The organism is Bacteroides sp. 3_1_13 (assembly GCF_001185845.1).
Taxonomy (GTDB): domain Bacteria; phylum Bacteroidota; class Bacteroidia; order Bacteroidales; family Bacteroidaceae; genus Bacteroides; species Bacteroides xylanisolvens.
On the sequence record NZ_KQ236956.1, the window covers coordinates 839,975 to 897,645 of the forward strand.

At 42.7% G+C, this 57,671-nt stretch carries 50 protein-coding genes and 2 pseudogenes (1 of these 52 cut by a window edge); 31 read left to right on the plus strand and 21 right to left on the minus strand.

Annotated features, from left to right (window positions below; genetic code table 11):
• Nucleotides 1-85 precede the first annotated feature (85 nt).
• The 6 genes and pseudogenes from HMPREF9009_RS15900 to HMPREF9009_RS15925 all read left to right on the plus strand — a co-directional run bounded on the left by HMPREF9009_RS15900 (nucleotide 86) and on the right by HMPREF9009_RS15925 (nucleotide 4,576).
• On the plus strand, nucleotides 86-382 hold the full coding sequence (locus HMPREF9009_RS15900) for a DUF4248 domain-containing protein (RefSeq protein WP_049702685.1): 297 nt from the start codon (nucleotides 86-88) through the stop codon (nucleotides 380-382).
• A 431-nt stretch (nucleotides 383-813) separates the two neighbouring features.
• Nucleotides 814-1,449, plus strand: a complete 636-nt coding sequence (locus HMPREF9009_RS15905) for a hypothetical protein (protein ID WP_049702686.1) — start codon at nucleotides 814-816, stop codon at nucleotides 1,447-1,449.
• A gap of 8 nt (nucleotides 1,450-1,457) precedes the next feature.
• A pseudogene (gene dnaB, locus HMPREF9009_RS15910) lies at nucleotides 1,458-2,838 on the plus strand (replicative DNA helicase).
• Between the two features lie 189 nt (nucleotides 2,839-3,027).
• A pseudogene (locus HMPREF9009_RS15915) lies at nucleotides 3,028-3,549 on the plus strand (HU family DNA-binding protein).
• Between the two features lie 258 nt (nucleotides 3,550-3,807).
• Nucleotides 3,808-4,101, plus strand: coding sequence for a hypothetical protein (locus HMPREF9009_RS15920; protein ID WP_049702687.1), 294 nt, complete (start codon nucleotides 3,808-3,810; stop codon nucleotides 4,099-4,101).
• Nucleotides 4,102-4,126: 25 nt separating this feature from the next.
• Nucleotides 4,127-4,576 carry an N-acetylmuramoyl-L-alanine amidase gene (locus tag HMPREF9009_RS15925; RefSeq protein WP_049703352.1) on the plus strand — a complete coding sequence of 150 codons (450 nt, stop codon included), beginning with the start codon at nucleotides 4,127-4,129 and terminating at the stop codon, nucleotides 4,574-4,576.
• Nucleotides 4,577-4,658: 82 nt separating this feature from the next.
• Here the strand turns inward: HMPREF9009_RS15925 and purT are convergent, their stop codons facing one another.
• Complete coding sequence (gene purT / locus HMPREF9009_RS15930) at nucleotides 4,659-5,825, minus strand: formate-dependent phosphoribosylglycinamide formyltransferase (RefSeq protein WP_049703353.1); 1,167 nt, start codon at nucleotides 5,823-5,825, stop codon at nucleotides 4,659-4,661.
• A gap of 782 nt (nucleotides 5,826-6,607) precedes the next feature.
• Between purT and atpD the strand changes: the two genes are divergently transcribed.
• From atpD to HMPREF9009_RS15990, 12 genes are all read left to right on the plus strand, one after another.
• Entirely contained in the window at nucleotides 6,608-8,125 is a 1,518-nt protein-coding gene (gene atpD / locus HMPREF9009_RS15935; RefSeq protein WP_004315305.1) for a F0F1 ATP synthase subunit beta, read from the plus strand.
• Between the two features lie 12 nt (nucleotides 8,126-8,137).
• Nucleotides 8,138-8,383, plus strand: coding sequence for an ATP synthase F1 subunit epsilon (gene atpC / locus HMPREF9009_RS15940; protein WP_004315304.1), 246 nt, complete (start codon nucleotides 8,138-8,140; stop codon nucleotides 8,381-8,383).
• Nucleotides 8,384-8,463: 80 nt separating this feature from the next.
• Nucleotides 8,464-8,898 (plus strand): hypothetical protein, encoded by a 435-nt coding sequence (locus HMPREF9009_RS15945; protein WP_004315303.1) that lies wholly within the window; start codon nucleotides 8,464-8,466, stop codon nucleotides 8,896-8,898.
• The gene (atpB, locus tag HMPREF9009_RS15950; RefSeq protein WP_049702688.1) at nucleotides 8,882-10,021 is read left to right on the plus strand and encodes a F0F1 ATP synthase subunit A; all 1,140 of its coding nucleotides are present in this window, start codon (nucleotides 8,882-8,884) and stop codon (nucleotides 10,019-10,021) included. Before HMPREF9009_RS15945 ends, atpB begins: the two co-directional genes overlap by 17 nt.
• Nucleotides 10,022-10,132: 111 nt before the next feature.
• Entirely contained in the window at nucleotides 10,133-10,390 is a 258-nt protein-coding gene (atpE, locus tag HMPREF9009_RS15955; protein ID WP_004295758.1) for an ATP synthase F0 subunit C, read from the plus strand.
• A 121-nt stretch (nucleotides 10,391-10,511) separates the two neighbouring features.
• The gene (gene atpF / locus HMPREF9009_RS15960; protein WP_004315301.1) at nucleotides 10,512-11,015 is read left to right on the plus strand and encodes a F0F1 ATP synthase subunit B; all 504 of its coding nucleotides are present in this window, start codon (nucleotides 10,512-10,514) and stop codon (nucleotides 11,013-11,015) included.
• Between the two features lie 5 nt (nucleotides 11,016-11,020).
• Nucleotides 11,021-11,581, plus strand: a complete 561-nt coding sequence (locus HMPREF9009_RS15965) for a F0F1 ATP synthase subunit delta (RefSeq protein WP_004315300.1) — start codon at nucleotides 11,021-11,023, stop codon at nucleotides 11,579-11,581.
• A complete protein-coding gene (atpA, locus tag HMPREF9009_RS15970) occupies nucleotides 11,581-13,164 on the plus strand; it encodes a F0F1 ATP synthase subunit alpha (RefSeq protein WP_004315299.1) in 1,584 nt (527 codons plus the stop codon). The genes HMPREF9009_RS15965 and atpA overlap by 1 nt, the downstream gene beginning before the upstream one ends.
• A gap of 113 nt (nucleotides 13,165-13,277) precedes the next feature.
• Nucleotides 13,278-14,174 carry a F0F1 ATP synthase subunit gamma gene (locus HMPREF9009_RS15975; RefSeq protein WP_008022604.1) on the plus strand — a complete coding sequence of 299 codons (897 nt, stop codon included), beginning with the start codon at nucleotides 13,278-13,280 and terminating at the stop codon, nucleotides 14,172-14,174.
• Between the two features lie 153 nt (nucleotides 14,175-14,327).
• Nucleotides 14,328-16,271, plus strand: a complete 1,944-nt coding sequence (locus HMPREF9009_RS15980) for an LruC domain-containing protein (RefSeq protein WP_008639992.1) — start codon at nucleotides 14,328-14,330, stop codon at nucleotides 16,269-16,271.
• A gap of 729 nt (nucleotides 16,272-17,000) precedes the next feature.
• On the plus strand, nucleotides 17,001-18,548 hold the full coding sequence (ltrA, locus tag HMPREF9009_RS15985; protein ID WP_083444141.1) for a group II intron reverse transcriptase/maturase: 1,548 nt from the start codon (nucleotides 17,001-17,003) through the stop codon (nucleotides 18,546-18,548).
• 116 nt (nucleotides 18,549-18,664) lie between these two features.
• Nucleotides 18,665-21,292, plus strand: a complete 2,628-nt coding sequence (locus HMPREF9009_RS15990) for a helix-turn-helix domain-containing protein (RefSeq protein ID WP_008022599.1) — start codon at nucleotides 18,665-18,667, stop codon at nucleotides 21,290-21,292.
• Nucleotides 21,293-21,387: 95 nt separating this feature from the next.
• Here HMPREF9009_RS15990 and HMPREF9009_RS15995 read toward each other — a convergent pair whose 3' ends face one another.
• The 3 genes from HMPREF9009_RS15995 to HMPREF9009_RS16005 all read right to left on the minus strand — a co-directional run bounded on the left by HMPREF9009_RS15995 (nucleotide 21,388) and on the right by HMPREF9009_RS16005 (nucleotide 23,852).
• Nucleotides 21,388-22,008, minus strand: a complete 621-nt coding sequence (locus HMPREF9009_RS15995) for a LysO family transporter (RefSeq protein ID WP_004315295.1) — start codon at nucleotides 22,006-22,008, stop codon at nucleotides 21,388-21,390.
• Nucleotides 22,009-22,074: 66 nt separating this feature from the next.
• Nucleotides 22,075-22,350: a LysO family transporter gene (locus HMPREF9009_RS16000; RefSeq protein WP_004315294.1), complete on the minus strand. Its 276-nt coding sequence runs from the start codon at nucleotides 22,348-22,350 to the stop codon at nucleotides 22,075-22,077.
• Nucleotides 22,351-22,919: 569 nt separating this feature from the next.
• On the minus strand, nucleotides 22,920-23,852 hold the full coding sequence (locus HMPREF9009_RS16005; RefSeq protein WP_049702689.1) for an SDR family oxidoreductase: 933 nt from the start codon (nucleotides 23,850-23,852) through the stop codon (nucleotides 22,920-22,922).
• A 205-nt stretch (nucleotides 23,853-24,057) separates the two neighbouring features.
• Here HMPREF9009_RS16005 and HMPREF9009_RS16010 point away from each other — a divergent pair, with 205 nt between their 5' ends.
• The gene (locus HMPREF9009_RS16010; RefSeq protein WP_049702690.1) at nucleotides 24,058-25,227 is read left to right on the plus strand and encodes an RtcB family protein; all 1,170 of its coding nucleotides are present in this window, start codon (nucleotides 24,058-24,060) and stop codon (nucleotides 25,225-25,227) included.
• A 283-nt stretch (nucleotides 25,228-25,510) separates the two neighbouring features.
• Here HMPREF9009_RS16010 and HMPREF9009_RS16015 read toward each other — a convergent pair whose 3' ends face one another.
• The 3 genes from HMPREF9009_RS16015 to HMPREF9009_RS16025 all read right to left on the minus strand — a co-directional run bounded on the left by HMPREF9009_RS16015 (nucleotide 25,511) and on the right by HMPREF9009_RS16025 (nucleotide 29,040).
• The gene (locus HMPREF9009_RS16015; RefSeq protein WP_049702691.1) at nucleotides 25,511-26,785 is read right to left on the minus strand and encodes a clostripain-related cysteine peptidase; all 1,275 of its coding nucleotides are present in this window, start codon (nucleotides 26,783-26,785) and stop codon (nucleotides 25,511-25,513) included.
• A 422-nt stretch (nucleotides 26,786-27,207) separates the two neighbouring features.
• Nucleotides 27,208-28,107: a helix-turn-helix domain-containing protein gene (locus HMPREF9009_RS16020; protein WP_049702692.1), complete on the minus strand. Its 900-nt coding sequence runs from the start codon at nucleotides 28,105-28,107 to the stop codon at nucleotides 27,208-27,210.
• A gap of 30 nt (nucleotides 28,108-28,137) precedes the next feature.
• Nucleotides 28,138-29,040, minus strand: a complete 903-nt coding sequence (locus tag HMPREF9009_RS16025; RefSeq protein WP_008022585.1) for a helix-turn-helix domain-containing protein — start codon at nucleotides 29,038-29,040, stop codon at nucleotides 28,138-28,140.
• 205 nt (nucleotides 29,041-29,245) lie between these two features.
• On the opposite strand from HMPREF9009_RS16025, the gene HMPREF9009_RS16030 reads away from it, so the two are divergent.
• The gene (locus HMPREF9009_RS16030; RefSeq protein WP_008022584.1) at nucleotides 29,246-30,262 is read left to right on the plus strand and encodes an SDR family oxidoreductase; all 1,017 of its coding nucleotides are present in this window, start codon (nucleotides 29,246-29,248) and stop codon (nucleotides 30,260-30,262) included.
• Between the two features lie 240 nt (nucleotides 30,263-30,502).
• A complete protein-coding gene (locus tag HMPREF9009_RS16035; protein ID WP_008022065.1) occupies nucleotides 30,503-31,861 on the plus strand; it encodes a transposase in 1,359 nt (452 codons plus the stop codon).
• Nucleotides 31,862-32,087: 226 nt separating this feature from the next.
• On the opposite strand, the gene HMPREF9009_RS16040 is transcribed toward HMPREF9009_RS16035, so the two are convergent.
• The 4 genes from HMPREF9009_RS16040 to HMPREF9009_RS16055 form a co-directional block, all read right to left on the minus strand.
• Nucleotides 32,088-32,636 carry a hypothetical protein gene (locus HMPREF9009_RS16040; RefSeq protein ID WP_008022582.1) on the minus strand — a complete coding sequence of 183 codons (549 nt, stop codon included), beginning with the start codon at nucleotides 32,634-32,636 and terminating at the stop codon, nucleotides 32,088-32,090.
• An 80-nt stretch (nucleotides 32,637-32,716) separates the two neighbouring features.
• Nucleotides 32,717-33,493 (minus strand): hypothetical protein, encoded by a 777-nt coding sequence (locus HMPREF9009_RS16045; protein ID WP_049702693.1) that lies wholly within the window; start codon nucleotides 33,491-33,493, stop codon nucleotides 32,717-32,719.
• 22 nt (nucleotides 33,494-33,515) lie between these two features.
• Nucleotides 33,516-34,211 carry a response regulator transcription factor gene (locus HMPREF9009_RS16050; protein ID WP_049702694.1) on the minus strand — a complete coding sequence of 232 codons (696 nt, stop codon included), beginning with the start codon at nucleotides 34,209-34,211 and terminating at the stop codon, nucleotides 33,516-33,518.
• A 12-nt stretch (nucleotides 34,212-34,223) separates the two neighbouring features.
• Nucleotides 34,224-35,732 carry an ATP-binding protein gene (locus HMPREF9009_RS16055; protein WP_049702695.1) on the minus strand — a complete coding sequence of 503 codons (1,509 nt, stop codon included), beginning with the start codon at nucleotides 35,730-35,732 and terminating at the stop codon, nucleotides 34,224-34,226.
• Between the two features lie 131 nt (nucleotides 35,733-35,863).
• On the opposite strand from HMPREF9009_RS16055, the gene HMPREF9009_RS16060 reads away from it, so the two are divergent.
• Nucleotides 35,864-37,972, plus strand: coding sequence for an outer membrane beta-barrel family protein (locus HMPREF9009_RS16060; RefSeq protein WP_049702696.1), 2,109 nt, complete (start codon nucleotides 35,864-35,866; stop codon nucleotides 37,970-37,972).
• Nucleotides 37,973-38,147: 175 nt separating this feature from the next.
• Here the strand turns inward: HMPREF9009_RS16060 and aspD are convergent, their stop codons facing one another.
• Together aspD and aspT are read right to left on the minus strand one after the other, a co-directional pair.
• Nucleotides 38,148-39,791: an aspartate 4-decarboxylase gene (gene aspD, locus HMPREF9009_RS16065; RefSeq protein ID WP_049702697.1), complete on the minus strand. Its 1,644-nt coding sequence runs from the start codon at nucleotides 39,789-39,791 to the stop codon at nucleotides 38,148-38,150.
• A gap of 22 nt (nucleotides 39,792-39,813) precedes the next feature.
• Nucleotides 39,814-41,508 carry an aspartate-alanine antiporter gene (gene aspT, locus HMPREF9009_RS16070; protein WP_049702698.1) on the minus strand — a complete coding sequence of 565 codons (1,695 nt, stop codon included), beginning with the start codon at nucleotides 41,506-41,508 and terminating at the stop codon, nucleotides 39,814-39,816.
• Nucleotides 41,509-41,677: 169 nt separating this feature from the next.
• On the opposite strand from aspT, the gene HMPREF9009_RS16075 reads away from it, so the two are divergent.
• On the plus strand, nucleotides 41,678-43,345 hold the full coding sequence (locus HMPREF9009_RS16075) for a formate--tetrahydrofolate ligase (protein ID WP_004315284.1): 1,668 nt from the start codon (nucleotides 41,678-41,680) through the stop codon (nucleotides 43,343-43,345).
• Nucleotides 43,346-43,682: 337 nt separating this feature from the next.
• Here the strand turns inward: HMPREF9009_RS16075 and glyA are convergent, their stop codons facing one another.
• The 8 genes from glyA to HMPREF9009_RS16115 form a co-directional block, all read right to left on the minus strand.
• Nucleotides 43,683-44,963: a serine hydroxymethyltransferase gene (glyA, locus tag HMPREF9009_RS16080; protein ID WP_004303451.1), complete on the minus strand. Its 1,281-nt coding sequence runs from the start codon at nucleotides 44,961-44,963 to the stop codon at nucleotides 43,683-43,685.
• A 134-nt stretch (nucleotides 44,964-45,097) separates the two neighbouring features.
• Entirely contained in the window at nucleotides 45,098-45,838 is a 741-nt protein-coding gene (locus HMPREF9009_RS16085; protein ID WP_049702699.1) for a porin family protein, read from the minus strand.
• A 16-nt stretch (nucleotides 45,839-45,854) separates the two neighbouring features.
• Nucleotides 45,855-46,424: a flavin reductase family protein gene (locus tag HMPREF9009_RS16090; RefSeq protein WP_004303449.1), complete on the minus strand. Its 570-nt coding sequence runs from the start codon at nucleotides 46,422-46,424 to the stop codon at nucleotides 45,855-45,857.
• A gap of 107 nt (nucleotides 46,425-46,531) precedes the next feature.
• Nucleotides 46,532-46,993, minus strand: coding sequence for an aspartate carbamoyltransferase regulatory subunit (gene pyrI, locus HMPREF9009_RS16095; protein WP_004303448.1), 462 nt, complete (start codon nucleotides 46,991-46,993; stop codon nucleotides 46,532-46,534).
• Entirely contained in the window at nucleotides 46,990-47,931 is a 942-nt protein-coding gene (pyrB, locus tag HMPREF9009_RS16100) for an aspartate carbamoyltransferase (RefSeq protein ID WP_009039538.1), read from the minus strand. The genes pyrI and pyrB overlap by 4 nt, the downstream gene beginning before the upstream one ends.
• Nucleotides 47,932-48,043: 112 nt before the next feature.
• Entirely contained in the window at nucleotides 48,044-48,823 is a 780-nt protein-coding gene (locus HMPREF9009_RS16105) for a DUF4373 domain-containing protein (protein WP_008022568.1), read from the minus strand.
• 23 nt (nucleotides 48,824-48,846) lie between these two features.
• Entirely contained in the window at nucleotides 48,847-49,191 is a 345-nt protein-coding gene (locus tag HMPREF9009_RS16110; protein ID WP_009039539.1) for an SH3 beta-barrel fold-containing protein, read from the minus strand.
• A 228-nt stretch (nucleotides 49,192-49,419) separates the two neighbouring features.
• Complete coding sequence (locus tag HMPREF9009_RS16115; RefSeq protein ID WP_049702700.1) at nucleotides 49,420-49,830, minus strand: DUF4119 family protein; 411 nt, start codon at nucleotides 49,828-49,830, stop codon at nucleotides 49,420-49,422.
• A 128-nt stretch (nucleotides 49,831-49,958) separates the two neighbouring features.
• Between HMPREF9009_RS16115 and HMPREF9009_RS16120 the strand changes: the two genes are divergently transcribed.
• The 8 genes from HMPREF9009_RS16120 to HMPREF9009_RS16155 form a co-directional block, all read left to right on the plus strand.
• Entirely contained in the window at nucleotides 49,959-50,909 is a 951-nt protein-coding gene (locus HMPREF9009_RS16120) for a tyrosine-type DNA invertase cluster 3b (RefSeq protein WP_049702701.1), read from the plus strand.
• A gap of 357 nt (nucleotides 50,910-51,266) precedes the next feature.
• The gene (locus HMPREF9009_RS16125) at nucleotides 51,267-51,833 is read left to right on the plus strand and encodes a UpxY family transcription antiterminator (protein WP_049702702.1); all 567 of its coding nucleotides are present in this window, start codon (nucleotides 51,267-51,269) and stop codon (nucleotides 51,831-51,833) included.
• 72 nt (nucleotides 51,834-51,905) lie between these two features.
• A complete protein-coding gene (gene rfbA / locus HMPREF9009_RS16130) occupies nucleotides 51,906-52,793 on the plus strand; it encodes a glucose-1-phosphate thymidylyltransferase RfbA (RefSeq protein WP_049702703.1) in 888 nt (295 codons plus the stop codon).
• A gap of 49 nt (nucleotides 52,794-52,842) precedes the next feature.
• Nucleotides 52,843-53,412, plus strand: a complete 570-nt coding sequence (rfbC, locus tag HMPREF9009_RS16135; RefSeq protein WP_049702704.1) for a dTDP-4-dehydrorhamnose 3,5-epimerase — start codon at nucleotides 52,843-52,845, stop codon at nucleotides 53,410-53,412.
• Between the two features lie 5 nt (nucleotides 53,413-53,417).
• Nucleotides 53,418-54,284 (plus strand): dTDP-4-dehydrorhamnose reductase, encoded by an 867-nt coding sequence (gene rfbD / locus HMPREF9009_RS16140; RefSeq protein ID WP_049702705.1) that lies wholly within the window; start codon nucleotides 53,418-53,420, stop codon nucleotides 54,282-54,284.
• A gap of 7 nt (nucleotides 54,285-54,291) precedes the next feature.
• Entirely contained in the window at nucleotides 54,292-55,410 is a 1,119-nt protein-coding gene (locus HMPREF9009_RS16145; protein WP_157446483.1) for a dTDP-glucose 4,6-dehydratase, read from the plus strand.
• Nucleotides 55,411-55,420: 10 nt separating this feature from the next.
• Nucleotides 55,421-56,638 carry a polysaccharide pyruvyl transferase family protein gene (locus tag HMPREF9009_RS16150; protein WP_198154754.1) on the plus strand — a complete coding sequence of 406 codons (1,218 nt, stop codon included), beginning with the start codon at nucleotides 55,421-55,423 and terminating at the stop codon, nucleotides 56,636-56,638.
• Nucleotides 56,639-56,653: 15 nt separating this feature from the next.
• A protein-coding gene (locus tag HMPREF9009_RS16155) for a Coenzyme F420 hydrogenase/dehydrogenase, beta subunit C-terminal domain (RefSeq protein ID WP_049702708.1) crosses the window boundary here: on the plus strand, nucleotides 56,654-57,671 show its 5' portion. 176 nt of this gene lie beyond the right edge of the window; the window shows 1,018 of its 1,194 coding nt (coding positions 1-1,018); it begins with the start codon at nucleotides 56,654-56,656; its stop codon lies beyond the right edge, outside the window.

A 57,671-nucleotide genomic window follows, 5' to 3' on the forward strand; every position in this document is an offset into this window, starting at 1 on the left:
TATAATTAATGGGAATAATTTTATAATTTTGCGAAAAATATGAACCTGATGAATAGGAGTCATATATTAATTAAACATTTACACAATGAATGAAAGAAAGATAGCCCAGGAGGGCTACGTTATTAATGGTTTCAAACCATTTTCCCAGTTGGCAATGGAATACTTTCCCGGCAATCCGGGAATTGATTTGTCCAGAAAAAGAATGCGTGAAAGAATTGATGAAGATTTAGCTCTCGCCGCAAAACTGAGTGCTTTGGGTTATACTTCTCATACCACATATTTAAGTCCGAAGATGCAGGAGATCATTGTCCTGTACCTGGGACCTCCCTATATTGTAGTGCCCCATATTTATCTGACCCTGTTTGACGAAAAGAAACTTTAATCTTCAAAAATGGAAAATCGAACTATATATTTTTAAATATATAGTTTATTATTTATATATTTATAATAGTTCCGCATAGCGTTCGGGACGTCTTTTGGAAATGGTAGGTAACGGGTTGTGATATAGTGAGTTATCTGCTGTTTGAAAGTGTTCCGCTATGCGTTCCGTTAAAAAGTCGTTTTTCGGCCTTCGGACAGAGGCTCCGAATCTGTCGGATAGAGCTTTCGTTTGATACTAACAGAGACTCCGTTTGCCTGAAACGGAGTCTCTGTTTTTTCCTTCGCTTCCCGGGAGCTTGTATAAATCCGGTAAAGAAGATATTTACAGTTCCGAACATACGATTTACATTCAAATACCTCTGATACCGTCTATCCGATTAGGGGATTGATGCCGGATGGAATACCTTTGCCGAAAATTTTAAAACATTAGATATGCAGAATTTCAATCTTCAACAAATGTCCGGAAACGGTTATATTATTATTCCCAAACTGATGTTCGCAGAGTATATGAAGAATTGCGACAACCATGAAGGCGACATAGAGGCTTTCTTGAAATTGCTTATGAAAGTGAACTATTCCGAAACGGAATATACCGATTACTGGTGCAAGAAGAGTGTGTGTAAAAGAGGCGAAAGCCTGCGCAGCTACCGGAGTTGGAGCGATGTTTTTCATTGGTCTGTCAGCAGGACGTACCGTTTCATGCAGGGTTTGAAGTCGAAAGGAGTGATTGAAATTATTTCGCACGACGACACTTCCGCCCTGCATATCCGGGTGGTGGATTATGAGAGCTGGGTGAGCGTGCCTAAGGCCGAACCCGACAGTGTGAAGCGGCAGAAGAAGGAAGCTAAAGAGAAGTTTCTCCTCTTTTGGAACGAGTATCACAACGTCACCCAGCTTCCCAAAGAGAACATTGCCAAGGCGCAGCGCGAATGGAAGAAGTTGAGCGACAAGGAACGGGAACTGGCCGTCGGGCACATCGAGGAATATTACTTCCATCAGACGAACGCCAACTTTCTCTTGCACGCCTCTTCTTACTTGGCAAACAAGGCATTCTTGAACGAATATTGAGGTGGAAGATGGATACGGAAAATAGAGTTTCGCCACAGGCTCCCGAAATAGAGGAAGCCATCATAGGAGCTTGCATGATAGAGCAGGAGGCTCTGCCGCTGGTAGCGGACAAGCTCCGTCCGGAAATGTTCTACGTGGAGCGCCATCGACTGATTTTCTCGGCTTTGCTGGCAATGTACCAGGCGGGTACGAAGGTGGATATTCTGACTGTAAAAGAAGAGCTTCTCCGCAGGGGGACGCTCGAAGAAGCGGGCGGGGCGTATCAGGTCACTTTGCTTAGCAGCAGGGTGGCAAGCTCCGCGCATATCGAGTATCATGCGCAGATCGTGCACGAGAAATATTTGCGTCGTGAGATGATTGTGGGGTTGAATAAGTTGCTTGCCTGTTCGCTGGACGATACGCTGGATATTGCCGATACGCTGGTAGACGCTCACAATTTGCTCGACCGTCTGGAGGGTGAGTTCGGGCATAACGACTGTATGCGCGATATGGATACGCTGATGGCGGACACGATGAAGGATGCCGAGCGGCGTATCATCAGGAGTGTGAACGGCGTGACAGGTGTTCCGACGGGGCTGACGGATTTGGATCGTATGACCTCCGGATGGCAGGACGGTGATCTGGTGGTTCTCGCCGCCCGTCCCTCGGTGGGGAAAACGGCTTTAGCGTTGCATTTGGCACGTAGCGCGGCGATGGCGGGGCGTGCCGTGGTAGTGTACAGTTTGGAAATGCAGGGGGAGAGGTTGGCAGACCGGTGGTTGATGGCGGCGAGCGAAGTCAACCAGCGACATTGGCGGACAGGAGTACCCAGCGAGCAGGAGATGTCGGAGGCACGTGCGGCGGCTGCAGAACTTTCGCGCTTGCGGATACACGTGGATGACAGTACGGTGGTGAGTATGGATCATGTGCGCTCAAGCGCGCGGTTGCTGAAAAGCCGGGGGGGAGTGTGACGTGATTTTTGTTGATTATTTGCAGCTTTGCGATATGACGACGGGGCAAAGTAACCGTAACCGTGAGCAGAAGGTGGCACAAGCCACTCGGAAAGCGAAGATGCTGGCTAAGGAGTTGAATGTGCCGGTGGTGCTGTTGAGCCAGTTGAATCGTTTGGCAGAGGGGCATATCGACCGGCGGCCGGAGTTGAGCCAGTTGCGCGAGAGTGGCGCCATCGAGCAGGATGCGGACGTGGTGATGTTGCTCTATCGTCCTGCACAGGCTCGTATCACGACGGACAAGGATAGCGGTTACCCGACGGAGGGACTGGGCGTGGTAATTGTGGCCAAGCAGCGCAACGGGGAGACAGGAAATGCCTACTTTCACCATAATCCGGAAATGACGAAAATCGGTGATTATGTGCCGCCTTTGGAATATTTGCTGAAACATGCCAAGTGATTGGTGCTTTTGTTTGACTAATAGGATGCATATTTATACGCTATTATTTTAGAATTATCTTTCTATTTTTAGTTGTGATCAGGAAGAAAATAAACGGGTAAAAACTTGACTTTTGATGTTTGATTTTGTATCTTTGTGATGTTGAAAGAAGAGAAAATATTATTACTTAAACCTTAACTTTTTTAAATTATGAATGTATTGGTGGAGCGCTATCAGCGCAGAAAGTATGTGAGTCAGGAAGATTCGCAGATGTTGTATTATGTACGCTAGAAATCGGGTACAGTGAGAGTGATGGATGTCAATAAGCTGGCGGATGCCATCGAGGCGAATTCTTCGCTGACGGCAGGAGATGTGAAACATTCCATCGAGGCTTTTGTGGAGCAGTTGCGTTTGTCGCTCACACAAGGCGATAAGGTGAAGATTGATGGGTTGGGAACCTTTCATATCACGTTGAGCAGCGAGGGGACGGAAAAGGAGAAGGATTGCACGGTGCGCAGTATTCGCCGGGTGAATGTGCGTTTCGTCGCTGATAAGGCGCTTCGTCTGGTGAATACCAGTCATACCACGACCCGGGGGGAGAATAATGTGGATTTCGTTCTTGCAGGAAAAGGGGTGGACGGCTCCGATGATGAGAACGGGGGCGGAAATCCCGGCGGCAGTGGAAATCCCGGTGGCGGCGGAAGCGGAGAGGCCCCGGACCCGGCGGCATAAGGCTGGATGAAGAATTGAGAATCGGGAACTGGGAACCAGGGATGAAAGGCTTGGGGATGGTTCCCGGTTCTCTTTCTTTATGGGTTTGATTCTTGGGTTTTGTAGGCTTTGTTGTCTTTATTGTTTTTTTGTTATCTTGATGGGCTTAATTGATTTCATAGACTTTATTGTCCTCATTGGGATTTCTTCTTTTTCAATTCTCTTTTTCGTTCGTTTCATTCGTTTTTATGTTTCATTCTTCATTTAATAGAAAAAATCATGTTAGATAAAATTCTCGATATTATAATGACGATTTTGCCTTTCTTGGGTGGTAATCGTAAGAAGCGCAAAGAAATGGCGCAGGAAGTCAAAGAGTTCAGCGAACTGGTGAAAGATCAATATTCTTTTCTAATGGAACAATTGGAAAAGGTGTTGAAGGATTATTTCGACCTTAGTTCGAGAGTGAAAGAGATGCATACGGAGATTTTCTCGTTGAGAGGTCAACTTGCGCAGGCTTCTGCTTTGCAGTGCGTCAAGAAGGAATGTGTACAGCGTAATGCGCTGGAAGCCTGAAGGGGGGTAGATGTCATATAGTATGATGCGATCTATAAACCTGATAGTGATCCATTGTTCCGCCACACGCGAGGACAAGAGTTTTACGGAGTATGATTTGGACATCTGCCATCGCAGGCGGGGATTTAATGGAACGGGGTATCATTTTTATATCCGTAAGAACGGTGATATAAAATCTACCCGGCCGATAGAGAAGATCGGTGCGCACGTCCGTGGCTTCAATAGTGAAAGTATAGGTATCTGTTATGAAGGTGGACTCGATTGTGAAGGGCAGCCCAAAGATACCCGTACAGAGTGGCAGAAACACTCTCTGCGCGTACTGATTCTTACGTTGCTGCGTGATTATCCGGGTTGCCGGGTATGCGGGCATCGGGATTTAAGTCCTGACCTGAACGGGAACGGTGAGATAGAGCCGGAGGAATGGATCAAGGCTTGTCCTTGCTTCGATGCTGAAACCGGATGGAACCAAGTCTGAAAGGAAAAGAGGCTGTCTTAACAGGTTCGGAAAAAAGAAATCACCCCTGTCAGAATTTGTTCTGATAGGGGTGATTTCTTTTTTAGTAAACTTCTACTTTCTCTGCAATTCTCTTAGCCTTGTCGCGCAACGCATCCAAATCAGTATCGAGCGGAGCGTAGCAAAGCACCACACCCATACGACGGTTGACGCGTGTAAACGGTTTGCCGAATATACGTAGATAGGTATCTTCTTCTTTGGTCACTTCTTCCAGTCCACGATATTGAGGGCGTTCCTGACTGGCAATCGGAGAGAGGATGACGGCACTTGCGCCTATCCGTTCTTGCTTGATGCCCGGAATAGGCAGACCGAGCACGGCACGCAGGTGCAATTCAAATTCATTCAGATTTTGTGTTCCTGCCAAAGTCACCATGCCGGTATCGTGCGGACGTGGAGAAAGTTCGGAGAAATAGACTCCGTTTTCATGGCTTAGGAAGAACTCAACTCCCCAAAGTCCTGCGCCTGTCAGCGCGCGGGTTACTTTTTCTGCCATCTCTTCCGCTTCTTTCAAATGAGCAGGATCGATGTGTGCAGGCTGGAAACTTTCGCGATAGTCGCCACCTTTCTGCACGTGTCCGATAGGAGGGCAGAACAGGGTGGGACCGTTCTTTTGAGTAACGGTGAGCAGGGTGATTTCGCTGTCGAATTTGATAAATTCTTCAATGATAAGTTCGCGGATATCGCCACGGCTTCCGCTGCATCCGTATTCCCAGGCGTGTTCAAGTTCGTCGGCACTCTTCACTAGCGACTGTCCTTTACCGGAGGATGACATCAACGGTTTAACGACACAAGGGAAACCGATTTTAGCGGCAGCTTCTTTCAGTTCGTCCAATGTTTTGGCGTAGAAGTATTTGGCTGTTTTCAGTCCGAGCTCTTTGGCGGCAAGGTCGCGGATAGCTTTACGATTCATCGTGAAGTTCACGGCACGGGCGCTGGGCACTACCTGTATGCCTTCTTTTTCGAAGTCATACAAACGTTCTGTGCGGATCGCTTCAATCTCCGGAACGATAATGTCCGGCTGGTGTTTCTTTACGACACGCTCCAGTTCTTCACCGTTCAGCATATCGAATACTTCAAATTCATCAGCCACTTGCATAGCAGGTGCTCCCGCGTACGAGTCGCAGGCAATGATGTGTTGACCTTTACGTTGAGCTGAAATTACAAATTCTTTTCCTAGTTCTCCAGAACCGAGTAACAGTATTTTCTTCATCATTTTGAGTGTTTTATATTAGTGGTGCAAAATTACAGCAAAAAAATGAGATAATAATTGTATAGGCGTTGATTATATTTCTCTTTTATATAAATAAGGAATAGTCTTCTATATAATATAAGGTGCAATGTAAATCCTGCATGAAAAACTTTCGTGCAGGATTTGGTGTTTTCTTTAGTTGAAAAGCGTATCCTTGAAAAAGACAACCAGAACCTCCTGAAAATTGCTGTGAATTTTAGTGCGGAGACGCGAAATATAGAGAAATGGATCGTAGAAAAATAGAAAATACGGCTTTAAACTTTCTTAAGGAAAACATGAAAAAACAGCGTTCGCTGTGTTCGAGCACAAAACTAGTTGTCTGTGCTACTATTTTGTATTACGGCTAAATCCTTGATTTAAAACAAAGAGAAAGGAAACTGGACGCGAAAATCCGGTTTATTGATATATTATTATCTCAAAATCTATTTTGCTATTGATTTGTAGTCTAAATTCGCCTAAATTGGTCAATCTGTAGCTATTATTAGTCTAATAAGTGTTAGCGAACGACAAATAATGAAAAAGGAGTAACAACGATATGGAATTGTTTCTACATTTGTGCAGTTGTTTCTTTAACTATTTCTAGTGGTAGAAGTTTCTAGGATATAGAAAATAGTTGAACAAAAAATTAATTCAACTGTTTATTATAATATTGAAATTAGGTAAAACGCGAAAATGTTTATTCCTTATCATATTATAAGGTCAAAAAGGAGAGAAAAGAATAATATAAATAAAAGAGATTGCTTATGTCACAGATTATCGGACATATCTCGCAGGTGATCGGCCCTGTGGTCGATGTGTACTTTGAAGGTACGGATGCGGAACTGGTGCTGCCAAGCATCCACGACGCACTGGAGATAAAGAGGCCAAACGGCAAAATACTGGTTGTAGAAGTTCAGCAACATATCGGCGAAAATACGGTGCGTACCGTAGCGATGGATAGTACCGACGGACTTCAGAGAGGCATGAAAGTGTATCCCACCGGAGGCCCGATCACTATGCCGATAGGCGAACAGATTAAAGGACGACTGATGAACGTAGTCGGTGATTCGATCGACGGTATGAAAGGACTCAACCGCGACGGTGCGTATTCCATTCACCGGGACCCCCCTAAATTTGAGGATTTGACAACTGTGCAAGAGGTGCTTTTCACGGGTATCAAAGTGATCGACCTGCTCGAACCGTATGCCAAAGGTGGTAAAATCGGTTTGTTCGGCGGCGCCGGTGTGGGAAAAACCGTATTGATCCAGGAACTTATCAATAATATCGCCAAGAAACATAACGGATTCTCCGTATTTGCCGGAGTAGGTGAACGTACCCGTGAAGGTAACGACTTGCTGCGCGAAATGATCGAATCCGGCGTTATCCGCTACGGCGAAGCATTCAAGGAAAGCATGGAGAAAGGTCACTGGGATCTTTCGAAAGTAGATTATAACGAACTGGAGAAATCGCAAGTGTCGCTGATTTTCGGTCAGATGAACGAACCTCCGGGCGCACGTGCTTCTGTGGCACTGTCCGGACTGACGGTAGCGGAATCTTTCCGCGACGCCGGTAAAGAAGGTGAGAAACGCGATATCCTGTTCTTTATCGATAATATCTTCCGTTTCACGCAAGCAGGTTCGGAAGTGTCCGCCCTTTTGGGACGTATGCCCTCCGCCGTTGGTTACCAGCCTACGCTGGCCACGGAAATGGGTGCGATGCAGGAACGTATCACGTCTACCCGCAAAGGTTCTATCACCTCCGTACAAGCGGTGTATGTGCCTGCCGATGACTTGACCGACCCGGCTCCTGCAACGACTTTCAGCCACTTGGACGCAACTACCGTACTCGACCGTAAGATCACCGAGCTGGGTATCTATCCGGCTGTCGACCCGTTGGCATCTACGTCACGTATCCTCGACCCGCACATTGTAGGCCAGGAACATTACGACATAGCGCAGCGCGTAAAACAAATCTTGCAGCGTAACAAGGAATTGCAGGATATTATCTCTATCCTCGGTATGGAAGAACTCTCGGAAGAAGACAAGATGGTAGTGAACCGCGCCCGCCGTGTGCAGCGTTTCCTTTCGCAACCGTTTGCCGTAGCCGAACAGTTTACAGGTGTTCCGGGTGTGATGGTGGGTATTGAAGATACCATCAAGGGATTCAAGATGATTCTGGACGGAGAAGTGGATTATCTTCCCGAACAGGCTTTCCTGAATGTCGGTACGATTGAGGAAGCAATAGAGAAAGGTAAGAAATTGCTGGAACAGGCGAAAAAATAAAAATATAGAGTGATGAAAGAACTGCATTTGAGTATAGTATCGCCCGAAAAGAGCATATTCGACGGAGATGTGAAGATTGTCACATTGCCGGGCATGATCGGTTCGTTTTCTATTCTGCCGGGGCATGCGCCCATTGTATCGTCGCTGAAAGCGGGAACGTTGAGTTATACGACGATGGAGGGAGAAGAGCACACGATGGATATTCAGGGCGGTTTTGTTGAAATGAGTGACGGCACGGTTTCTGCCTGTGTTTCCTGACGGAAGCCTTCCGGCACAAAGACCAAGTATCTAAAGATTGAAAAAAACGAGATAATAACCTTACAGAAAAACACAGTAACATGATGAATATTAGTAAAACTAAACGGAGCTTTATCTGTTGGCATACCTTATTTGCAGTGATTAGTGCGGCGCTCGGAGCTGTTATCCTACACTTCGCTCTGCCGGGGCATTATTTCGGAGGGTATCCGTTTATACCGGTTTATTTTTACTTCTTCGGGTTGGCCAGCATCTATATGTTCGACGCTTGCCGGCGGCACGCTCCGCAGAGATTGTTACTGTTGTATTTGGCAATGAAGATGATAAAGATGATTCTTTCGCTGATTCTGGTCTTGATTTATTGCCTTGCTGTACGCGAAGAAGCTAGAGCTTTTTTACTGACGTTTATCTCGTTCTATTTGATATATCTGATATTCGAAACCTGGTTTTTCTTCTCTTTTGAGATGAACCAGAAACGGAAAAAGAAAAATAAGAAGAAACATGAAACAGTTGCATAACATAGTAGCTCCGTTGATTCTGTTCTGCCTGATGGCAGCGGTCAGTTTTCCGGTTCTTGCGCAAGAGCAAGAGGGGGAAGTGGTGGCGCAGCAGACGCAGGACGAGATTACTCCGAAGGAGGAACAGGAGAACACGGTTGATGTGAAAGAAATTGTGTTCGGGCATATCGGTGACTCCTACGAATGGCATATTACAACATGGGGTAACACGCATATTACTATACCGTTACCTGTTATTGTTTATAGTAGCACTTCAGGTTGGCATACGTTCCTTTCTTCCCGTCTCGAAGAGAATGGAGGTACGTATGAAGGACTTTCCATCGCTCCCGCAGGAAGCAAGTATGAAGGCAAACTGGTAGAGTATGACGCCGCAGGCGAACAGGTTCGCCCTTGGGATATTTCCATTACGAAAGTGACGTTTGCCTTGTTGTTCAACAGCGTATTGCTGCTCGTTATCGTGTTGTGTGTGGCACATTGGTACAGGAAACGTCCGCAAGGAGCCAAAGCACCGGGAGGATTTATCGGATTCATGGAGATGTTCATCATGATGGTGAACGACGACATCATCAAGAGTTGTGTCGGACCTAACTACCGGAAGTTTGCGCCCTATCTGCTGACAGCGTTCTTTTTCATCTTTATCAATAACATGATGGGATTGATTCCGTTTTTCCCCGGAGGCGCGAATGTGACGGGAAATATCGCTATCACGATGGTGCTGGCAGTCTGCACGTTCCTCGCGGTCAATATCTTCGGTACGAAACATTATTGGAAAGATATTTTCTGGCCCGATGTACCCTGGTGGCTGAAAGTGCCTGTGCCGATGATGCCGTTCATCGAGTTCTTCGGAATCTTTACGAAACCGTTTGCTTTGATGATCCGTCTTTTTGCCAATATGCTGGCCGGACACATGGCGATGCTGGTGCTCACCTGCCTGATCTTTATCTCGGCAAGCATGGGGCCTGCGCTGAACGGCACGCTCACGGTGGCTTCCGTATTGTTCAACATCTTTATGAATGCGCTTGAACTGCTGGTGGCTTTCATCCAGGCTTACGTATTTACGATGTTGTCGGCAGTGTTTATCGGACTGGCACAGGAAGGAGCCAGAGTGAAAACAGAAGAATAATCAATGAAACGCGGTGAAAACGTGACTGAACGAATACGGAATAAACGCGCGGAATGAGGAATTAAATAATAAAAACAAGAGAAAATATAAACCATTTTAAAACTGAAAATTATGTTACTATCAGTATTGTTACAAGCCACTGCAGCAGCAGTAGGAGTTAGTAAATTAGGTGCAGCTATCGGTGCAGGTCTTGCAGTAATCGGAGCTGGTTTGGGTATTGGTAAGATTGGTGGTTCGGCAATGGAAGCTATCGCACGCCAGCCGGAAGCATCGGGAGACATTCGTATGAACATGATTATCGCCGCCGCCTTGATTGAAGGTGTGGCCCTGTTGGCGGTAGTAGTTTGTCTGTTGGTGTTCTTCCTCTAATCAGGTATATAACAAGCGAATTTCGCAGGCGTAAAACCCTGTTTCTAAATGGGGGAGATCCTCATACAATGAGCAGCCGCGAAATCGTAAATTGTAAATCGTAAAATCGTAAATAAAGATTATGTCATTACTATTACCTGATAGTGGCCTGCTGTTCTGGATGTTTCTCTCATTCGGGATTGTGTTCGTGATATTGGCGAAATACGGCTTCCCCGTCATCATCAAGATGGTGGAAGGCCGTAAGACCTATATCGACCAGTCTTTGGAGGTGGCGAGGGAAGCTAATGCCCAGTTGTCTAAACTGAAACAAGAAGGCGACGCATTGGTGGCAGCCGCCAACAAAGAGCAAGGACGCATCTTGAGGGAAGCAATGGAAGAACGTGACAAGATTGTTCACGAGGCCCGTAAACAAGCCGAAATTGCCGCACAAAAAGAACTTGATGCGGTGAAACAACAAATCCAGATGGAGAAAGACGAAGCAATTCGCGACATCCGTCGCCAGGTGGCCGTGCTTTCTGTTGACATCGCCGAGAAAGTGCTCCGCAAGAGTCTTGAGGACAAGGATGCACAGATGGGCATGATCGACCGCATGCTGGATGAAGTACTAACCCCGAATAAGAACTAAGGAAGATGGAAGTCGGAATACTCTCAATGCGTTATGCAAAAGCTATCATTGAATACGCACAGGAAAAAGGTCTGGAAGACAGGTTGTATCAGGAGTTTCTGACCCTGTCGCACAGCTTTTGTGAACAGCCCGGTCTGCGCGAAGCGCTTGATAATCCCGTCATCACGACCAAGGAAAAGTTGGCGTTAGTCTGCACAGCTGCCGATGGTGACGGTAAATCGACCAGAGAGTTTGTCCGTTTTATCACTTTGGTACTGCGAAACAGGCGTGAAGGCTATCTGCAATTTATTAGCCTGATGTATCTGGATCTCTACCGGAAGCTGAAACATATCGGAACCGGCAAATTGATTACGGCCGTTCCCGTCGATAAAGAGACGGAAGACCGGATCCGGTCGGCTGCCGCACATATCCTGCATGCCCAGATGGAGCTGGAAACGGTGATAGATCCTTCTATCGAAGGTGGGTTTATCTTTGATATCAACGACTATCGGTTGGATGCAAGCGTTGCCACGCAGTTGAAGCGAGTGAAACAACAATTTATTGATAAGAATAGGAGAATTGTATAATGTCTGAAAATATAAGAGTAAGCGAAGTATCCGATATATTGCGCAAGCAGCTCGAAGGAATCAATGCCAATGTGCAACTTGACGAAATCGGTACGGTGCTCCAGGTGAGTGACGGCGTAGTGCGTATCTATGGACTACGGAACGCCGAGGCCAATGAATTGCTGGAGTTTGACAATGGTATCAAAGCAATCGTGATGAACCTCGAAGAGGACAACGTGGGTGCTGTACTGTTGGGCCCGACGGACAAAATCAAAGAAGGATTCGTCGTGAAGCGTACCAAACGTATCGCCTCCATCCGTGTAGGAGAGGGCATGCTGGGACGTGTGATTGACCCGCTGGGCGAACCGCTCGACGGCAAAGGATTGATTGGCGGCGAACTGTATGATATGCCTTTGGAACGGAAAGCTCCGGGAGTAATCTATCGTCAGCCTGTGAACCAGCCGTTGCAGACCGGATTGAAGGCTGTGGACGCCATGATTCCTATCGGCCGCGGACAGCGTGAGTTGATTATCGGCGACCGCCAGACGGGAAAGACTGCCATTGCGATTGATACGATTATCAACCAACGCACTAACTTCCTGGCAGGCGACCCTGTATATTGTATCTATGTAGCTATCGGTCAGAAGGGTTCTACCGTTGCTTCTATCGTTAATACGCTTCGTGAGTATGGAGCACTGGACTACACGGTGGTTGTAGCTGCCACGGCTGGTGACCCGGCTGCGTTGCAGTATTACGCTCCGTTTGCAGGTGCTGCCATCGGCGAGTATTTCCGTGATACCGGCCGTCATGCGTTGGTGGTTTATGATGACCTTTCCAAACAGGCGGTGGCTTATCGTGAGGTTTCGCTGATTCTTCGCCGTCCGTCCGGTCGTGAGGCTTATCCGGGTGATATCTTCTATCTGCACTCCCGTCTGTTGGAACGTGCTGCCAAGATTATCAGTCAGGAAGAAGTGGCACGCGAAATGAACGATCTCCCGGAAAGTCTGAAGGGGATTGTGAAAGGTGGCGGCTCGCTCACAGCATTGCCTATCATCGAAACGCAAGCAGGTGACGTATCGGCTTATATCCCGACGAACGTGATTTCTATCACCGACGGACAGATATTCCTTGAGACTGACTTGTTCAACCAGGGTACGCGTCCGGCTATCAACGTCGGTATCTCCGTATCCCGTGTAGGTGGTAACGCGCAGATTAAGGCTATGAAGAAGGTGGCCGGAACATTGAAGATTGACCAGGCGCAATATCGCGAGTTGGAAGCCTTCTCTAAGTTCAGCAGCGACATGGACCCGATTACTGCCCTGACTATTGATAAAGGACGTAAGAACGGACAATTATTGATTCAACCGCAATACAGCCCGATGCCCGTAGAGCAGCAGATTGCTATCCTCTACTGTGGTACGCACGGACTTCTACATGATGTCCCATTGGATAAGGTGCAGGACTTTGAACGCAGTTTCATCGAATCTCTGCAACTGAACCACCAGGAGGATGTATTGGACATACTGAAAACGGGCGTGATCGACGATAACGTGATTAAAGCTATCGAAGAGACTGCCGCTATGGTGGCGAAACAGTACTTATAATAGTGATTAGTTGGTTAGTGATAAGTGATTAGCTTACTGTCACCAACCACTAACCGCCAATTATTAATCACTATCACCAACTATTAATAATTAACCACTAACCACTAAAAAAAATGGCTTCACTGAAAGAAGTAAAAACCAGAATAAATTCGGTAAAAAGTACCCGAAAAATCACTTCAGCAATGAAGATGGTGGCTTCTGCCAAATTACACAAGGCACAAGGAGCCATTGAGAATATGCTGCCTTATCAGAAGAAGTTGAACAAGATTCTGACCAACTTCCTAAGCGCTGACCTGCCCATCGAATCTCCTTATGTGCAGGAGCGTGAAGTGAAACGTGTAGCAATCGTCGTCTTTTCTTCAAACACTTCTCTTTGTGGTGCTTTCAACGCCAACGTCATCAAAATGATGATGCAAACGATCGGAGAGTTCCGCACCCTGGGACAGGATAATATCTTGATATTCCCAATTGGCAAGAAGGTGGATGAAGCGGTCAAACGAATGGGATTCAAACCGCAGGAGACTTCTCCGACGCTCTCCGACAAACCGACGTATCAGGAGGCTGCCGAATTGGCTCACCGACTAATGGATATGTATGTGGCAGGAGAAGTAGACCGCGTGGAAATAATCTATCATCACTTCAAGTCAATGGGGGTACAGATTCTTCTCCGGGAGACGTATCTCCCCATTGATATGACGAATGTGGTAAGTGAAGAGGACAGAATGAATAAGGAGGAGGTAGAGGAGCATGAAATTGCCAATGATTATATCATCGAACCGAACGCGGAAGAATTGATCGCCAGCTTAATACCAACAGTATTGAGCCAGAAGATTTTTACCGCTGCCGTCGACTCTAATGCATCGGAACATGCTGCACGTACCCTAGCTATGCAAGTGGCTACGGACAATGCAAACGAGCTGATTCAGGATTTGACAAAGCAGTACAATAAGAGTCGTCAGCAAGCAATTACGAATGAGTTGCTGGATATTGTAGGGGGGACAATGAAATAGATTCCAAGGATTAATAACAATATTTTTTGATTCGGTATCCCATTTTTAAGATAAGCCTTAAAAATGGGATATTTGTATATATATTTGTGGCATAATTAGGCTTGATTATGGGTTTATGCTTAGACAAAACAAACTTAAAAATATATATAGATTATGAGAATTAAGCATTTATTGAACTTTTTCGTTGCAACGGTATTTATCGGTGTGGCAGTAGGATGTGCAGAAAAGGATTTGTATGATCCTAATTATGGGAAAGAACCTGTAAAAGGTCCTGAAGAATATTTTGGATTCGAAACACGTGGAGATGTGTCGCTTGATGTGAATTATGCATTACCCGGATTTGCGGCTCTTATTGAAGTCTATGACATTGATCCGATGGAAATTGTGGATAATACACCTGTAAAAAAACAAGGAGTGGAAGCTTTATTCAAGATTTACACAGATGAAAGCGGAAAGTTTAATGGAAAGATGAATATTCCTACTTCTGTAAAATCGATATACCTATATACGGAAAGTTGGGGATTACCAAGGTGTATGCCATTGGAAATAAAGGATGGTATGGTTAGTTTTGATATGTCAAATATAGGAGCTTCTACTGTAAAAGCAAAAAATAATACACGGTCTTATGGTTTTCAAGGGACGGTTCCTTATGTCTTGAATGGAAATAATAAACTGTATTCCTTATGTAAATGGGGAGAGGGAGGAAGTCTTGACAGTAAATATATGTCATTTGAAGAGAACGTTGGTGATGAAACGGTTGGAAGTTTGACGCAACGTTTGAAGAATTTCTTTAATCCTGATGGAATAGCGAATGTTGATAATATGAATTTAGTCACCCAATCCAGAACTACAAATATTACGGTAACACAAGATGGGACTGCATTGGATGTTATTTTCCTGAATCGGGATGCCATGTATAATAATTCGTTCGGGTATTATTATTATAAAACATCTAAGGAACCTGATATGCGCGGAATGTCAGATATGAAGAAGTATATCATATTTCCAAATGTTTCTTTCTCTGTATATGGAGGTCAGTTGCCTATTTTGAAATGTGGCAGTAAAGTACGTTTGCTCTATTTTGATGAACAAGGTAATGCTAAAGAGGAATTTCCAGCCGGTTATACGGTAGGATGGTTTATGTATGCTGATGGATATAATCAGAGTGAGAATGAAATTGATATAACAAAACAAGTTGCATCAGGTTTCTCTAATTTATTAGCTTCTAATCAGGTGTTGGGACAGCAGCGACAGAATTTTGTATCTGTAAAGGACGAGACAAGCGGCAAGGTTATTATCGGAGTAGAAGATGGGGCAAATAATAGTTATTGTGATCTTTTATTCTATGTAAATGCATCAAAAACTATTGAGGAACCCAATGACAGACCTGTTATAACTCCGGATGATGGAAATGAACCAGAAAAACCGGATGTAACTGAAACGAAGACCGGTACATTAGCTTTTGAAGATATATGGCCTGGCGGTGGAGATTATGATATGAATGACGTAATCGTAGAATATAATCGTGCCGTATCTTTTGATAAAAAGAACCAGGTAACTAAAATTGTAGATACATTTACTCCTGTACATGATGGTGCAGTGTTTGCGAATGCTTTTGCTTATCAGGTAGATAAGGGACAATTCGGTAAAATGACTTTTTCCGCTACTACGGAAGGGATACATACGGAATCTGCAACATCTTCTATTATTGTTTGTCCGAATGTGAAGCAAGCTATTCAAAAGGTATATACTATAACCCGTGAATTTACAGGCGGTTCTTTCAATAAGAAAGATTTAAAGTCATATAATCCTTATATCATAGTGAAGTATGCCGAAGGGCAAAAAGGTCGTACAGAAGTGCATCTGCCTAAGCATGAGGCAACATCTCTTGCGGACTTGTCTTTAGCAGGTACTCAAAAGGATGCTTATTACATAGATAAAGAAGGAGCTTATCCGTTTGCTATTGATATTCCTATCTTGAACTTTATTTCAGTAACTGAAAAAAAGAGTATTGATACCGAATATCCTAACTTTAAAGCTTGGGCAGATTCTAAAGGAGAAAAATATACGGATTGGTATAACAATCATGTAAATTAACTCTCAAAGCATATAACACAACATTTGGTGTTTTTATTGTTCTCTCGTCCCGGTCGTTATTTAATGAAAACGACCGGGACTTTCTTTTATCCGATTGCTTCTCATCTCTACCAGAAAAAGTTTGCTACTTTTATTTCAATCTCTATATAGTTTTCTGTACCTTTGCACAAAACGTGCGACAAGAGGTCTCACAAGTAATTGTTCAGCATCATGTCTGAACCTATTGTTCCGTCAATAGTAGCCTAAAGAGGCGTGCGTGACTGGTAACGGTCGGGTGCGGAGCCCTCTTGAGAACGACGTTCCAACCTAAACATCATAGGCGAAGAATGGCAAGGCTGACCGATAGGAGTAACGCAGGTGAATCGCTGCACCATCGTTACAAAGAATTGGCTTACGGATGTTTAGGAGCCATGCCAAAAGGCAAGCAGTCAGGATAGTACGTTGTTATGTCGTACTACACGGATGTTGCACTGCCGGTGGATGGGCGGACTCTAAGTCGGTCGTCAGTTACTTGTGCGAAACTTGGTAAGCCCGTATTTCTCCCATCAGCCAATAGCAAATGGGTAAGCCAATCGTAAGAGCGGCCGAACGGGGTGCGGGTAAAGGATTGTGGAGAAAGCGAATATCATGATGTAATGTTGTGGATAAGGGTTTCAACGTCACCCTACGCGAAAGCGGGCAGACTTCCACAGGGTAATTCTTTGTGAAACGAATTGTAGAACTTCAAGTATGGAGAAACAGCAAAGGAGCGAGGCGCAAGCCAAGTGTGCATCTTCAGCCGAACGCAAAACAGTGTGGAAAGGAATAGATTTCGCACGATGCGAGCGTAGGGTAAGGAAGCTACAAGTCCGAATAGCAAAGGCTCAGAAAGAAGGAAGATACAACAAGGTGACAGCCTTGCAACATCTTCTTGTCACCTCCTTTGAAGCCAAGGGATTGGCGGTAAAGAAAGTGACGTCCAATAAAGGAAAACGTACGGCAGGAGCGGACCATGTACTATGGGACACCGATGCCAAGAAAATAAACGCAGTGAGTTCTTTGAAACGGAGAGGGTACAAAGCCCTTCCACTGAAAAGGGTTAACATACCAAAGAAGAACGGAAAGATGAGACCGCTCGGGATTCCGACCATGAAGGACAGAGCCATGCAAGCTCTTTATCTGATGGCTCTAGAACCCATTGCGGAGACAACCGCTGATGCCAACTCTTATGGATTTAGAAAGTTCAGAAGTGCGGCAGATGCTATGGATGCCCTGCACAGATGGTTAAGCAAAGATTGCTCTCCCCAATGGATATTGGAGGGAGACATTAAAGGATGCTTCGACCACATCAGTCACCAATGGCTTCTCGATAACGTACGAATCGACAAGCACATCTTAGAGAAATGGCTGAAAAGTGGTGTCGTATTCAATAAGTTGCTACAACCCACCGTGGAGGGTACTCCGCAGGGTGGCATCATCTCACCGACACTTGCCAACATGACACTCGACGGCATGGAAAGAATGTTGAAAGAGAAGTATAAGGTGAGCTACATCGATGGAAAACTTTATCATCCGAAAGTGAATTGCGTGCGTTATGCTGATGATTTCATCATCACGGCAGACAAACGAGAAATACTGGAAGAGACAAAATGTATGTTGATTGAGTTTCTTGGGAAACGTGGTCTCACGCTATCCGAAGAAAAGACACTGATAACACACATCAGCGAGGGTTTTGACTTTTTAGGGTTCAATGTTCGGAAGTACAACGGCACATTGTTAATCAAACCATCCCCTAAGAGTCAGAAACGGTTCACAGAGAAACTGCACGAAGTCGTGTTCAAAAAGAACAAGGCTGTAGCACAGCAGAAGCTGATAGAAGACCTCAACCCTGTATTGAGGGGATGGGGAAACTACTACAGTAGTGTGGTATCGAAAACTACGTTTAGCAAGATAGACCATATATTAACCAACCAGTTAAAGCGGTGGTCCTATCGAAGGCATACGAACAAGTCGAGAGAATGGATAAAGAACAAATACTTTATCAAGGTCGGCAATCGGGACTGGATTTTCGGCTTCAAGTACAAAGATTGTGAAAAAGGTGCTATCTTTACACTTATGAAGCTGGCTGACATACCGATTAGACGACATGTAAAGGTGAAATGTGAAGCCAATCCATACGACCCGACTTGGGATGCCTACTTCTTGAAGCGGATGCAGAAACGCAACCGCTCACGTACGTCCCGAAAGGGAACTTTATCGGAAACAGTTGCCTGTAAAGGCGCGGATGAGCCGATTTAATTTTATGAGAATTAAATTTTGAATTATCGGAGCTGTATGCGGGGAAACTCGCACGTACAGTTCTTAATGGGGAATGCGGCGGTAACGCCGCAAACCTACATAACAATATAACTTTCATGGAAAATAACCCGGAACTGCAGCTAGCTTGGCAGTTCATAGAAAATACAGGCACACATTTATTTCTTACCGGAAAAGCCGGAACCGGAAAAACGACATTTCTTAGACGATTGAAAGAACACACCCCTAAGCGCATGGTTGTATTAGCACCGACAGGGATCGCAGCCATCAATGCGGGAGGAGTAACGATTCATTCTTTCTTTCAGTTGTCTTTTGCCCCTTTTGTGCCGGAAACTACCTTTAATTCTTCCCAAACACATTACCGTTACAGTAAAGAAAAGCGGAACATAATTCGTAGCATGGATTTGCTCGTTATTGATGAGATCAGTATGGTGCGTGCCGATTTGTTGGACGCGGTGGATGCAACTCTGCGGCGGTATCGCGATAGAGAGAAACCGTTTGGCGGGGTGCAACTGTTGATGATTGGAGATTTGCAGCAATTGGCTCCCGTCGTGAAAGATAATGAGTGGGAACTGTTGAGGAAGCATTACGAAACCCCTTATTTCTTTGCGAGCCATGCGTTGAAAGAAACGGTATATATGACCATTGAACTTAAAAAAGTCTACCGGCAGAGTGACACATTCTTCCTGTCTTTATTAAATAAAATCCGGGAAAATAAGGCTGACGATGAAGTGCTGAATGAACTGAACCGTCGTTATCAGCCCGGTTTCCAGCCACAAAAAGAAGAAGGATATATTCGGCTGACGACACATAATTATCAGGCACAGAAAGTAAATGACCGTGAATTGGCATCTTTGTCCGGCAAGGCGTATCATTTTCGTGCCGAGATAGAAGGAGATTTCCCCGAATATTCCTATCCTGCGGATGAACTCCTGACAATAAAGGAAGGAGCGCAAATTATGTTCCTGAAGAATGATCCATCGTCCGAGAAACGATATTATAACGGTATGATTGGTGAGGTGGTCACTGTTAATGATGCAGGTATTATTGTGCGGGGGAAGGGGAATAAATCAGAATTTCAGTTGTTGCCGGAAGAGTGGGGAAATTATAAGTACGTACTGAATGAGGAAACAAAGGAAATCACGGAAGTGATAGAAGGAACGTTCCGTCAATATCCTATCCGTCTGGCATGGGCCATTACGATACATAAAAGTCAGGGGTTGACGTTTGAGCGTGCCATTATTGATGCGCGTAACTCTTTTGCGCACGGACAGACTTATGTAGCGTTGAGCCGTTGCAAGACTTTGGAAGGGATGGTGTTGGAGTCTCCTTTGCGGAGGGAAGCCATTATTAGTGATGCTACGGTGGATAATTTCACCAAAGCGGTAGAGCAGAATAAGCCGGGCAGTCAGCAGTTGAACGATATGCAAAAGGCGTATTTCTTTGATTTGTTGAGTGATTTGTTTAATTTCTATTCGATCGATCAGGCTTATAAACGATTGCTTCGTTTGATAGATGAAGATTTGTATAAGCTCTTTCCGAAGCAGTTGGCAGAATATAAGGCATTGGAACCTCGCATCAAAGAGAAAATAGTGGAAGTGTCCCAGCGTTTTCGTAACCAGTATACCCGGTTGATACATGAGAGTGAAGACTATGCGACGAATCAGGAGTTACAGGAGCGGATTCGTTCCGGGGCCAGATATTTTCATAAAGAGTTGGCGCCGATTCGGGCTTTGTATAATAAGACTAATATGCCTCTTGATAATAAAGAGTTGAGAAAGCTGTTGGCGGAACGTATGCAGGCGTTGGATGATGCGTTGTGGATTAAAGAGTCTTTGTTGGAGGCTGTGTCTGCAAGAGAGAGATTCGCTATTACGGATTATTTGAAGTTGAAGGCTAAAGTAATGTTGAGTCTTGAGGATGATTCTTCTTCTTCCGGTTCTTCGAAAGCGTTGAAAGAAAAGAAAGAGCGGAAGGAACGGAAAGAGCGTACACGTAGCGGTGCTGAAAAGGTGAAAGTGGAAGTGCCTACGGATATTTTGCATCCGGAGCTTTATCGCGCCCTGTCTGAATGGAGGACAGCCAAAACACGTGAGGTGAATCTTCCTGCGTATGTTATTATGCAGCAGAAAGCGTTGATGGGAATTGTGAATCTGCTACCGGATAATCCAAGAGCTCTGGAAGCGATACCCTATTTCGGAGCAAAAGGGGTGGAAAGGTATGGACTTGAAATATTAGGCATTGTCCGTAAGTATATGGCGGAAAATCAATTGGAAAGACCGGAAATAATGGATATGCTCATCTCTGATAATAGGGAAGCCGCAAGCCGACGGGAAGAGCTGAAGCAACGGAAAGAAGAACAGAAGCAACGGAAAGAGGAAGAAAAACAGAAGAAGGAAGCAGAGAAACAGAAAAAAGAAGCGGAGAAGGAGAAGAAAAAAGATACAAAATTAGTCAGCTATGAAATGTTCTGCCAGGGAATGAGCATAGATGAAATAGCCAAAGCTCGCGAATTGGTATCGGGAACCATTGCCGGTCATTTGGAATATTATGTCCGTTTAGGAAAGATTAAAGTGGAGAAAGTAGTGAAAGCTGAAAATCTGGCGAAGATTCGTAAGCATCTGGAAGAACATGAATACATGGGAATATTTGCCATTAAGGCAGCATTAGGAGACGATGTCTCCTATGCTGATATAAAGTTTGTATTGGCTGTTTCCGGGCATTAACTAATTATCTCTGGACCTAGCCCCAAACATAAAAATATCTCTGTCTTTCGTTCACAATGCTCATTCTTGCTCTTGTCAAACCATCGCAAGCAATATCAGAGATTACAGAAAAATGAAACGAAAACAGGAACACTGATATCAATCAGAATACCGTGTAAGATAGCGATGGGAATCATTTCTTTTCCCGAATATCTGCTGATGGAGGGCAGGAGTACATCCATCGAATTGACTCCTGCCGCTGAAATAGGAGCCAGTTTCCCGAAATACTTCTTGATGATTGGAGTACCGAGAAGTGCCATCATCTCACGGAAAATATTAGTCAACAGTGCGATAGTTCCTAATTCCGTAGCCAGTTGCAGCCCGATAGAAGGCTCTTTGAACTGGGTGATAAGGATAGAAGAGAGCGAATAGTATGCGAATCCGCTTCCCACTGCCATACAGTCGAACACGCTCCACTGGCGCAATAGCAGGCTTGCTAAAGCAGAAAACAGCAACGTACCGATAATCGTTCCCAACGGAATCAACAGCATTTTAGGATGCAAATGTGAAACAATCGCTTTCAGGTTCTTATTAGAACCGATACTGATTCCCACTTGCAGCATTAACGCATAAAGTATATACATTGAAACTGTGTGCGTATCAAACTGGAACTTGTTGAAAGCTCCCATGACACAACCTACACAAAAGAATAATATAACGATCAAACTTCCTTTCATTGTTCACCTCCTTCTTGAATAAACGCGTCTTTTTTCCTCTTAAAAGAAATCAGACTCCTTTTTTTATTATTCGCCTCCTTTTCTAAAAAACAATTGCAGTACCAAACGGGCAGCGATCAGGCTTCCCAATACACCGGACACGGCAAGAACAATTGCCTGCCATCCGAATTTACCGAGATTGTTTACAATCAGGCTATTAGAACCGATAGACACACCGAGAATGAAGAGCAACAAGAATATTGTAAGAGAAATTGTCTTTTCTGTCTTTTGCAAGATACTCCAGTTACGCAATACATAACCGATGCCGATTCCTAAAAACATAGTAGATATAATAGAGAACATAATGTATATATTTTTGGTTAGGTTAAACTGATTATTGACAACACACAAGAGAATTTTCAAAGAAGATGATACATCTGCTTGAAAATCGGAAAGGAATACTGCTGTGAATAGTGAAACAAGTCAGCAGATAGTTCCTGTTAAGAAATAATAGGGTAATTTAGATGAATCCACTGAACCAATGTACATGCACGCAGCAAGACTTACAGAAAGTCGGTATTCCTGCAAGAAAAAGATTAGCGTTATGTAGTTGTAATGTTTGATTCATCATTGGTCTTTTTTGATTTTGGTGCAAAGATAATAACTTATTGCATATTTTCAAAATAAATATGCAATAAATGAAGCGAAAGAATTATTCGGAATGAAATAGATTGTTGTAAAAAGTAGTATTGTTTCCAATTCTACCACTGTCTTCAATTTGGGCACTATCCCGCATTTTGTGTAAATAGCCACTGTTCACCATTTGAGGACTCTCTTATTATATAAATAGAAACCACAGAATTCCTCTTGTAGTTTTCTGTTTACGTAAAATGATGGATAATCCTTGAATAATTGGTAATCTGTCCTCTTCCTTATAAATGTTCCCAGTTCGCAAGAACTTCTTTTAGCTTCTGTGGCTCGTATCCAAGCATTGTTCGTGCTTTATCGATACTCATTCCGCTAAAACGAGGACGGGGAGTGGTTTCATTCATTTCCTCTGTCGTGACAGGATGGATAAAAGAGTGATCCAGTCCCATATAATCTGCTACCTGATAAGCAATCTCCGCAATGCTCATACACTCATCTCCGCAAATGTGAAAGATACCGTTCGTTGTATGTGCTATCAAACGCTGTACACCATCCGATACGTCTCCAACATAAGTCGGTGTCCTCCATTGATCGGATACGACACGGATTTCTTGCCCGGCTTTCAAACGGTTCATTACCAACTGGACGATATTACCGTGTTGTCCCGGCAGCGCTCTGCCATAAACGATTGCTACACGGACAATAGCATAACTGCTGCAAGTTTCTGCCACTTTCTCTTCTCCTTTCCACTTGGTATATCCGTAATAGTTGACGGGAGCGGGGATGTCTTCTTCTGTGTACAACAGTCCGGCATCTTCATTTATCTTTTCATCGAAAACAAACATCTTTCCATCGAAAACAAAATCCGTCGATAGATGAATGAACCGGCTTTTATATTCTTCGCAAAAAACAGCCAGTTGGCTCACTGCGGTCACATTGGTAAGATAAGCCTCTTCATGATGCGTCTCGCAATAATCCGGTACGGACAGGGCGGAACAATTAATGACCACATCAGGCTGAACCTCCTCAAAAAGACGCTTAATGTCCGCTTCATTCCGTATATCTGTTTCAATGAAACGATATTTCCCTGCATCATTCGGAGAAATATCCGGATGCAGAGAGCACCCCGTTACCTTATATTGTGCATGAACAGACAAATCATTTAATATTTGGCGTCCGGTGAATCCATTGGCGCCGATAATCAATATCTTCTTCATTAGGTTCTATTATATATAGTGTTATAGATATCAAGGCGCCATATCCGGACTTTTTGATGATACAATCATTGCGGAGACACGACTTTTTTGCATATATTTCTACAAAAATAGAAAATAATATCCATTGCGCAAATAGATTTCGTACTTCCCATCTTACTTTGCTCCCGATAACGAGATTTATATGAATGGATAAAAGAAAAGAAGTATGGAAAAAGTAATTATGGGAACACGTTTGCCCGCTAAGCTTTGGTTGAATGAAGTAGAAGACTCTTGTATGTCGCAGATTATGGATTTAACTTCACTTCCTTTTGCGTTTAAACATATCGCCATCATGCCTGATGCCCATGCGGGAAAAGGAATGCCAATTGGCGGTGTGTTGGCTACGAAGGGTGTGATTGTTCCCAATGCTGTGGGAGTGGATATCGGTTGTGGAATGTGTGCGATTAAGACCAATCGAAAAGCGGACGATTTTAGTTATACGGATTTGACTTCCATCATGTCGAAGATTCGTGCGGCCATTCCCTTGGGATTCGATCATCATACTAAAAAGCAAGATCAGGAATTACTTCCACAAGGATTCGACCTTGAGGAGATGCCTATATTGAAGAATCAGTACGAGGCTTGTTTGAAGCAGATAGGAACCTTGGGAGGAGGAAACCACTTTATTGAGATTCAGAAAGATACCGAAACGTCTGATGTGTGGGTGATGATTCACTCCGGAAGCCGTAACATTGGTTTGAAGGTTGCCAATCACTATAATAAGATTGCGCAATATTGGAATGAGAAATGGTATTCTGAAATGGTATCGGGACTGGCTTACCTGCCAATGGAGACGCAGATGGCAAAGGATTATTTCCGTGAAATGAACTACTGTGTGGCCTTTGCCTTTGCCAACCGTCAGTTGATGATGACCCGTATTTGTGAAGCCATCCAGGCAGTGAAACCTGAAGCGGACTTTGAGCCTATGATTAATATTGCCCACAACTATGCAGCCTGGGAGAACCATTTCGATCAGGATGTGATTGTGCACCGAAAAGGAGCTACGCGTGCCTATGAAGGTGAGATTGGTATTATCCCCGGATCTATGGGTACTAAATCCTATATCGTTGAAGGACTGGGTAATCCGGAGAGCTTCAAAAGCTGTTCGCATGGTGCCGGCCGATTGATGGGACGAAAGGATGCTTGTCGCCGTTTGTCACTGGATGAAGAGAAAGAGCGAATGAACCAGCAAGGAATCATTCACGGACTTCGTTCGCAGGATGAATTGGATGAAGCGCCGGGAGCTTATAAAGATATTGCGCAAGTGATAGCGAATGAGCGGGATTTGGTGAAACCATTGGTGGAACTTGCTCCAATGGCAGTTATTAAAGGGTGATTGACACATGTACTGGGAAGAGAAAAACAAAGGCAATTTGGAGTATAGGCATAAAAAAAGGAGCAACGCCTTGCTCCAACCTTTGTTAACCTTAAATCTAATACTATGAAAAACACATTGCAAAGATACGGACTATTGCGAAATTAGCAAATAATCCAAGAAAAAAAGTATGTTTTATAACATTGATTAAGAATTTGTATTCTCGAATCTATTTTTATTAAGAGATTTGACCGATTACAGACAAGAGTAAAGCTCCATTATCGTACTATTTCTTTTAGTAGCCTTAATGAGTGGCAACATACCACGCTGTTTCGTTCTTTTTCAAAGCAGCTGCACTAGTGCTTGGATCAGAAATAGTGATACCGGAGAAAGTATTGATTTTTTTTCGTTCTCCATAATAGGAGGATATTGCTGTAAAATAATACTCCGTATTCTTTTTATATGGAACTGTGCGTTTCAGTTGTTCGTTGAATTGCTCCAATAAATCAGGATCGGAGCATAGCTTTGCAACATAATCACCACAATCAAAGAATATGGAAGGTTTATATCCGTCTAAACTCTGCAAAGAAGAAATTAATTCTTCGTTAAACGTATAACGTTGATTTATTTCTTTCATAATGGCCGCCAGATTATCCACTTCCGAGCAATCTGTGACACTGATTGTTCCGCAGGGAGTGACATAATTTGAATAAAAAGAATAGAAACCATCACAAATCTTTTCATAATCTATGTTTCCGATTAAGTACTGGCCGATCTTGTCGTATGGCATACCATAAGCCATAATTTCACTAGTGGATGCTATCAGGTGACTTGTTACGTTTTTAAGGTCATAAGCAACCTCTACTGTCGACATATAGCAGTCGTCGAAAAGGATATACTCCATCTTCAATCCTGCGCTCGATATTCCTTCGGCAAGTGTAGTAATATCCGTCTGATACTTGGATTCTCTGCCTCCGAAGAGACGTGTCATAGGTGTATTCCCATATTCCCAATGTTTTTTGACTGTTTGCAGGCTACTGCGTGATTGCGTTCTTGATACGGGGATCCATCCCATCCCGTGGCATCCGATAATCATTGCATATCGTTTGGCGGGAGAGTAGGTCTGTACATCATTCAGGATAGAAGTGATACCCTCGGCCGTTGTATAGCTGGGAGTCGGATAATTATAGCTTTTTAAAGCCTTCTGCACAGCTGCGCCTTTTTCGTAAGAAAGCTCATAGAGAGTGGCTTTTGTAGCCGTTGTGCACATAAATACGAGAACCCGCTCGTTTTTCAATATATTCTGTCCGATAATACTTTTCAGATCAGCAATATTTTGATAGAAAAAGGAAGTCAGGTCAGTCGACCAAGGCAGATACATAAATACAGTTTGTTCATTATCCGAACGAACCACCGGGTCGGTAGGATCAGGATCTGTCGGATCAGTGTTATCCGTCTGCCTTGTGTTGGGAGATGTAGAAACCGGATCTTCTTTCTCACACGAAATCATGCCGAAAGAAAGAAATAATACGAAGAGGATTGATTTCATCAGACGATAATATTGTTGCATTGTTTCCATTATTCTACTAAGGATTAAATTTTCTTTTTATATATAACGTAAAAAGAGAACTTTTTGATTTGCTTTACCGGGACATAATTGATACATCTCTCTTTGCAAAGTTACTGAAAAATAGCGTAATTCCAATACCGTCATTCATAAGAAAGAACAACTGTTCGGGAAATGGTAACTTAGGAAGTTAAAGAGGAGAGCTTACGTATGGACATAAAAAAAGGAGCAACGCCTTGCTCCAACCTTTGTTAACCTTAAATCTAATACTATGAAAAACACATTGCAAAGATACGGACTATTGGGAAATTAGCAAATAATCCAAGCAAAAAAGTATGTTTCATAACATAGATTAAGAACTGGATATTTCAATTCAAATTTCATTAAGACTTTTTTGTTGCTTTATCGTCCTCCAATCCTTTTAGATTTCATTTCTAGTTAGGTACTCTGAAATCATTCGGAGAGCAACCGGTAACTTTCTTGAATAGCCGGCTGAAATACTGCGGATTCTGGAAACCCAGTTCTTGTGTTATCTGATTAACTGTTTTATCAGTATTCAGCAACCAGTCTTTGGCAATCTCGAAACGTTTGAACTCGATGTATTCTTTAAAAGATTTCCCCGTTTCGTGCTTCAGCAAGTCGTTGAAATATTCAGAAGATAAATGAAGCACGTTAGCGCAATACTCATTTGAAAGCACATCGACAGCCGGTACCGGCTTCGTTTCGAAATGGTTATTTATCATTTTATCAAATTGCTTGATAATCGTTTTATTCACTTCGTTACGTGTAATGAATTGGCGTTCGTAGAAACGTACACAGTAATCCAGCAATAGCTCTATATACTTGGAAACTATTTTTTTGCTGTGGCGATCAATACAACGTTCGAGTTCCTGGTTGATTCTGTCCATAAATTCCAGAATGATCTGTTTCTCGCGCAATGATATATGCAGTGCCTCTTCAGGCTGATAAGAGAAGAAAGTATAGTTATCTATATTAAGTCCGAGCGGAGTGCCACAAATCAGATCGGGATGAAAAGCCAATATCCATCCTTTAGAGGGAAATCTCTTATTTTTTTCTTTCATACTGATAGACTCTCCGGGAGCCAGGCAGATCAAAGTACCGTCCGAGAAATCATAATACTGGTGACCATACACATAGGCCTCACATTTACACTCACTCAATAGAATCGTATAAAAGTCGAACTTGATGTCCGTATGAGGCGACAAGTCAGCCTTTGAGAGATCAATGACACTCACCAGCGGATGTAGTGTTTTGCTTCCCAGACAACAATTGCATTGATGCACGGTTCCTATTTTGAGTACTTTATCTCCCATGATGTTGAGACTCCTGTAGCTAAAAAATGCTTAGTTTCTTTGTTTATATTCGTTCGGGGTGCAACCGACATGCTTTTTAAACAATCGGCTGAAGTGTTGTGGATATTGAAATCCCAGTTCATAAGCCACCTGGCTGACAGTTTGAACACCTTCCAGTATTCTTTCTTTTGCCAGTTCGATAATCCGGCACTGGATATATTCCTGTGCAGTTTTTCCTGTTTCCTTCTTTATCAAGTCTCCGAAATAATTAGGAGAGAGACATGCCTTGTCTGCAAAATATTTCACGGATGGCAGTCCTTCGGTTATTGCCACCTGATTCTGGAAGTATTCGTCCAGCAATTGCTCGAATTTTACGATAATATCTTTGTTCGCCTGATTACGTGTAATAAACTGCCGTTCGTAGAAACGCATACAGTAATCCAGCAGTAGTTCGATGTTTCGCACGATGAGTTGCTTGCTGTGTTTGTCAATAGGATGCTCCAGCTCGATCCTAATTTTATGTATGCAATCAGTTACGATTTCTCTTTCCTGGTCTGAAAGATGCAATGCTTCATTTACCTCATAAGAGAAAAAAGTATAGTTCTTGATATGCTGTCCTAATGAAGTTCCGCGGATTAAATCGGGATGAAACAAAACGCCGATTGACTTGGTGCGGGGAGCAGGTCTGTTGCGGTTGTCTATTCCGCTCACTTGTCCCGGTGCCATACAAACAACCGTTCCTTCCTGATAATCGTAATTCTTACGTCCATAAGTGAGGTCGCCACATTTTGCATCCTTCAGGAACAAGCAGTAGAATCCGATATTCATACGGATATATTCAACTGACCTGGTGGCTTTTGAGAAGTCGATTACATTCACCAAAGGGTGCAATGTTTCCAGTCCAAACAATTGGTCATACTGATCGACGGTTTCAATTTTTGTTATTTCATCCATATGCTTCTGTTATTAATCTGATACAAAGATAAAACATTTGAAGGTATCTTTTTAATTTCATTCAGCAAATCAGTAATATGGGTATAAGAATCAGTAATCTGTATACTACATAAACTTTCGGGCAGAAAAAATAAATGGCAATGATTGCTGGAAGTAAATGATGGAATTGATATATTTGTTCCGGAGAATATAAAAAACAGGTTTTATGAAAGCATTATTTATTGGAGGAACAGGTACGATTAGTACAGATGTAGTAGCATTGGCGCAACAAAAAGGGTGGGAGATTACTCTCCTAAATCGTGGTTCGAAAAAGATGCCGGAGGGAATTCACAGTATCATTGCGGATATTAATGATGAAGAAGCTGTGGCAAAAGCCATCGTGTCCGAACATTACGATGTGGTTGCACAGTTCATTGGCTATACGGCAGAAGACGTGAAGCGTGATATCCGCCTGTTCCAGAATAAAACGCGGCAATATATCTTTATCAGCAGTGCCTCTGCCTACCAAAAGCCATTGGCCGATTACCGCATAACCGAAAGCACCCCATTGGTCAATCCCTATTGGCAGTATTCCCGTAACAAGATAGAAGCGGAAGAAGTGCTGATGGCAGCCTATCGCACAAACGGTTTCCCTGTTACAATCGTCCGTCCCAGCCATACCTACAACGGAACAAAACCTCCCGTATCTGTACATGGCGATAAGGGAAACTGGCAGATCCTAAAACGAATCCTTGAAGGTAAACCTGTTATTATCCCCGGCGACGGTTCTTCTTTGTGGACATTGACTCACTCTAAAGATTTTGCCAAAGGTTATGTAGGACTGATGGCGAACCCTCATGCCATTGGGAACGCTTTTCATATCACTACCGATGAAAGCATGACCTGGAATCAGATTTATCAAACCATTGCCGACGCGTTGGGTAAACCTCTGAATGCATTACACGTAGCCTCCGATTTCCTTGCCAAGCATAGCGATCATTATGATTTCAGAGGTGAACTGTTAGGAGATAAAGCAGCTACGGTAGTCTTTGATAACTCGAAGATAAAGCGGTTGGTTCCTGATTTTATATGCAACACTTCCATGGCAGACGGATTACGACAAGCCGTACACTATATGCTTTCCCATCCGGAATCACAAATACCCGATCCGGAATTTGATTCATGGTGTGATCGTATTGCCAACGCAATAAGTGCGGCAGATAAGGCCTTCGAGCTTTCCTAATTCTGTGCCGAACTTACTTGATTTAATTCCGGACTGTCTGATCTAATCTATAGGACTACTTGATTTTATTTCAGACTTCCGGGGTTTTATATTGAAGTACCTTATTTAGGGATATTCCTAAAATAATAAAATTTAAGGCAACTAATTCATTGCGAGTTAGTTGCCTTTTTTGTATCTTTAAGCATTCCCCCCAAAAAACGGTTTGACGGCCAAAACGGGGGTAATTAAAAATAAAAACACATGGTAAAGATACAAAAAATCTCAGAAATCGAACCTTGTTTAGGTTTTACTGAGTTCGATATGCTTAAAAAATATCGTCAAAGTTTTGCAACGAGTGAATTAGGTCGCCTCCATTCTCTGTTCCCTTTCTCGGAACTGGCCCGACAAATGCATTTGAAGTCCTCTCCTTTTGGGCGTAAAAGTTATTTTTCTCCCGAAGGTAAAATAGCCTTGATGGTCTTGAAGTCCTATACCAACTTTTCCGATGCACAACTGATTGAGCATTTAAACGGTAATATTCATTACCAGTTATTTTGTGGTGTTCAGATTGATCCGCTTCATCCACTAACCAATCCTAAAATCGTTAGTGCAATTCGTCAGGAACTAGCGGATCGCCTTGACGTTGAGTCCCTCCAGCTCATTCTTGCCGAGCATTGGACACCTTATCTTGAGAACCTTCATGTCTGTATGACCGATGCCACCTGTTATGAAAGTCATCTGCGTTTCCCTACTGATACCAAACTCTTATGGGAAGGTATTGTATGGCTTCATCGTCATCTGTGCAAACATTGCCAGACCTTGCACATACAACGTCCCCGTAACAAGTATCTTGATGTACGCCGTGCCTATCTTGCTTATAGCAAACTGCGTAAACGCAAGAAATCACAGACTCGTATGATTACACGAAGGTTACTTCAGTTATTGGAAAAGTTACTTGACCAGCTGGAGCTGCTTCATTCATCCTACAGGAACAGGCTTACACTATCCTCTGATTACCAAAGACGTTTCTCGGTCATACAGACAGTCCTTGAGCAAGGGAAGAATTTATTTGCAGGCAAAAAAGTGTCCAACCGTATCGTGAGTATCGACCGGCATTACCTTCGCCCCATTATCAGAGGCAAGGAAACCAAATCCGTTGAATTCGGAGCCAAAGTCAACAATATACAGATAGACGGAATCTCCTTTATAGAACATATCTCCTTTAAGGCTTTTAACGAAGGAGTACGTTTGAAAGACTGTATTCATCTGCAACAACAACTGACCGGGGTTAGGGTTAAGGCGCTTGCGGCGGATTCAATCTATGCCAATAATGCCAACCGGAAATTTTGTACAAAATATCATATAAGTACTTCCTTTAAGCGTAAGGGCAGAGCTGCCAAAGATGAGCCGCTTCGGAAAATCTTACGGTCGGAACTCAGCCGTGAAAGAGCTACCCGCCTGGAAGGAAGTTTTGGAACGCAGAAACAACATTACTCACTGGCCAGGATAAAAGCTAGAAACAGGAAAACGGAAGTACTTTGGATTTTCTTTGGGATACATACAGCCAATGCGGTATGTATGATAGAAAAGGTCGAAAAGAAAAAAAGAAAGGCAGCATAATCTAACTAAAATAACAGGAAAAACAGGAGAGGTTTTAACTTCCCCTAAAAAAGACATGTACATAATGCATGGGTGGGAAGGAAAAAATAAGAATATGTAAACAATATTCTACAAAAAAGATAGAAGACTGGGAGAGTTGAACGAAAAAATCAAGAGAAAAGCTCACGTAAAGCAAAGCTTTTCTCTTGATTTTTTAGAAAGAGGAACATTTACTGAATATCCCTATTTAATAAGGCGCATTTCGTCCTTGTTGTACTTCGATTCGTATTCCGAAATTACCATTTGCCGATTTCAGTTCGAATGCTCCCCGGAAATTATTTCTTTCCCAAGGCATAGCGCTGCGGTTAGGCACCCGCCAGCCATCCTTATCATAATCTCCGTAGGTATTGATTCTCATTCCGTTTTTCAGTTTGAAAGACCCCATCTGCATAAACTGTGGAGAAGAGGACAATCCCCAACCATATCCGTAGCCAAAGCCAGAAAAACCAGAGAAAGAAGACGAAGAAAAAGAGTCAGTGAATCCTTGCGAATAAGTAACGTCTGTATTTAAACGAAAGAGCTGATTATAATCTTTCGTCATATTAGGCATCTCTAAATTAAACTTGGGAAGTTCGGGAGTTGCTACATTCATTAACCCCATATCCAGCAGAAAGCCACCAAACTCTTTAATATTGGTGGATGGAGCACGACGAATACTATCGGAAGGAATTTCCGACTGTGCGGATGCAAAACCGACCGATAATATCAGCGAAAGAAATAGAATCAGTTTTTTCATCTTCGTAAAGGTTGATTTACCACAAAGATAGAGATTTTCAGCCTGACTATTCGCTTCCGTTATGTTTTCTTAGAAAAAAACTATCTTTTCAGTTTAATAACCGGATAAAGGACAGGGCTCGTTTCCCATTTCCTTTTCATCGGGTTGTACGAACGTTCCATGCCACCATGAAGTTCGATATAATCATTGAACTTAATCTCAAGAACCATGCCATAACCACTTTGCGGATATATAGGTGTGAGATAGCCCTGTGACGCATTCCGCTCACCATTCACAGAATATTCGCCGAAAGCCCGGATGCGCAGAAAGTCATTGATGCGATAAGCAGCCGAACCGGTAAAACCAAAATCGTTTCTGGCACCATGCTGGAAAGAAGGCATTGTATATTTGGCACCGAACACCCCACCCGAAAACTCCCATCGGTCATTGGGAGTATACGTATAAATGGCACCCGCCTGAATATGCGTTCCCATGGTAGGATAAGTGTTATATAAACTATACGTACTTAAATAGCTGTTTGCATTAATCCCGAATATATCCGAACGATTATAGTCACGACTGAAAGGATCGAAAGAAGTTCCCAATCTGGGAGCCGGCCAGGGAACATCAATAAATTCGGGAGGAGATATATGAAGCGTCATGCTATCCGCTTGAATGGTTGCTTTCCTGTCGTTTGGCGCTACATTCATATCGGGTAAGACAAAACCATCCTTATCCATATTTAATAGCTGTTTTTGCTCCGGTGGCAGATGAACCGCGCGGCCGATGCTATCCTTTTTCACTTCCACCTGTTGCGCAAATGCGGTATAGGTACAAAGTAAAAACATAAATCCTGTGAGAAGATGTCTTTTATTCATGGCACTTTGCGGTTTTAAGGGTTCAGTTGACAATCAGTTTATAGCCGATTCCACGCACGTTCACAATACGTATCTGTTCATCTTGCGAGAGTTTATGCCGTAATTTGGTAATGAACACATGCAGGCTTCGGGAGTTGAAAAAACTGTCATCACCCCAAAGCTCAAGCAAGACATCTTGCGTGTTGACTATCTGGTTCCGGTTCTGGCAAAGTCGTTTCAGGATTTCCGCTTCACGATGGGAGAGTTCCTGTTTCACTCCTGCGTGCAATAAAGTCTGTGCCACAGGATCAAACAGATAACTCCCTATCTCAAAACGGTTTCCTACCTTATTCTCTGTAAAGAGATAAGCTTTTCCCACCAATGCTTTGATACGGATAATCAGTTCCTGTATACCGAACGGTTTTTTCAGATAATCATTTGCTCCGAGTTCAAACCCCTCTACCACATCATTGATGGCCGAGCGGGCAGTCAGGAATAAGACAGGAGTTTGTTTATCCGTTTGGCGGATTCGGCGTACCATTTCAAAGCCATCCATTTTCGGCATCATCACATCAGCCACAAGTACATCCGGATGAAGTTCGAAGAAGAGATTTAATCCCTCTTCGCCGTCACTTGCCGTATGAATGATAAAATCATTTTCTTCAAGTGTATCTTTGATAATCATGGCGAGCGTCTGTTCGTCTTCTACCAGTAATACTGTGATTTTGTTTTTACTCATGATTTTACAGGTTTATAAAGTAATGGTAAAAGTACTTCCTTTGTCCGGTTCACTTTTTACGGTGATAGTCCCTCCATGTTTCTCGACCATACTCTTGACATAAAAAAGCCCTAGTCCGTACCCTTTTATATTATGAAGGTTTCCCGTCGGGACCCGGTAGAATTTATCAAATATATGCTTTTGCTTATCAAGCGGAATCCCGATTCCCCGGTCATTAACGCTGATCGTCACTGTTTCCCCAGTCTGCTGGCAGTAAATAGACAGTTCGGCTTCCTCCTTCGAGTACTTCACCGCATTATCTATCAGGTTACTGATGATGTTGCTGAAATGCGTACGGTCGGCTACAATAACAAGCGTTTCCGGTTTCATATCCAATGAGATATGTACAGGTTTGTCCGCCTTTAGCTGATGCTGCTCTACAAGCGGGGTAATCAGCTCTTTCAAGTTGATTTCTTCCGGATGCAGACGGAACGTTTTGCGACGTTCCATTCCCATGGATAAAATCTGTTCCACCAATCCGCTAAGTCTTTGCAACTGCTCCTGACTGATGCGCAGATACTGGTCGCGTTTACTTTTCTCTTCCGCCTGATTAAAGTTCAGTAATGCATCATTAGCCGCATAGGCCACAGCAATGGGAGTCTTTAACTCATGCGTGATATTATTGGTAAAATCGCTTTTCATTTCGTCCAGCGTTTTCTGTTTCAAGAGCGTCCGGATAAGGAACCAGAAAGAAAATCCGAGAATCAGAAGAATCACAAAGGAAGTGACCAGAATACCGGTCATCTGTTTCAACACCAATGAGTCGATCGGCTCGAATATCAGTTGGTAGCGTTGGCTGCGATGCCGGTTAAATTCATAGTCAAAGCGGATTGCTTTAGGACTGGGGATATAACTGCTATCTCCTGCCATGCCTAATGTATCTATATATATAATGGAAGAATCGGCACGGGTTCCGGTATAAATCAGAAGAGTGTGATGAGGAATAGAAAGATGATGCTCCTTCATCACGTGGGTGAGCAAACTGTCATATCGTTGCAGGTTTACATCTATATAGGTGTCCACCCCCGAATGAATCCCCTGCTGGATACTGATTAACAGCTCCTTTAGCGAATCTTGTTTTTTTAATAACACATCCAGTCCGCTTTCACTACTTGCAACAGCTTCCGGATCATTACCAACGGTTTTTACCGTATCCACGTTTGTTTCCGTCCGGGAGTGTATCGTATCCTGACGGGTGCTATCCGTATAAGAAATCGTTTGTTGAGTCACTAATGAATGACCGTCTGCGTCATATCCAGCGGACACTGTTACCGAACCATGTTCCACATTATCTTTTTGCAAATCATTTATCCGGAGCACGACTTCATTGAAGTCACTTGTGCGCATCGCATCCCTGATATTGCTCTCCATTTCCGATTTCATCGTCCGGTAAAGCCCTGTCAACCAATAAGCTTGGTAGACGAAGATTCCGATTAGCGAGCATATAACCAGAATGACGATATGTTTTAGCGGTAATTTCATACTGACAAAGATAATAGGAAACTATTCTTATCCTTCTCTTTGATAAGACTAAATAACACTAGATAAGTCAGCGATAACGCAATTTTCCGTTTTTTCTACCGTATTTTGCCGTATACAAAAATAAATACGATATGAAACGGATTAATTTATTATTGATATCTCTTCTATGTGGGTGTATACACGCCACCGCGCAAGTAGAACAACCGTTACAGGAACCTGCCGATAGTGTGAAAAATGTAGGCTATATGGATAGCCTGTTCCAAGAATTGCCCGAAGTGATGATTATGGGTGAACGCCCGATAGTGAAAGCGGAGCAAGGTAAACTCGTGTATGATGTGCCGAGATTGGTAGGCAACCTGCCTGTGGATAATGCCTATGATATTTTAAAAAATCTTCCGGGCATAGTCAATATGAACGGTAGCCTGACATTAGGAGGACAAAGTGTTACCGTTGTCATCAACGGAAAAGTGACCACTCTGTCTGCCGAACAATTGGATGCTTTATTAAAATCGATTCCTGTCAGCCGAATTGAAAAGGCAGAAGTGATGTATTCTGCTCCGGCACGTTATCAGGTGCGCGGACCAATGATTAACCTGATACTGGCACCCGGCACAGGACAAGCATCTTCTCTTCAGGGAGAACTCTATACAGCTTTCAATCAACATCATTACGAATCTTTGGCAGAACGTGGAAGCCTTCTGTACTCCGGACGTAAATTCTCTGCAGATCTTCTTTACTCTTACTCGTATGATCGCGACCGAAGAATCACGGAGAAAGAAGCGCTTCACACGTTGGCCGACGGTTCGGTACATCAGATGGATATGGATGATATCATGACTTCCCGTACCAACAGTCATCAGGTACGTCTCGGAATGGATTACTCCCTCGCCGAAGATCATCTGTTAAGCCTGGTCTATACAACCGCCTTTACCGATTCCAAACATTATGCCGTAGCTACCGGGGCACAGAACTCCGTTACCGATTCGCAGGGAGACAGCCAGCTCCATAATGTGAAGCTGGACTATCAAACCCCTTTCGGACTGAAAGCAGGTGCAGCATTTACTTACTACCATTCTCCCGGCAGCCAGTTATTATATAGTACGTTGGGAACGGAAACGATGAATTTCTTAAGCCGGGATAAACAACAAATCAACCAATGGCGTTTTTATGCCGGGCAAGAACATAACTTAGGCAAAGGATGGGGATTGAATTATGGTATAGCTTACACAACCGCTTTGGACCATAGTTACCAAAAATATTATGATCCTGAAACAGACCACCTGTTGCCGGATAATAACATGGACTCCCGCCGTCGCGAACAAACTCTGAATGTCTATGCAGGACTTAGCAAGAACTTTGGCGATAAACTCTCGGCCGATGTTTCCTTGGCAGCAGAGCAATATCATACAGATATCTGGAATGAATGGAGCCTCTATCCGGTAGCCAATCTGACTTATATGCCCACTGCCGGACATGTCCTGCAACTCTCATTGAGTAGTGACAAGGAATATCCTGAATACTGGAGCGTACAAAACGCTATTTCTTACATGGGAGCTTATTCTGAAATTCAAGGCAATCCTTATCTCAAACCTGCAACGAACTATGAAGCGACCTTCAATTATATCCTGAAAAGCAAATACGTCTTTTCCGTCTTTTATAGTTATACAAAAAACAACGAAATGCAAACCCTTTACCAATCACCGGAACGCTTGGTGGAGATTTACAAATTCTTCAATTTTGATTTTTCATCGCAGGCCGGATTAATGATGACAGTTCCTTTCAAGGTGAAAAAATGGCTGGACTCCCGTATAACAGCCATCGGCTTTCGCTATCGCCAGAAAGACAGTGATTTCTGGGACATCCCGTTTGACCGCAAACTCTATACATTCGTGTTGACGATGAACAATACCTTTACCCTTTCCACCAAACCCGATTTAAAACTCACCTTGACCGGATTCTATCAAAATAAAGCCATACAAGGAATTTTTGATCTTCCCCGTTCGGGAAACCTGGATGCGGCGCTTCGTTACACCTTTGCGAAAGGAAAAGCGCAACTGACGTTGAAGTGTGACGATATATTCAATACCTCTACCATTTCAACACAAGTCCGTTACGGATTGCAGAATGTGAAGAACCACTATATGCGGACCACCCGCACGTTCGGCGTTTCGTTTAACTATAAATTCGGAGGATACAAAGAGAAGAAGAGGGAAGAGGTCGATACCTCCCGCTTTAAATAAATGCTAATTTATTTTTAGACATAAGAGCGAGAAATATTTCAGACATAAGAACAAAAGAACATAAATGCTGCGCTTTGAAAATTATTTCTGTTGCTTATTTAACTGCTATTTTATTTTTTGTTCTTATGTTCTTCTGTCTGAATTAAATTCCCATTTATAAAATGAACTACTTAGTTCATTCTTTTGATGCTTTCCATGTTTGGGCATATTCTTCCAACACACGTTTGATACTTTGTCCGATTTTCACATAATCGGCCTCATTCAAATTAGCCAGTGACACACGCACACTCCATTTCGGTCCGGCAAAGCCACCGCCATTCAACAGCACGAGTGAAGTTTCGTTTGCCAGACGGAAAACCACATCCAGCGGATTGTATGTCTTTTGCAGATAAGCAACGAAGTCATCTCCGTAGAATTTCTTCGCCCATACCAGCATATCAATCTCCGAATAATATCCGGCACGCAGCGGATCCTCTACCAGTGTGAACCCCGTGTTATCCCACAACGCATGCAGGCGTCGATGAATAATTTCCTGCATCTTGGTTTTATAACTGTCTTCTTTATCCAGAAGCGAGAAGATGGCAAACAAACTCATCTGCATTTGTTGAGGCAGAGAAAGCCCTGCGGTATGATTCAGCGCAATCTGCCGGCTGTCAGCCACCATGCGGTCGATAAATTTCATTTTTTCCGGTTGCAGGCTAAGACTGGAATAACGTTTGTTCAATATTGATTTCTGCTCCTCCGACAGGCGGGCAATCATTTTGTCGTAGATGTTGTCTTCGTGTAAAGCAATCACTGCGGTTCTCCATCCCGTAGCTCCGAAATATTTGGAGAACGAATAAACGCAAAGCGTATTGTGTGGCAATTCTGCCATCAATGAACGGAAATGAGGGATAAACGTTCCATACACATCATCCGTAATAATCATCAGGTTCGGATTGTCATTCTTCACAATGTTGATGATACGTTCGGTAGTCTCCCTGCTAAGTGCGTAACTGGGCGGATTACTCGGATTGGTGATAAATAGCGCTTTGATCCGCGGGTCTTTCAACTTGTCTATATCTTCATCCTTATACTGCCAGGTGTGCAATCCGTCAGGAGTCATCTGGTCGGCGGAAATTTCGGTAACGTCAAACTGATAGCGTCGCAATTCCGGGATTTCTATATAAGGAGTGAACACGGGAATCATCAAAGCAATGGCATCTCCCTGATTCAACAGTAAATTCTCTTGCAAAGAATCGAACAGATAACACATGGCTGCCGTACCTCCTTCGGTGGCGAAAAGATCAAAAGTCCCTTTCGGTGGACGGCGGTCACACATCTCTTGTGCCAAGTAATCCTGCACGATTAACTCTGTAAAATGTAAAATACGGTCGGGCACAGGATACTGGTCGCCGATGACCGATTCCGCCCATTCGTGAATCAGCGTATCCGGATCGGCAGCATGCTCCATCAACATATAATTGTAGCCCTCTTTCAGCAGATTAGCCCCCGGAGCTTTTTCATTCTCTTTTAGGAAAGCCTCGAAACGGGCGGCTATTCCAGCCTTTTGCGGAATACCTGCTATTCCTTCTTCCAGTGAAAACGCATGGCGACATTCGCAAAGTCCGAATTGTCCCAACAGAAAAAATGCTTCGCGTGGTTCGGTAGCAATCCAGTTCGGATTACCTCTTCCTGCATTCAGCATGGTATGTGCTATTTTCTTAATACTTTCGTCTGCCATATCGATCAGTTTGTTTTTCAGCTCGAACGGGCTGATCGTTTCCATTTTCTTGGCATAACTTTTCGTAATGGCAGGGTTATTTGTTTTCTTTTCCATAATGATATTTATTTATATAGTTTTACATAAGCAACACGATGACGACTCCCCAGATAATCAGTAGCGTATTGCCGACTGCATACGTCACTGTATACCCTAATGCAGGTGTATCACTTTCCACTGCATCTTGAATAGCTCCCAGTGCCGCTGTTGTGGTACGTGCTCCTGCCGTACATCCCAATGAAAGGGCAGGGTGGAACTTGAACAGGTATCTCGCCATCAGCAATCCTGCTAGAAGAGGGATGGCGGTTGCCAGTGCACCGACAATAAACAGACTGATTCCGACTTCCTTGAATCCGGCTATAAAACTGGGACCTGCAGCAATGCCGACCACTGCGATAAACATATTCAGCCCTACATTATTCAATACCCATAAAGAGGGTTCGGGGATACCTCCGAAAGTAGGATGCTTGCTGCGTAACCAACCGAACAGAAGTCCGGCAATCAATGCACCGCCACTGGTAGAAAGACTGATAGGAACACCTCCCAGATGGATAGCCAGTGCGCCGAAGAGACCACCGAGCAAAATGCCCAGGCCGACGAAAATCATATCCGTCTGATTGGTCGGACGGTCAATGTAACCCATTTGTTTGGCAGCGCCTTCCACTTCATGTTTAAGACCGGTGAGCTCGAGAATATCTCCCGAATCCACAACTGTTTTGGATAATACCGGAACATTGATTCCGGCACGCTTGATGTTACGGATACTGACTCCGTGCATAAATTTCTGTGCCCGGATTTTGGCTACCGTTTCCCCGGCAAACGTCCGGTGAGTCACCATTACGGGAAGAGTTTCCGCCGGAAAATCCAATAATTGTGCGTCGATCACTTCCGGACCGATCCAGTCTTCTTCTCCGATTACAAACTCACGGCGTCCGCTTAGTACTACTTCGTCGTTTTTGTGAAGAATCAGGTTCGGATTGACATCTTTCACCACTCCTCTTTGACGAATCCGCTCTACAAACAGCCGTTTATCATTCTTGCATAAATATGTTTCGAGTTCACTGACTTTCTTTCCTTTGCCGAACCATTCATTGGTGATTTTATAGGCACGGAATACCACCGGGCGAAGAGCCGGGGAAAATCCGGGTTCATCAGCTTCCGATGTTCCCATTTGAGCCTCCAGTTCTTTGCAGTCAGCTTTCACCTTATCCAGTCCGCCCAGCATTTTAGGGCCGAGAGAAGCCAGAATCCATGCAGAACCGGCTGTACCGAAGATATAAGTTACAGCGTAAGCTACCGGAATCGCATTGATGAATGTTGCTTTTTGCTCATCGCTGATTCCCAATTGGTTGATTGTATCGCTTGCCACGCCGATCACGGCGGATATGGTCTGTGAGCCTGCCAAAAGTCCGGCAGCTTCCCCTACATGGTATCCCATGATTTTGGCGAGTATCCACGGTGCCACCAGGCTGACAATACACATCAGTACAGCGAATCCCACCTGTGGCAGCCCATCCTTTTTCAATCCGCGGAAAAACTGCGGACCTACCTTATAGCCGACGGCAAACAGGAAAAGCAGAAAGAACACAGCTTTCATCGGGCCATCCACAGTGATATTCAGTTGCCCGACCAACACTCCGACTAGCAGAACACTGGTGACTGTCCCCAATGAGAATTTCCCTATTTTGAGTCTGCCCAGCCAGAATCCGGCAAAGAGCGTCAGGAAAATAGCAAGTTCAGGGTGTACCCTTAGTTGATTAATAATCCATTCCATAATTAAGTTGTTGTTTTAGGTTATGTCATTTACAACAGTTATTGCGTGAAAAGAGTTTATAGTGTTTATGATAAATAGATATATAAATATCCGATGAACTTTAAATTTCTCTATTTCGCTTTTTTGTTATACTTTTGTTCTTTCAAAAATAAAACTAATCATATTCTGTATGAAATCAGACATAGAAATTGCTCGCAGCATTGAGCTGAAGAAGATTAAGCAAGTTGCCGAAAGTGTCGGAATTCCTCGCGAGGAAGTGGAGAATTATGGCCGCTACATCGCAAAGATCCCTGAACAACTGATTGATGAAGAGAAAGTGAAGAAAAGCAATCTCATCCTGGTCACTGCTATCACGGCAACCAAAGCGGGCATTGGCAAAACTACCGTATCTATCGGTCTTGCTTTGGGACTGAATAAAATTGGAAAGAATGCGATTGTCGCTCTTCGTGAACCGTCTCTCGGTCCTTGTTTCGGAATGAAGGGAGGAGCGGCCGGTGGAGGATATGCACAAGTGCTTCCGATGGATAAGATTAACCTTCATTTCACAGGGGATTTTCACGCCATCACCTCTGCTCATAACATGATTTCGGCTTTGCTCGACAATTATCTCTATCAGAACCAGGCAAAAGGTTTCGGATTGAAAGAAATCCTTTGGCGGAGAGTGCTTGATGTGAACGACCGTTCGTTGCGCAGCATCGTTGTCGGTCTCGGACCTAAATCCAATGGGATTACCCAAGAGTCCGGTTTCGATATTACTCCTGCTTCGGAAATTATGGCGATTCTTTGTCTTTCCAAAGATGTGAGTGATTTGCGTCGTCGTATCGAAAACATCCTGTTGGGCTTCACTTATGATGACCAGCCTTTTACCGTAAAAGATCTGGGAGTGGCAGGAGCTATCACTGTGTTGCTGAAAGATGCCATCCATCCTAATCTGGTGCAGACTACGGAAGGAACCGCTGCTTTTGTACACGGCGGTCCGTTCGCTAATATTGCGCATGGTTGTAACTCTATTCTGGCCACTAAATTGGCAATGTCTTTCGGCGATTATGTAATCACAGAAGCCGGATTCGGTGCTGATCTTGGTGCAGAGAAGTTCTACAATATCAAGTGCCGCAAGAGTGGACTCCAACCGCGTCTCACGGTGATTGTCGCTACGGCACAAGGATTGAAGATGCACGGAGGTGTCAGTCTCGACCGTATCAAAGAACCGAATATGGAAGGACTGAAAGAAGGATTGCGTAATCTGGACAAACATGTTCGTAATCTTCGTTCATTCGGTCAGACGGTTATTGTAGCTTTCAATAAGTTTGCGTCCGACACCGATGAAGAAATGGAATTGCTGCGTGAGCATTGCGAACAGTTGGGAGTCGGTTTTGCTATCAACAATGCGTTCAGTGAAGGAGGAGAGGGGGCAGTAGACATGGCCCGCCTGGTGGTAGATACAATCGAAAATAATCCGTCCGAACCTTTGCGTTATACATATAAGGAAGAAGATAATATACAGCAGAAGATTGAAAAGGTGGCTACTAATATTTACGGAGCCAGTGTAATTACTTACAGCAGTATTGCACGCAACCGTATCAAACTGATCGAGAAAATGGGCATCACTCATTACCCGGTTTGTATTGCTAAAACACAGTATTCATTCTCTGCCGACCCTAAGATTTATGGTGCGGTGAACAACTTCGAGTTCCATATTAAAGATATTGTAATCAATAACGGAGCTGAAATGATTGTAGCCATTGCCGGAGAAATTCTTCGTATGCCGGGATTGCCTAAAGAACCGCAAGCATTGCATATCGATATTGTGGATGGAGAAATAGAAGGATTGAGCTGATATACACTTAAAGAACACTTGTTCTGGCGCTATGCCGGTAAAAATAAATCCCCGTCTTTCCCTATAAAATGAATGTGGAAAGACGGGGATGACTGTATATAGAGTCCAGTGTGCTTCTCTTTTCTCTTCATGCACACTGTACGGTTGAATTCGTACTTGTTGTGGGTGATATATGACATCATATATTTCTTTTATAGTAAGAAAAACGAAATTCCGGAAAGATGGTTCGAACGGGACCGTTAATAAATAAAAAAAGGCCTGCTCCTTTCGTAAAGAGCAGACCTTAAATGGGATTAAGCTAATAACAGTTTACAATTACTAGCTTTAAAATTGTGTTTTAGTAAGCGAAAAGAGGATATTTTTTCATTGTCTCATTGACGCGTGCACGTACTTGTGCAATAACTTCCTCATTTTCTACGTTAGACAATACAGTTTCGATCATTTCTGCAATTTCGAGCATCAAGTCTTCTTTTGCACCACGAGTTGTGATAGCAGGAGTACCTAAACGGATACCGGAAGTCTGGAAAGCCGAACGGCTGTCGAACGGAACCATGTTCTTGTTAACGGTAATATCAGCAGAAACCAATGCTTTTTCTGCCACTTTACCTGTCAGATCAGGATATTTGCTACGCAGGTCGACCAACATAGAGTGGTTGTCTGTACCACCGGAAACGATGGTAAAGCCACGGTCGATCAAAGCCTGTGCAAGTACGGCAGCATTCTTCTGTACTTGTTTAGCATATTCCTTAAATTCAGGTTGCAGGATTTCACCGAAAGCAACTGCTTTAGCAGCAATTACATGTTCCAACGGTCCGCCTTGGATACCCGGGAAAACGGCAGAATCCAGTAATTGAGACATCATCTTGATCTCACCTTTCGGAGTTTTCTTACCCCATGGATTGGGGAAATCCTTACCCATCATGATGACACCACCACGAGGTCCGCGAAGTGTTTTATGTGTAGTAGAAGTGACGATATGTGCATATTTAACCGGATTTTCGAGCACTCCGGCAGCAATCAGACCGGCAGGATGAGCCATGTCGATCATCAGGATAGCGCCTACTTTGTCAGCGATTTCACGCATACGTTTGTAATCCCATTCACGAGAGTATGCAGAACCACCACCGATAATCATTTTTGGTTTCTCACGAAGAGCGACTTCTTCCATCTGGTCGTAATCAACGCGTCCTGTTTCCTGATTCAAGTTATATTCGCAAGGAGTATAGATGATACCGGAAGTGTTCACTAATGAACCGTGAGACAGGTGTCCGCCGTGTGCCAGATTTAATCCCATGAATTTGTCGCCCGGATTCAGAACAGCAAGGAAAACAGCAGCATTAGCTTGTGCTCCCGAGTGTGGCTGTACATTTGCCCATTCAGCGCCGAAAATTTCTTTCAGGCGGTCGATAGCGATTTGTTCGCTTTGGTCTACTACTTCGCAACCTCCGTAGTAACGTTTGCCGGGATAACCTTCTGCGTACTTGTTAGTCAGGCAAGAACCCATTGCCTGCATTACCTGGTCACTCACAAAGTTTTCTGATGCAATCAGCTCGATTCCTTTCAACTGACGTTGATGCTCTTTTTCGATGATGTCGAAAATGATGTCGTCTCTTTTCATTCTTTTATAAGTAAGATTAAATTTCTAATTCGAGATACCTATTTTAAGCGCACAAAGTTAATGAAAATAAATAAAGAATGAAGGAACAGTAAGAAAAATGTTAGTAAAAAGCGGGATTTAATGATATTTTATTCTTAAAGAATGAATCCCAGTGAAAAACTTAACGCGCTGTCACGGCGACGGAAAATAATGTTGCTCACACCCGTACTGCCGTCGGAGTTGATATTGTCATAAATGATAGACTTGGAGATGTTTCCTATACCTTGTTCGTAGCGGAAATCGAAGAAGATACGTGAGATGTTGACACCTACGCCAATCACTGCGCTGACATTGAACGGATACAACTTTTCGTGAATACCCTTTTGGTCGAAATTCTTAAAAGTGATTTCATTGTGCTTTCCCCATAGGTAGCGAAGCTTGGGACCTGCGAAGATAGACATTCCGTAAGGTCCTTTTTTCACTACGTTATATCCATATAGAACGGGAAAATCGACACTGTGCAACACCGATTGCACCGAAGCGTAATCAGGCTCGATGGCAGGATGCTGGGAACCGAGTTTGTCGAAAGTAATCTCACATTTGCTTACATTATACGACACTTCAGGCTGAATGAAATGCTTTTTCATATTGATGCGCATGAAGAGAGCACCGAAATAACCAATCTTATAGTTATTCTGCACCTCATCGATAGTTACATCTTTAATTTTCAGTTCAGACACCATGAACATGGAAGAGTTGAAGCCCGCTTTGATACCGATATTTATTTTTTTTGTGTTGGGACGGTCTACTCTGTCTGCGTTATAATTCTGTCCGACAACCGGGCTGCCGGCTGCAACTAATAAACCTAAAAAAATGAATTTACGCAGCATATTCATGACAGTATCGTTCCTTTTATGATTTTTTCTTTTCTACACTCCAACCGAACTTACCGATTTTCTCTCCCAAATTGTAATATCCTCCGTGCACATATACCAGCGGATTAGCTTCCGCCAGTTCCAGCTTTCCGGTTTCGGGGTTCAGGTTCCGTTCATCGGCACGCACATTTACCACGTCGGCAATAAACATATCATGTGAACCAAGAGAGATGATTTCTTTTACACGACATTCAATGCAAAGGGGTGATTCTTCAATCAGCGGGGCACTGACTACCGTACACTGTCCGGGTGTCAGTTTCATCTCTTCGAATTTATGATAATCACGTCCCGAACGAACTCCGCACCAGTCGGTGGCAAAAGCCATGTCTTTGGTTGTCAGGTTGATGACAAACTCCATATTTTTTTTGATAATATCGTATGAATGGCGTTCCGGACGTACGGATATGTAACACATGGGCGGGTTCGTGCAAATCGTACCCGTCCATGCTACTGTGAACATATTATATTCGCTTTCCTCTTTTCCGCAACTGACTAGTACAGCCGGCAGCGGATAAATCATCGTTCCTGGTTTCCAGTCCTGTTTCATAGTTGTCATTTTTTACCACAGATTACACAGATTCACACAGATATAGATATTATTATTCCATAAAATAAAAATCTGTGTGAATCCGTGTAATCTGTGGTGAGCTGAAGTTAGAGGATTGTTATTTCTTCTCGTTTCTGTTCTTTTTCGCAATAATGGCATTTCACGATGCAATTATCCTTATCTATCACATGAAAGATGGTGCTCATCGGTTCATTGTTGGTAATACATTTCGGATTGGCACATTTCACGATGCCACGAAGCTCATCCGGCATTTTTACCTCTTTCTTTTCTACTACCTCGTAATCGCGGATAATGTTCAGTTTGACGTGCGGTGCTACTACCGAAATACGGTTGATCTCTTCGTCACAAAAGAATTTATCTGCAATTTTGATGATCCCTTTTTTGCCTAGTTTTTTACTGTCGAGGTTGAATCCGATCGTGATATTGCTTGTCATTTGTTCCACACCGAGCAGTTGCACTACGGTGAAGAGCTTTTCAGATGGGATATGGTCAATCACTGTTCCGTTTTTCAGGGCAGCTACTTGCAATGCTTGTTTATTTTCGCTCATAATAAAATATCGTTTTTAACGTCCTCTAATGTGATACCTAATACATCGCAAAGGATTGCTTCGCGGGCATACAGACCGTTTTGTGCCTGTTGGAAATAATATGCTTTCGGGTTGTCATCCACATCGTAAGCAATTTCGTTGACACGGGGAAGCGGGTGCAGGATACGCAGGTTCGGACGTGTGTTTTCCAACATTTTGTTACGGAGAATATATACATTCTTCACCCGTTCATATTCCATCAGGTCGGTGAAACGTTCGCGTTGCACACGGGTCATATACAGAATATCGGCGTCGGCGATAATCTCTTCGGAAAAGTCTGTATGTTCAACGTATTTTATTTGGTGCGTTTTGCAGTAAAGTTTGTATTCTTCCGGCATTTTCAATTCTTCAGGAGCGATAAAATGGAAAGTCGGATTAAAGTGTCGCATCGCCATCAGCAAAGAATGTACGGTGCGGCCGTATTTCAAGTCACCCACTAGGAAAATATTCAGATTTTCCAGCGTTCCTTGCGTCTTGTAGATAGAGTAAAGATCGAGCATCGTCTGCGACGGGTGCTGGTTAGCTCCGTCACCTGCATTGACAATGGGCACCGGGGCTACTTCGCTGGCATATCGTGCAGCTCCTTCGAGATAGTGTCGCATGACGATAATATCTGCATAGTTACTCACCATCATGATCGTGTCTTTAAGTGTTTCCCCTTTGGAAGAGCTGGTGGCCTTGGGGTCAGAGAATCCGATTACTCGTGCACCGAGACGGTTGGCAGCTGTTTCAAAACTCAAGCGGGTACGGGTGGAAGGTTCGAAGAACAGGGTTGCTACTACCTTTCCTTGTAATAACCGGCGATTGGGGTTCATTTCAAACTGCTTCGCCATTTCGAGCATGTAGAGGATTTTTTCTTTAGAATGTTCGGCAATGGTTACTAAACTTCTGTTTTCCATTTTGTTATCTTTTATGTGGATAGAACTTGTTTTACCGGAGCGTAAAGGTACGAAGAATTTGTGAAAAGCACAGATTTTTCGTACCTTTTTTATCAGCTTTTAATCAGTCGGTTTATTTCCGTCCGCTGGCTAGTGCTGCAATGATATATTTCCCCGGTGCTCCGATTTTGCTCCAGGCCGTATTGGAGAGTAGTTTCCATACTTGGGTGCCTTTCCTACCATAGTCTGATAACCGGAGAATCGTCTGCCTCTCTTTCAAATTAGTCACTTTGTGGCGTTCCAGGCTTTCTATCAGTCCGTTCATGTTGTGTGTGGCCTGATTGTATGCATACCCCGGAATTTCAAACGAAGCATCGCTTATTTCTTCTTCTTCAGTATTTAGTTTAGTTTCCTTTAGTTTAGTTTGTCGAGAAATGTCTGCATTTTCTGAACTCACCTCCTCTTGAGTTGGAAAAATGTTAGCATTTTCCTTGTTCAACTCATCCTTGTGTATCCTTTTTCTCTGTTTGGTCTCTAATAAATAAGGTAGTTGTGAGAAATCTATTTTTCTTCGTGTCGTAGCTTCGAACCACACTCTTTGAATCTGTTCCGAAGTGAGTATACCGTGTTTTTCGTAGGTTTCTTTATGGAAAAATCCTTTTTCCAATAACAGGTCGACAATCTTTTCCATCATGTCCTCTTTGATCCCGCCACCTACTTTGCGGACGAAAATAAGATTTTGTTCTTTCCCCCAAGAGATGTAATATCCCTCTTTATAGATTTTGCAAAGCAATCTCATGACCATGTAAGAAGCTAACACTCCGAATTTTGCTTCTAATAACTCCATAACCTCTTCGTCAAAAAAGTTTGCTGGTGTCGGGAAGTAAGGTATCCCTTTATTAATCATATTCATTATTCAGTATTTTTTATTAAAAACTATACAATAGCTTTCCATTCCATCAGGTTTCCGATCATGAATCTTCTCCATCCTTTTTGTTCTTCACTCCAATAGATAATAGACTCTTGTTGTGCTGTGATATTAAATTCTCTATGAAAGAATTTTTCATATCCTACCAGTGTTCCTCTTTCCAGGCAGAACGTACCATCCTGCTTATGAAAAGCTATCATTGCATTTCCATACAACATGTGTTCTATTAGTTTAATGCACTCCTGTACAATTCTCTCTGCACATTTATCCGAAATCCCCTTTTCGGCAGTAATACGTTTTTTCCATACTAATTTGCAAGCTTCCAACTTGCCTTTCTTGATCTTTTGTCTCATTTTCTTCTGTTTTTTGATTGAAAAATTAAGTTTTTATTTAAACATAAATATCCCCTGTCGGATAGTGACGGTATGCTGTTGTCATAGCGTTACTATCCTTTCATTATAGTGACGCTATGACAACAGCATACCGTCACTATTTTTTGAGAGAAATTCTTGTTGTTTTCCGACCGGTTGAAAACGGCGGCGAAGGTAGGTCTTATATTTCACTTGTCCCATTATTTTTTCTTAGTACTTGCTTTTAAGCTTTTCAGCCTGTTCTCTTTTTTCCTTTTTCTCTTTCATATATTCTTCTTCGACAGACTTTTTCAATGCCGCCAATTCTGCATGTATACTGCTAAGTTCCATTAACTTATAGCCGCCATGCTTGTGAATGTATAATACTTTTTGGTCATAGATATATTGGGCCAGATTTATCAGCTTTTTTTTCTTAGGATGGTGGAAATATCCATCAATAAAGATTCTCAAATGCATGGTGAGATAAAGGCGGATATCTCCACTGATTGCTATTCTGTTTTCCAGTTCTTCTTCACTGATGATTTCTTCCTTTGACTGTCTTCTGGGGGCTTTTTCCACTGTTTGAACATTTCTTTTTGCTTTGTTGTTTTTACTTCCTTTTTTAGATTTTTCGCTTCTCATAATTAGTTAATTTTTGCAATATTAATGAATGTTAATTTGAAAATAATATCTGGAAAGTGAAATTGAACCTGCAAAAAGATTTGTTCTTTTGTCGCTTGCCAAATAGTATATATATAAAATAACTAGTGATGCAAATGATGAATAAAAATGGATTTAGTCGATGTGGTGAGAACTACATCAATCGTTTACGAAAGGAAGGGCGTTATTCTACGGCGCACGTTTATAAGAACGCCCTTTATTCTTTCGGGAGGTATTGTGGTACATTGAATGTGTCGTTCAAGCAAGTTACCAAGGAACGTTTACGACGTTATGGTCAGTATCTTTATGAGTGTGGTTTGAAGCCCAATACGATTTCTACGTATATGCGTATGCTTCGTAGTATTTACAATCGGGGAGTGGAAGCGGGGAGTGCCCCTTATGTTCCTCGATTGTTTCATGATGTCTATACAGGTGTGGATGTCCGGCAAAAGAAAGCTTTGTCTGCTGGTGAATTACATAAGCTTTTGTATGAAGATCCCAAATCGGAACGTTTACGTCGTACACAAATTATTGCCGCCCTGATGTTTCAGTTTTGTGGAATGTCATTTGCTGATTTGGCACATTTGGAAAAATCAGCTTTAGATCAGAGCGTGTTGCGCTATAATCGAATCAAGACGAAAACTCCCATGAGCGTCGAAGTATTGGATACCGCCAGGGGAATGATAAATCAACTCTGGAGTAATCAGGAACCCATTCCCGATTGTCCGGACTATCTATTTGATATACTTTGTAATAACAAGAAACGCAAAGATGAAAGAGCATACCGTGAATATCAGTCTGCTCTTCGGAATTTTAATAATAGTTTGAAGGATTTGGCGAGAGTTTTACGGTTAAAATCTCCGGTTTCTTCTTATACACTGCGCCATTCTTGGGCAACGACAGCGAAGTATCGTGGAGTGCCAATTGAAATGATCAGTGAATCATTGGGGCATAAATCTATAAAAACGACACAAATCTATTTAAAAGGTTTTGAACTCAAAGAACGTACAGAGGTAAATAAAGGGAATTTATCTTACATTAGAAACTATCGTTTAGGTTGATAGTTAACGATAAAGTGTTAGAAATCAAGGGCGAAATGTTTCCGTTACTTCTTAGGTAACGGATAAGGTACTCATTCACAGAAAAACAGATGAAAGCAGAAAAACATGGACAGGAACTGCCTACAAAGATGTTTTTCTAACCTACGCGAAGGGAAAAGCATCTTTGGAAACAGAGTACAGGAATTTCAGGCATGATCAAACAGAATCATCATGTCCTGATATATTTTTGTTGCATATTTCAACAATTCAGAAAAAAAAGAAGATTTTACTTGTTTACTATTTGTATTTTTGCATATCTTTGCACCGAATAATTATCCGTTACCTAAGAAGTAACGGAAAAGTAAGGGGTAAAAAAGTATGATTCTAACGAAAGAAACTTTAAGTGCTGGGCCTAGTATTGGGACAGGGGAAGGCGTAGCACACTCTAAACGCTGGTATGTCGCTCTGGTCCGTATGCATCATGAAAAGAAAGTAGCCGAGCGTTTAGATAAAATGGGGATTGAAAATTTTGTACCAGTCCAGCAAGAAGTACATCAATGGAGTGACCGCCGTAAAGTGGTTGAATCCGTATTGCTTCCTATGATGGTTTTTGTACACGCTGATCCCAAAGAACGTAAAGAGGTTCTTTCCTTTTCCACTGTTAGTCGGTATATGGTAATGCGCGGTGAGAGCAGTCCAACTATCATTCCTGATGAACAAATGGCTCGTTTCCGTTTTATGCTCGACTATTCCGAAGAGGCGATTTGTATGAATAGTGCTCCTTTGGCACGTGGTGAAAAAGTGCGTGTCATTAAAGGTCCCTTGACAGGGCTTGTAGGAGAACTTGTCATGATAGATGGCAGAAGTAAGATTGCTGTCCGGTTGAATATGCTGGGGTGTGCTTGTGCAGATATGCCGATTGGATATGTGGAACCATTTAAATAGAAACAGAATAAAAGCTACTTTGTGTCCATCTCAAAACAGTTTACTTTTTTTCTAAAATTGAAATAAGCTTTTATGAAAGGAATCGTTTTAGCTGGTGGTTCAGGCACTCGTCTGTATCCTATCACCAAAGGAGTGAGTAAGCAGTTGCTTCCTGTCTTTGACAAGCCTATGATTTATTATCCGATTTCAGTCCTTATGTTGGCTGGAATCCGTGAGATCCTGATTATTTCCACTCCTTATGATCTTCCGGGCTTCAAGCGTCTTTTGGGTGATGGCTCCGACTACGGAGTACGGTTTGAATATGCCGAACAACCTTCTCCGGACGGTCTGGCACAAGCCTTTATTATCGGTGAAGACTTCATCGGCAATGATTCCGTCTGTCTGGTATTAGGTGATAATATCTTCTATGGTCAAAGCTTTACCCGCATGTTGCAGGAGGCTGTCCGTACAGTCGAGGAAGAGCAGAAAGCAACCGTATTCGGTTATTGGGTTGCCGATCCCGAACGTTATGGAGTTGCTGACTTTGACAAGGATGGAAATGTTTTGAGTATTGAAGAAAAACCAGAAAGTCCAAAATCCAACTATGCTGTAGTGGGACTCTATTTCTACCCCAATAAAGTGGTGGATGTAGCCAGACATATACAACCTTCTCCCCGTGGAGAGTTAGAAATCACTACTGTTAATCAGGAATTTCTCAATGACCACCAATTAAAGGTTCAATTATTAGGCCGTGGTTTTGCTTGGCTTGATACCGGCACGCACGATTCTCTTTCCGAAGCTAGTACTTTTATTGAAGTGATTGAAAAACGTCAGGGATTGAAAGTAGCGTGTCTTGAAGGTATTGCCCTGCGTCATGGCTGGATAACAGCGGATAAAATGCGTGAACTGGCCAAGCCTATGCTAAAGAACCAATATGGCCAGTACCTTTTAAAAGTAATAAATGAACTGGGACTGGAATAATGCCATATTCCTTTCCGGTAATTTAAATAACTAACAAACACTAATCACAGTGGAAATAATTAAAACTGCTATAGAGGGCGTTGTCATCATTGAACCCCGCCTTTTTAAAGATGACCGTGGTTACTTTTTCGAATCTTTCTCTCAACGTGAATTTGCAGAAAAGGTCCGTAAGATAGATTTTGTCCAAGATAATGAAAGCAAATCCAGTTATGGTGTTTTACGTGGTCTTCATTTTCAGAAACCACCTTATGCCCAGAGTAAACTGGTACGTGTCATTAAAGGCTCTGTCCTTGATGTGGCTGTCGATATCCGTAAAGGCTCACCAACATTTGGAGAGCATGTAGCAGTGGAATTGACTGAAGAAAACCACCGTCAGTTCTTTATTCCGCGTGGATTTGCCCATGGCTTTGTTGTCCTGACGGAAGAGGTTATCTTTCAGTATAAATGTGACAACTTCTATGCTCCCCAATGCGAAGGTGCCCTGGCTTGGGATGATCCCGCATTGAAAATCGACTGGAAGGTTCCTGCTGATAAAATAATCCTTTCCGGGAAAGACCAACATCACGAATGTCTGGAAGAAGCCAGCTGGCTATTTGATTATAACGAAAATCTGTATTAAGCTCAATGAATATTCTAGTGACAGGAGCTAACGGTCAGCTTGGTAATGAGATGCGCCGTGTATCGTCAACCAGCTCCAACCAATATATTTTTACCGATGTGGCAGAGTTGGATATAACCAGTCGTGATTCTATCCGTAAAATGGTCAATGACAACCAAATTCATGTCATCGTTAATTGTGCTGCCTATACCAATGTAGACAAGGCGGAAGACGATTTCGCGACTGCTGATTTATTGAATAATAAAGCAGTGGAGAATCTGGCTGTTGTAGCTAAAGAAACTGATGCTACCTTAATACATGTCTCTACTGATTATGTTTTTCAGGGAGACAGAAATGTCCCTTGTCGGGAAGATTGGGAAACTAATCCTTTGGGTGTGTATGGTAAAACGAAGCTGGCTGGTGAGCATAGCATACAGGAAACCGGCTGTCATTATCTTATCTTTCGTACCGCCTGGCTTTATTCCCCTTATGGGAAGAACTTCGTAAAAACAATGCGACAGCTCACATCTGATAAAGATACCCTGAAAGTAGTCTTTGATCAGGTTGGTACTCCCACTTATGCCGGAGATTTGGCAGCTGTTATCTATCAAGTGATTGAGGAGAATCAACTCTATAAAGAAGGCATCTACCATTTCAGTAATGAAGGTGTGTGTTCATGGTATGACTTTGCGAAGGAAATCTGTGACTTGAGTGGCAATGTGTGTGATATTCAACCTTGTCACAGTGATGAATTTCCCAGTAAGGTAAAACGTCCTCATTTCTCTGTACTGGATAAAACAAAGGTAAAATCTACTTTTGGAATCACAGTTCCTTATTGGAAAGACTCTCTGCAGAAATGTATACATGAATTGAAACAACAATCTGATTATTAAAATAGACATGAATTTTGCACGAAATATACTGATTACAGGTGGAGCAGGCTTCATCGGATCGCACGTTGTACGTTTGTTCGTCAATAAATATCCTGAATATCATATTATCAATCTGGATAAACTGACTTATGCCGGTAATCTGGCTAACCTGAAAGATATCGAGAATCAACCTAATTATACCTTTGTAAAGGCTGATATCTGTGACTTTGATAAAATGTTGGAAATCTTCAAGCAGTATCATATTGATGGAGTTATTCACCTGGCAGCGGAAAGCCATGTGGACAGAAGTATTAAAGATCCGTTCACCTTTGCTCAAACCAACGTAATGGGTACTCTTACCTTGCTTCAGGCTGCAAAGATATATTGGGAATCCTTGTCGGAAGGTTATGGTGGAAAACGCTTCTACCATATCTCAACAGATGAAGTTTATGGTGCATTGGAATTAACTCATCCCGAAGGAATCGATTCAGACATCTCGGCGCATGAGGTCTACGGTGATGAATTCTTTAAGGAAACGACTAAGTATAATCCACATAGTCCTTATTCAGCGTCGAAGGCCGGTAGTGATCATTTTGTCCGTGCATTTCACGACACTTATGGAATGCCCACTGTGGTGACCAACTGCTCCAATAATTACGGTCCTTATCAGTTTCCCGAGAAATTGATTCCGCTATTTATCAATAACATTCGTCATCGTAAACCGTTGCCTGTATATGGCAAAGGAGAGAATGTTCGTGACTGGTTGTATGTAGTAGATCATGCACAAGCTATCGATGTTATTTTCCATCACGGTAAGATTTCGAGCACTTACAATATTGGAGGTTTCAATGAATGGAAAAACATTGATATAATTAAGGTAATAATCAAAACGGTGGATAAGTTGCTTGGGTATCCGGAAGGATATTCTTTAGATCTGATTACTTATGTGACCGATCGCAAAGGACATGATTTGCGTTATGCCATAGATTCAACTAAACTGAAAAGCGAATTGGGTTGGGAACCTAGCTTACAGTTCGAAGAAGGAATAGAAGAGACAGTGAGATGGTACTTGGATAATCAGGAATGGATGGATAATATAACATCTGGAGAATACGAAAAGTATTATGAAGAGATGTATAATAAATGATATTATATCTATGAAAATAATCTTGGGAAATGCTCCAATTAAAAATGGGAATAGAGGATGTGTAGCATTAACTATTACTATAGCCTGTATGATTGATGAAATCATGAAGAAAGCCGGACTATCTTACGAATTATATTTGTCAGATAGTCAATATGATGATCGAAAAACACATGAGATATTAATAGGTGATCATAAAATAGAGTTTAAAGATTGTAGATATCCCATCGGCATATCTTTAAAGAATACGATAGGAACAATTATTAAAAATATAGTCAAAGGTAGTGATTTAAATATTTTTTTCAAAGCCGATTATATTTTGGATATTGGTCAAGGCGATTCATTTAGTGATATTTACGGATTTACGCGATTCAATAGCATTGACCGAATACATCGAATTGCCCATTTTTTGCATATACCTTATTGTATATTACCTCAAACGATAGGACCATTTAAAAATTATAAGGTGGAGCATCGTGCTATAAAAAGTATCTCAAATGCTTTATACTGTATGGCGCGTGACAAACAAAGTTATGATTATGTGGTTGGTAAGATACCTTCTCTGAAGTCTGTTAAAGAATACATCGATGTAGCATTTTTCCTGCCATACCACAAGATAGAGCAAGATACATCTTTTATACATGTTGGAATCAATATTTCCGCATTGCTTTGGCATGGCGGATATACTCGTAATAACCAGTTCGAGTTAAAATGTAATTATATAAACTTGGTTACTGAAATTATTGATTATTTTTTAGGAATTGAGAATGTGCAAGTACATTTAATACCTCACGTTGTCGGAGCAGAAAGAACTATTGAAAATGATTATGGAGTCAGCTACGACTTATGGAGACAATATAATAATTCTAAGCTGAAACTTGCTCCTTTAGCTCTTGGTCCTGTAGAAATTAAGTCTTATATTGCCGGAATGGATTTCTTTGTCGGTGCCCGGATGCATGCCACAATCGGAGCTTTCTCATCTGGAGTTCCAGTGGTTCCAATGGCTTACAGCAGAAAGTTTAATGGGCTGTTTATTGACACCTTGGATTATCCATATATTTGTGATATGAGAGAATCAGACCATGCAGAAATTATAAGTACTATAAGAGAATCTTTTCATTCGAGATTACAATTGAAAGAACTTATAGATGATAGAATGAATCATATCGTGTCTGAAAAAAAGAATATGTTAATGAATGACTTAACAATTTTTTTTGAGATACGTAAATGAAAGGTTAAAAAAGGAATGAATACAGTACATGATATTATAAAGAATAGCTTATGTCTTGGATGTGGTTTATGTGAAGCACTAGATAAGGAAAATTGTAAGATGGTAATCAATCAAGAAGGCTTTTACGAACCTATATTCAGAGATCAGCATCGAATAGACCATAAAGTTATTACGAAAATATGTCCAGGTATCGTTGTTCATTCACAAGTTACTAATCAATCCATTTGGGGAACTGTTAAGATCGTAGCAAATGCTTGGGCATCAGATTCTGAAATAAGAAAATCATCATCTTCAGGAGGTGTAACATCTGCACTAGCCATTTATTTGTTAGAAACAAAGAAAGTGGACGCAGTGCTTCATGTTGGCGTAGAGGAGGGAACTTACTTGTACAACAGGCTATATGCGAGTACAACAAAAGAAGATATACTGTCTAGAAACGCATCCAGATATGCTCCAGCAGCAATATTTAACAATATTATCGAATTGCTGGAAGCCGAAAAAACTTATGCGTTTATTGGAAAACCTTGTGATATAGCCGCTATGCAAAATTTCACTAAAATCCATCCTGAATATAAGCAAAAGATAGCTTACTATTTAGCCATTTTTTGTGCCGGTATGCCCAGTTATCATGCGACCAGGAAAGCACTTTCTACGTTCCATAGAGATGAAGAGCCTTTATCATTGCGCTATCGCGGAGATGGCTGGCCGGGATATTTCAAAGCTACTTATACAAATGGAGAATCTGACCGAATGACATATAACGACAGTTGGGGAAAAATATTGGGAAGAGAATTAGGTTTCAGATGTAAAATCTGCCCTGATGGCATAGGTATGTTAGCCGATATATCTTCGGGAGATTCATGGAACACCAAAGATGGTTATCCGGATTTTACAGAAGGAGATGGAAAAAACTTTTGTTTTGTACGCACAGATAAAGGACGGCAATTGTTTGCGGAAGCAAAACGATTGGGCTATATTGATATAGAGCCTTTAGATATCCAAAAAGTAAATGATATTCAAAAATATCAGTTTG

What these genes read in the sequence shown, in the direction of transcription:
- HMPREF9009_RS15900 (WP_049702685.1), top strand. Translation starts at nt 86, where the DNA reads ATGAATGAAAGAAAGATAGCCCAGGAGGGCTACGTTATTAATGGTTTC.
- HMPREF9009_RS15905 (WP_049702686.1), top strand. Translation starts at nt 814, where the DNA reads ATGCAGAATTTCAATCTTCAACAAATGTCCGGAAACGGTTATATTATT.
- HMPREF9009_RS15920 (WP_049702687.1), top strand. Translation starts at nt 3,808, where the DNA reads ATGTTAGATAAAATTCTCGATATTATAATGACGATTTTGCCTTTCTTG.
- HMPREF9009_RS15925 (WP_049703352.1), top strand. Translation starts at nt 4,127, where the DNA reads ATGCGATCTATAAACCTGATAGTGATCCATTGTTCCGCCACACGCGAG.
- purT (WP_049703353.1), bottom strand. Translation starts at nt 5,825, where the DNA reads ATGAAGAAAATACTGTTACTCGGTTCTGGAGAACTAGGAAAAGAATTT.
- atpD (WP_004315305.1), top strand. Translation starts at nt 6,608, where the DNA reads ATGTCACAGATTATCGGACATATCTCGCAGGTGATCGGCCCTGTGGTC.
- atpC (WP_004315304.1), top strand. Translation starts at nt 8,138, where the DNA reads ATGAAAGAACTGCATTTGAGTATAGTATCGCCCGAAAAGAGCATATTC.
- HMPREF9009_RS15945 (WP_004315303.1), top strand. Translation starts at nt 8,464, where the DNA reads ATGATGAATATTAGTAAAACTAAACGGAGCTTTATCTGTTGGCATACC.
- atpB (WP_049702688.1), top strand. Translation starts at nt 8,882, where the DNA reads ATGAAACAGTTGCATAACATAGTAGCTCCGTTGATTCTGTTCTGCCTG.
- atpE (WP_004295758.1), top strand. Translation starts at nt 10,133, where the DNA reads ATGTTACTATCAGTATTGTTACAAGCCACTGCAGCAGCAGTAGGAGTT.
- atpF (WP_004315301.1), top strand. Translation starts at nt 10,512, where the DNA reads ATGTCATTACTATTACCTGATAGTGGCCTGCTGTTCTGGATGTTTCTC.
- HMPREF9009_RS15965 (WP_004315300.1), top strand. Translation starts at nt 11,021, where the DNA reads ATGGAAGTCGGAATACTCTCAATGCGTTATGCAAAAGCTATCATTGAA.
- atpA (WP_004315299.1), top strand. Translation starts at nt 11,581, where the DNA reads ATGTCTGAAAATATAAGAGTAAGCGAAGTATCCGATATATTGCGCAAG.
- HMPREF9009_RS15975 (WP_008022604.1), top strand. Translation starts at nt 13,278, where the DNA reads ATGGCTTCACTGAAAGAAGTAAAAACCAGAATAAATTCGGTAAAAAGT.
- HMPREF9009_RS15980 (WP_008639992.1), top strand. Translation starts at nt 14,328, where the DNA reads ATGAGAATTAAGCATTTATTGAACTTTTTCGTTGCAACGGTATTTATC.
- ltrA (WP_083444141.1), top strand. Translation starts at nt 17,001, where the DNA reads ATGGAGAAACAGCAAAGGAGCGAGGCGCAAGCCAAGTGTGCATCTTCA.
- HMPREF9009_RS15990 (WP_008022599.1), top strand. Translation starts at nt 18,665, where the DNA reads ATGGAAAATAACCCGGAACTGCAGCTAGCTTGGCAGTTCATAGAAAAT.
- HMPREF9009_RS15995 (WP_004315295.1), bottom strand. Translation starts at nt 22,008, where the DNA reads ATGAAAGGAAGTTTGATCGTTATATTATTCTTTTGTGTAGGTTGTGTC.
- HMPREF9009_RS16000 (WP_004315294.1), bottom strand. Translation starts at nt 22,350, where the DNA reads ATGTTCTCTATTATATCTACTATGTTTTTAGGAATCGGCATCGGTTAT.
- HMPREF9009_RS16005 (WP_049702689.1), bottom strand. Translation starts at nt 23,852, where the DNA reads ATGAAGAAGATATTGATTATCGGCGCCAATGGATTCACCGGACGCCAA.
- HMPREF9009_RS16010 (WP_049702690.1), top strand. Translation starts at nt 24,058, where the DNA reads ATGGAAAAAGTAATTATGGGAACACGTTTGCCCGCTAAGCTTTGGTTG.
- HMPREF9009_RS16015 (WP_049702691.1), bottom strand. Translation starts at nt 26,785, where the DNA reads ATGGAAACAATGCAACAATATTATCGTCTGATGAAATCAATCCTCTTC.
- HMPREF9009_RS16020 (WP_049702692.1), bottom strand. Translation starts at nt 28,107, where the DNA reads ATGGGAGATAAAGTACTCAAAATAGGAACCGTGCATCAATGCAATTGT.
- HMPREF9009_RS16025 (WP_008022585.1), bottom strand. Translation starts at nt 29,040, where the DNA reads ATGGATGAAATAACAAAAATTGAAACCGTCGATCAGTATGACCAATTG.
- HMPREF9009_RS16030 (WP_008022584.1), top strand. Translation starts at nt 29,246, where the DNA reads ATGAAAGCATTATTTATTGGAGGAACAGGTACGATTAGTACAGATGTA.
- HMPREF9009_RS16035 (WP_008022065.1), top strand. Translation starts at nt 30,503, where the DNA reads ATGGTAAAGATACAAAAAATCTCAGAAATCGAACCTTGTTTAGGTTTT.
- HMPREF9009_RS16040 (WP_008022582.1), bottom strand. Translation starts at nt 32,636, where the DNA reads ATGAAAAAACTGATTCTATTTCTTTCGCTGATATTATCGGTCGGTTTT.
- HMPREF9009_RS16045 (WP_049702693.1), bottom strand. Translation starts at nt 33,493, where the DNA reads ATGAATAAAAGACATCTTCTCACAGGATTTATGTTTTTACTTTGTACC.
- HMPREF9009_RS16050 (WP_049702694.1), bottom strand. Translation starts at nt 34,211, where the DNA reads ATGAGTAAAAACAAAATCACAGTATTACTGGTAGAAGACGAACAGACG.
- HMPREF9009_RS16055 (WP_049702695.1), bottom strand. Translation starts at nt 35,732, where the DNA reads ATGAAATTACCGCTAAAACATATCGTCATTCTGGTTATATGCTCGCTA.
- HMPREF9009_RS16060 (WP_049702696.1), top strand. Translation starts at nt 35,864, where the DNA reads ATGAAACGGATTAATTTATTATTGATATCTCTTCTATGTGGGTGTATA.
- aspD (WP_049702697.1), bottom strand. Translation starts at nt 39,791, where the DNA reads ATGGAAAAGAAAACAAATAACCCTGCCATTACGAAAAGTTATGCCAAG.
- aspT (WP_049702698.1), bottom strand. Translation starts at nt 41,508, where the DNA reads ATGGAATGGATTATTAATCAACTAAGGGTACACCCTGAACTTGCTATT.
- HMPREF9009_RS16075 (WP_004315284.1), top strand. Translation starts at nt 41,678, where the DNA reads ATGAAATCAGACATAGAAATTGCTCGCAGCATTGAGCTGAAGAAGATT.
- glyA (WP_004303451.1), bottom strand. Translation starts at nt 44,963, where the DNA reads ATGAAAAGAGACGACATCATTTTCGACATCATCGAAAAAGAGCATCAA.
- HMPREF9009_RS16085 (WP_049702699.1), bottom strand. Translation starts at nt 45,838, where the DNA reads ATGAATATGCTGCGTAAATTCATTTTTTTAGGTTTATTAGTTGCAGCC.
- HMPREF9009_RS16090 (WP_004303449.1), bottom strand. Translation starts at nt 46,424, where the DNA reads ATGAAACAGGACTGGAAACCAGGAACGATGATTTATCCGCTGCCGGCT.
- pyrI (WP_004303448.1), bottom strand. Translation starts at nt 46,993, where the DNA reads ATGAGCGAAAATAAACAAGCATTGCAAGTAGCTGCCCTGAAAAACGGA.
- pyrB (WP_009039538.1), bottom strand. Translation starts at nt 47,931, where the DNA reads ATGGAAAACAGAAGTTTAGTAACCATTGCCGAACATTCTAAAGAAAAA.
- HMPREF9009_RS16105 (WP_008022568.1), bottom strand. Translation starts at nt 48,823, where the DNA reads ATGAATATGATTAATAAAGGGATACCTTACTTCCCGACACCAGCAAAC.
- HMPREF9009_RS16110 (WP_009039539.1), bottom strand. Translation starts at nt 49,191, where the DNA reads ATGAGACAAAAGATCAAGAAAGGCAAGTTGGAAGCTTGCAAATTAGTA.
- HMPREF9009_RS16115 (WP_049702700.1), bottom strand. Translation starts at nt 49,830, where the DNA reads ATGAGAAGCGAAAAATCTAAAAAAGGAAGTAAAAACAACAAAGCAAAA.
- HMPREF9009_RS16120 (WP_049702701.1), top strand. Translation starts at nt 49,959, where the DNA reads ATGCAAATGATGAATAAAAATGGATTTAGTCGATGTGGTGAGAACTAC.
- HMPREF9009_RS16125 (WP_049702702.1), top strand. Translation starts at nt 51,267, where the DNA reads ATGATTCTAACGAAAGAAACTTTAAGTGCTGGGCCTAGTATTGGGACA.
- rfbA (WP_049702703.1), top strand. Translation starts at nt 51,906, where the DNA reads ATGAAAGGAATCGTTTTAGCTGGTGGTTCAGGCACTCGTCTGTATCCT.
- rfbD (WP_049702705.1), top strand. Translation starts at nt 53,418, where the DNA reads ATGAATATTCTAGTGACAGGAGCTAACGGTCAGCTTGGTAATGAGATG.
- HMPREF9009_RS16145 (WP_157446483.1), top strand. Translation starts at nt 54,292, where the DNA reads ATGAATTTTGCACGAAATATACTGATTACAGGTGGAGCAGGCTTCATC.
- HMPREF9009_RS16150 (WP_198154754.1), top strand. Translation starts at nt 55,421, where the DNA reads ATGAAAATAATCTTGGGAAATGCTCCAATTAAAAATGGGAATAGAGGA.